The organism is Bifidobacterium choerinum, from assembly GCF_002761235.1.
GTDB lineage: Bacteria > Actinomycetota > Actinomycetes > Actinomycetales > Bifidobacteriaceae > Bifidobacterium > Bifidobacterium choerinum.
In genome coordinates this window covers 749,727-807,089 of record NZ_CP018044.1, presented here as the reverse complement: position 1 = coordinate 807,089, position 57,363 = coordinate 749,727, and the positions used below count along the sequence as shown (strand labels likewise).

General features: G+C 63.9%; 52 protein-coding genes, 2 tRNA genes and 1 pseudogene (1 of these 55 cut by a window edge). 27 read left to right on the top strand and 28 right to left on the bottom strand.

Annotation, left to right across the window (positions count from 1 at the left end):
- Positions 1-262 precede the first annotated feature (262 nt).
- From BcFMB_RS03125 to gtfA, 5 genes are all read right to left on the bottom strand, one after another.
- On the bottom strand, positions 263-1,831 hold the full coding sequence (locus BcFMB_RS03125; RefSeq protein WP_099721028.1) for an MFS transporter: 1,569 nt from the start codon (positions 1,829-1,831) through the stop codon (positions 263-265).
- 203 nt (positions 1,832-2,034) lie between these two features.
- Positions 2,035-4,173 carry a GmrSD restriction endonuclease domain-containing protein gene (locus BcFMB_RS03120; RefSeq protein ID WP_099721027.1) on the bottom strand — a complete coding sequence of 713 codons (2,139 nt, stop codon included), beginning with the start codon at positions 4,171-4,173 and terminating at the stop codon, positions 2,035-2,037.
- On the bottom strand, positions 4,170-5,594 hold the full coding sequence (locus tag BcFMB_RS03115) for a DUF262 domain-containing protein (protein ID WP_099721026.1): 1,425 nt from the start codon (positions 5,592-5,594) through the stop codon (positions 4,170-4,172). The genes BcFMB_RS03120 and BcFMB_RS03115 overlap by 4 nt, the downstream gene beginning before the upstream one ends.
- A 202-nt stretch (positions 5,595-5,796) precedes the next feature.
- On the bottom strand, positions 5,797-7,398 hold the full coding sequence (locus BcFMB_RS03110) for an MFS transporter (protein ID WP_099721025.1): 1,602 nt from the start codon (positions 7,396-7,398) through the stop codon (positions 5,797-5,799).
- 44 nt (positions 7,399-7,442) lie between these two features.
- The gene (gene gtfA, locus BcFMB_RS03105; RefSeq protein ID WP_024541475.1) at positions 7,443-8,966 is read right to left on the bottom strand and encodes a sucrose phosphorylase; all 1,524 of its coding nucleotides are present in this window, start codon (positions 8,964-8,966) and stop codon (positions 7,443-7,445) included.
- A 354-nt stretch (positions 8,967-9,320) separates the two neighbouring features.
- Here gtfA and BcFMB_RS03100 point away from each other — a divergent pair, with 354 nt between their 5' ends.
- On the top strand, positions 9,321-10,352 hold the full coding sequence (locus tag BcFMB_RS03100) for a LacI family DNA-binding transcriptional regulator (protein ID WP_099721024.1): 1,032 nt from the start codon (positions 9,321-9,323) through the stop codon (positions 10,350-10,352).
- 113 nt (positions 10,353-10,465) lie between these two features.
- Here BcFMB_RS03100 and BcFMB_RS03095 read toward each other — a convergent pair whose 3' ends face one another.
- The 9 genes from BcFMB_RS03095 to fbaA all read right to left on the bottom strand — a co-directional run bounded on the left by BcFMB_RS03095 (position 10,466) and on the right by fbaA (position 20,297).
- On the bottom strand, positions 10,466-11,731 hold the full coding sequence (locus BcFMB_RS03095) for an ABC transporter substrate-binding protein (RefSeq protein WP_099721023.1): 1,266 nt from the start codon (positions 11,729-11,731) through the stop codon (positions 10,466-10,468).
- A gap of 238 nt (positions 11,732-11,969) precedes the next feature.
- Positions 11,970-12,746, bottom strand: a complete 777-nt coding sequence (locus tag BcFMB_RS03090; protein ID WP_099721708.1) for an ABC transporter ATP-binding protein — start codon at positions 12,744-12,746, stop codon at positions 11,970-11,972.
- Positions 12,747-12,850: 104 nt separating this feature from the next.
- Positions 12,851-13,882, bottom strand: coding sequence for an ABC transporter ATP-binding protein (locus BcFMB_RS03085; protein ID WP_099721022.1), 1,032 nt, complete (start codon positions 13,880-13,882; stop codon positions 12,851-12,853).
- Entirely contained in the window at positions 13,875-14,858 is a 984-nt protein-coding gene (locus BcFMB_RS03080) for a branched-chain amino acid ABC transporter permease (RefSeq protein WP_099721021.1), read from the bottom strand. Before BcFMB_RS03080 ends, BcFMB_RS03085 begins: the two co-directional genes overlap by 8 nt.
- 6 nt (positions 14,859-14,864) lie before the next feature.
- The gene (locus BcFMB_RS03075) at positions 14,865-16,289 is read right to left on the bottom strand and encodes an ABC transporter permease subunit (RefSeq protein WP_099721020.1); all 1,425 of its coding nucleotides are present in this window, start codon (positions 16,287-16,289) and stop codon (positions 14,865-14,867) included.
- Between the two features lie 195 nt (positions 16,290-16,484).
- Positions 16,485-16,859 (bottom strand): fluoride efflux transporter FluC, encoded by a 375-nt coding sequence (locus BcFMB_RS03070; protein ID WP_099721019.1) that lies wholly within the window; start codon positions 16,857-16,859, stop codon positions 16,485-16,487.
- Positions 16,859-17,551, bottom strand: coding sequence for a fluoride efflux transporter FluC (locus BcFMB_RS03065; protein ID WP_232513870.1), 693 nt, complete (start codon positions 17,549-17,551; stop codon positions 16,859-16,861). The genes BcFMB_RS03070 and BcFMB_RS03065 overlap by 1 nt, the downstream gene beginning before the upstream one ends.
- Before the next feature lie 267 nt (positions 17,552-17,818).
- Complete coding sequence (locus BcFMB_RS03060) at positions 17,819-19,105, bottom strand: adenylosuccinate synthase (protein WP_024541484.1); 1,287 nt, start codon at positions 19,103-19,105, stop codon at positions 17,819-17,821.
- Positions 19,106-19,232: 127 nt separating this feature from the next.
- Positions 19,233-20,297: a class II fructose-bisphosphate aldolase gene (gene fbaA, locus BcFMB_RS03055; protein ID WP_024541485.1), complete on the bottom strand. Its 1,065-nt coding sequence runs from the start codon at positions 20,295-20,297 to the stop codon at positions 19,233-19,235.
- A 132-nt stretch (positions 20,298-20,429) separates the two neighbouring features.
- Between fbaA and BcFMB_RS03050 the strand changes: the two genes are divergently transcribed.
- A complete protein-coding gene (locus BcFMB_RS03050) occupies positions 20,430-21,731 on the top strand; it encodes a polysaccharide deacetylase family protein (RefSeq protein ID WP_232513869.1) in 1,302 nt (433 codons plus the stop codon).
- 3 nt (positions 21,732-21,734) lie between these two features.
- On the opposite strand, the gene BcFMB_RS03045 is transcribed toward BcFMB_RS03050, so the two are convergent.
- On the bottom strand, positions 21,735-22,613 hold the full coding sequence (locus tag BcFMB_RS03045; RefSeq protein ID WP_024541487.1) for a LysR family transcriptional regulator: 879 nt from the start codon (positions 22,611-22,613) through the stop codon (positions 21,735-21,737).
- Positions 22,614-22,817: 204 nt separating this feature from the next.
- Here BcFMB_RS03045 and BcFMB_RS03040 point away from each other — a divergent pair, with 204 nt between their 5' ends.
- From BcFMB_RS03040 to BcFMB_RS09805, 11 genes and pseudogenes are all read left to right on the top strand, one after another.
- A complete protein-coding gene (locus tag BcFMB_RS03040) occupies positions 22,818-23,861 on the top strand; it encodes a zinc-dependent alcohol dehydrogenase family protein (RefSeq protein ID WP_099721707.1) in 1,044 nt (347 codons plus the stop codon).
- A gap of 60 nt (positions 23,862-23,921) precedes the next feature.
- Positions 23,922-24,746 carry an SDR family oxidoreductase gene (locus BcFMB_RS03035; protein ID WP_099721017.1) on the top strand — a complete coding sequence of 275 codons (825 nt, stop codon included), beginning with the start codon at positions 23,922-23,924 and terminating at the stop codon, positions 24,744-24,746.
- A gap of 54 nt (positions 24,747-24,800) precedes the next feature.
- Positions 24,801-25,091, top strand: a complete 291-nt coding sequence (locus BcFMB_RS03030; RefSeq protein ID WP_099721016.1) for a flavodoxin — start codon at positions 24,801-24,803, stop codon at positions 25,089-25,091.
- Positions 25,092-25,195: 104 nt separating this feature from the next.
- The gene (locus BcFMB_RS03025) at positions 25,196-26,374 is read left to right on the top strand and encodes an IS256-like element IS1249 family transposase (protein ID WP_005323424.1); all 1,179 of its coding nucleotides are present in this window, start codon (positions 25,196-25,198) and stop codon (positions 26,372-26,374) included.
- 50 nt (positions 26,375-26,424) lie between these two features.
- Complete coding sequence (locus BcFMB_RS10045) at positions 26,425-26,490, top strand: erythromycin resistance leader peptide (RefSeq protein ID WP_071569110.1); 66 nt, start codon at positions 26,425-26,427, stop codon at positions 26,488-26,490.
- 99 nt (positions 26,491-26,589) lie between these two features.
- Positions 26,590-27,444, top strand: coding sequence for a 23S ribosomal RNA methyltransferase Erm (gene erm / locus BcFMB_RS03015; protein ID WP_005390949.1), 855 nt, complete (start codon positions 26,590-26,592; stop codon positions 27,442-27,444).
- Positions 27,445-27,608: 164 nt separating this feature from the next.
- Positions 27,609-28,026 (top strand): annotated as a pseudogene (locus BcFMB_RS09695) (transposase family protein); the annotation flags it as partial.
- 309 nt (positions 28,027-28,335) lie between these two features.
- Positions 28,336-29,514 carry an IS256-like element IS1249 family transposase gene (locus BcFMB_RS03010; RefSeq protein ID WP_005323424.1) on the top strand — a complete coding sequence of 393 codons (1,179 nt, stop codon included), beginning with the start codon at positions 28,336-28,338 and terminating at the stop codon, positions 29,512-29,514.
- A 95-nt stretch (positions 29,515-29,609) separates the two neighbouring features.
- Positions 29,610-29,810 carry a flavodoxin gene (locus BcFMB_RS03005; protein ID WP_232513868.1) on the top strand — a complete coding sequence of 67 codons (201 nt, stop codon included), beginning with the start codon at positions 29,610-29,612 and terminating at the stop codon, positions 29,808-29,810.
- 156 nt (positions 29,811-29,966) lie between these two features.
- On the top strand, positions 29,967-30,353 hold the full coding sequence (locus tag BcFMB_RS03000) for a hypothetical protein (protein WP_099721015.1): 387 nt from the start codon (positions 29,967-29,969) through the stop codon (positions 30,351-30,353).
- Between the two features lie 104 nt (positions 30,354-30,457).
- On the top strand, positions 30,458-31,174 hold the full coding sequence (locus tag BcFMB_RS09805; protein ID WP_232513867.1) for a DUF4234 domain-containing protein: 717 nt from the start codon (positions 30,458-30,460) through the stop codon (positions 31,172-31,174).
- Here the strand turns inward: BcFMB_RS09805 and BcFMB_RS02990 are convergent.
- Positions 31,156-32,073 carry a LysR family transcriptional regulator gene (locus BcFMB_RS02990; RefSeq protein WP_099721014.1) on the bottom strand — a complete coding sequence of 306 codons (918 nt, stop codon included), beginning with the start codon at positions 32,071-32,073 and terminating at the stop codon, positions 31,156-31,158. The genes BcFMB_RS09805 and BcFMB_RS02990 overlap by 19 nt on opposite strands.
- A 167-nt stretch (positions 32,074-32,240) precedes the next feature.
- On the opposite strand from BcFMB_RS02990, the gene BcFMB_RS02985 reads away from it, so the two are divergent.
- The 4 genes from BcFMB_RS02985 (at position 32,241) to BcFMB_RS02970 (ending at position 35,329) form a co-directional block, all read left to right on the top strand.
- Entirely contained in the window at positions 32,241-33,227 is a 987-nt protein-coding gene (locus BcFMB_RS02985) for an alpha/beta hydrolase (RefSeq protein ID WP_099721013.1), read from the top strand.
- Between the two features lie 195 nt (positions 33,228-33,422).
- The gene (locus BcFMB_RS02980) at positions 33,423-33,866 is read left to right on the top strand and encodes a cupin domain-containing protein (RefSeq protein ID WP_099721012.1); all 444 of its coding nucleotides are present in this window, start codon (positions 33,423-33,425) and stop codon (positions 33,864-33,866) included.
- 129 nt (positions 33,867-33,995) lie between these two features.
- Positions 33,996-34,733, top strand: a complete 738-nt coding sequence (locus BcFMB_RS02975) for a carboxymuconolactone decarboxylase family protein (RefSeq protein WP_099721011.1) — start codon at positions 33,996-33,998, stop codon at positions 34,731-34,733.
- 113 nt (positions 34,734-34,846) lie between these two features.
- Positions 34,847-35,329, top strand: a complete 483-nt coding sequence (locus tag BcFMB_RS02970) for a methylated-DNA--[protein]-cysteine S-methyltransferase (protein WP_099721010.1) — start codon at positions 34,847-34,849, stop codon at positions 35,327-35,329.
- A gap of 3 nt (positions 35,330-35,332) precedes the next feature.
- On the opposite strand, the gene BcFMB_RS10040 is transcribed toward BcFMB_RS02970, so the two are convergent.
- Positions 35,333-35,464 carry a DUF4241 domain-containing protein gene (locus tag BcFMB_RS10040; RefSeq protein ID WP_418215009.1) on the bottom strand — a complete coding sequence of 44 codons (132 nt, stop codon included), beginning with the start codon at positions 35,462-35,464 and terminating at the stop codon, positions 35,333-35,335.
- A gap of 74 nt (positions 35,465-35,538) precedes the next feature.
- On the opposite strand from BcFMB_RS10040, the gene BcFMB_RS09800 reads away from it, so the two are divergent.
- On the top strand, positions 35,539-35,850 hold the full coding sequence (locus tag BcFMB_RS09800; protein ID WP_232513866.1) for a type II toxin-antitoxin system antitoxin, RelB/DinJ family: 312 nt from the start codon (positions 35,539-35,541) through the stop codon (positions 35,848-35,850).
- On the opposite strand, the gene BcFMB_RS09795 is transcribed toward BcFMB_RS09800, so the two are convergent.
- From BcFMB_RS09795 to htpX, 7 genes are all read right to left on the bottom strand, one after another.
- Positions 35,813-35,959 carry a hypothetical protein gene (locus tag BcFMB_RS09795; protein WP_232513865.1) on the bottom strand — a complete coding sequence of 49 codons (147 nt, stop codon included), beginning with the start codon at positions 35,957-35,959 and terminating at the stop codon, positions 35,813-35,815. The genes BcFMB_RS09800 and BcFMB_RS09795 overlap by 38 nt on opposite strands.
- Complete coding sequence (locus BcFMB_RS02955; protein ID WP_024541500.1) at positions 35,956-37,164, bottom strand: MFS transporter; 1,209 nt, start codon at positions 37,162-37,164, stop codon at positions 35,956-35,958. The genes BcFMB_RS09795 and BcFMB_RS02955 overlap by 4 nt, the downstream gene beginning before the upstream one ends.
- A gap of 136 nt (positions 37,165-37,300) precedes the next feature.
- Positions 37,301-38,035, bottom strand: coding sequence for an SOS response-associated peptidase family protein (locus tag BcFMB_RS02950; protein WP_232513864.1), 735 nt, complete (start codon positions 38,033-38,035; stop codon positions 37,301-37,303).
- Between the two features lie 328 nt (positions 38,036-38,363).
- Positions 38,364-38,434, bottom strand: a tRNA-Gly gene (locus tag BcFMB_RS02945).
- Between the two features lie 70 nt (positions 38,435-38,504).
- Positions 38,505-39,362 (bottom strand): SIR2 family NAD-dependent protein deacylase, encoded by an 858-nt coding sequence (locus BcFMB_RS02940; RefSeq protein WP_157775057.1) that lies wholly within the window; start codon positions 39,360-39,362, stop codon positions 38,505-38,507.
- Positions 39,359-40,174 (bottom strand): protein-ADP-ribose hydrolase, encoded by an 816-nt coding sequence (locus tag BcFMB_RS02935; protein WP_099721007.1) that lies wholly within the window; start codon positions 40,172-40,174, stop codon positions 39,359-39,361. Before BcFMB_RS02935 ends, BcFMB_RS02940 begins: the two co-directional genes overlap by 4 nt.
- Before the next feature lie 212 nt (positions 40,175-40,386).
- Positions 40,387-41,343: a zinc metalloprotease HtpX gene (gene htpX, locus BcFMB_RS02930; RefSeq protein WP_099721006.1), complete on the bottom strand. Its 957-nt coding sequence runs from the start codon at positions 41,341-41,343 to the stop codon at positions 40,387-40,389.
- 94 nt (positions 41,344-41,437) lie between these two features.
- Between htpX and BcFMB_RS02925 the strand changes: the two genes are divergently transcribed.
- On the top strand, positions 41,438-42,886 hold the full coding sequence (locus BcFMB_RS02925; protein WP_024541505.1) for an FAD-dependent oxidoreductase: 1,449 nt from the start codon (positions 41,438-41,440) through the stop codon (positions 42,884-42,886).
- A 171-nt stretch (positions 42,887-43,057) separates the two neighbouring features.
- A complete protein-coding gene (locus tag BcFMB_RS02920) occupies positions 43,058-44,233 on the top strand; it encodes a serine hydrolase (RefSeq protein WP_099721005.1) in 1,176 nt (391 codons plus the stop codon).
- A 158-nt stretch (positions 44,234-44,391) separates the two neighbouring features.
- Here BcFMB_RS02920 and BcFMB_RS02915 read toward each other — a convergent pair whose 3' ends face one another.
- Together BcFMB_RS02915 and BcFMB_RS02910 are read right to left on the bottom strand one after the other, a co-directional pair.
- Positions 44,392-46,608, bottom strand: coding sequence for a heavy metal translocating P-type ATPase (locus tag BcFMB_RS02915; RefSeq protein WP_099721004.1), 2,217 nt, complete (start codon positions 46,606-46,608; stop codon positions 44,392-44,394).
- Between the two features lie 343 nt (positions 46,609-46,951).
- Positions 46,952-48,667, bottom strand: a complete 1,716-nt coding sequence (locus tag BcFMB_RS02910; protein WP_099721003.1) for a S1C family serine protease — start codon at positions 48,665-48,667, stop codon at positions 46,952-46,954.
- Between the two features lie 351 nt (positions 48,668-49,018).
- Between BcFMB_RS02910 and BcFMB_RS02905 the strand changes: the two genes are divergently transcribed.
- The gene (locus BcFMB_RS02905) at positions 49,019-49,525 is read left to right on the top strand and encodes a helix-turn-helix domain-containing protein (RefSeq protein ID WP_232513863.1); all 507 of its coding nucleotides are present in this window, start codon (positions 49,019-49,021) and stop codon (positions 49,523-49,525) included.
- A gap of 383 nt (positions 49,526-49,908) precedes the next feature.
- A complete protein-coding gene (gene tgt, locus BcFMB_RS02900; protein WP_024541510.1) occupies positions 49,909-51,258 on the top strand; it encodes a tRNA guanosine(34) transglycosylase Tgt in 1,350 nt (449 codons plus the stop codon).
- A 198-nt stretch (positions 51,259-51,456) separates the two neighbouring features.
- Here tgt and BcFMB_RS02895 read toward each other — a convergent pair whose 3' ends face one another.
- A complete protein-coding gene (locus tag BcFMB_RS02895; protein WP_024540472.1) occupies positions 51,457-52,098 on the bottom strand; it encodes an NAD(P)-dependent oxidoreductase in 642 nt (213 codons plus the stop codon).
- 260 nt (positions 52,099-52,358) lie between these two features.
- Between BcFMB_RS02895 and BcFMB_RS02890 the strand changes: the two genes are divergently transcribed.
- Entirely contained in the window at positions 52,359-52,814 is a 456-nt protein-coding gene (locus tag BcFMB_RS02890) for an Rrf2 family transcriptional regulator (RefSeq protein ID WP_232513862.1), read from the top strand.
- Positions 52,815-52,895: 81 nt separating this feature from the next.
- Positions 52,896-52,978: transfer RNA gene (locus tag BcFMB_RS02885), tRNA-Leu, on the top strand.
- Between the two features lie 261 nt (positions 52,979-53,239).
- Here BcFMB_RS02885 and BcFMB_RS02880 read toward each other — a convergent pair.
- Complete coding sequence (locus tag BcFMB_RS02880; protein WP_099721000.1) at positions 53,240-53,992, bottom strand: DUF5067 domain-containing protein; 753 nt, start codon at positions 53,990-53,992, stop codon at positions 53,240-53,242.
- Positions 53,993-54,252: 260 nt separating this feature from the next.
- On the opposite strand from BcFMB_RS02880, the gene BcFMB_RS02875 reads away from it, so the two are divergent.
- The 3 genes in view from BcFMB_RS02875 to BcFMB_RS02865 are tightly spaced (at most 43 nt apart) and all read left to right on the top strand, a layout consistent with a single transcriptional unit that may run on beyond the window.
- The gene (locus tag BcFMB_RS02875) at positions 54,253-55,746 is read left to right on the top strand and encodes a sensor histidine kinase (protein ID WP_198405439.1); all 1,494 of its coding nucleotides are present in this window, start codon (positions 54,253-54,255) and stop codon (positions 55,744-55,746) included.
- A 30-nt stretch (positions 55,747-55,776) separates the two neighbouring features.
- Entirely contained in the window at positions 55,777-56,469 is a 693-nt protein-coding gene (locus BcFMB_RS02870; RefSeq protein ID WP_029675321.1) for a response regulator transcription factor, read from the top strand.
- A gap of 43 nt (positions 56,470-56,512) precedes the next feature.
- Positions 56,513-57,363, top strand: partial view of a putative RNA methyltransferase gene (locus tag BcFMB_RS02865; RefSeq protein WP_099720998.1) — the 5' portion only. Its footprint extends 31 nt past the window's final position; 851 of the gene's 882 nt are visible here — the first part of the coding sequence; it begins with the start codon at positions 56,513-56,515; the stop codon falls past the right edge of the window.

Sequence of the window (57,363 nt, the reverse complement as noted above, 5' to 3'; positions counted from 1 at the left end):
TCTTGTACGGCGCATCTGCGAAGCAGCGCCGCGTTGACATCGAAGGTACCCCGGGAACGCAGACACTTCGGACATATGTCCAAATTGTGAGACAATACGTTGCGCATATCGGCGCCGGACACCGCAGTCAATGTCATTGCACCACAATGCGATCAGCACAGACGTTTCGCCAGCGCGCAGGCACAGCGTCGTAGATACAACAAAGCGACGCATAGCCGTCTCATCATGACGGATGAGGACATGCGTCGCTCCGGAACGAGCATCAGCGTTTGGCGGCATATGCAATCGCCGCGGCGCCGCTCGCGCCGGCGAACGCGAACATGATCGCCGCCCACAGGAAGACGGACGAGAAGACGGCCGCGTAGGCGAAGACGAATCCGCCGACGACGACGCCGAGCAGACGGCCCACCGTCGCGCTCGTGTTGAACACGGCGAGATATTCGGCGGCGCGGTCGATCTGCGGCACCGAAGCCACGGCAAGCGACTGCAGCGCGTCGTCGATCATATGGATCGCGAATCCGCCGATGCCGGCGAACACATACAATCCGACCGGCGTATAGCTGACGAGCGGCACGACGGCTGCCACGATCGCCAACGCGACGCCGACCATCAGCACAAGCCGATCGTTGTCGAGCGACGCGCGCAGCAGATCGGTGACGCCTTCACTCAGCAGCGCCATCGCGCACGCCAGCAGTCCCATGAGGGCGACCATCGTCATCGTCGCGCGCACGTCGAGCCCCGCATCGGCGCCACGCCGATAGCGCACGACAAACCAGATGTAGGCGATCGCGAGCATGACACCGGCGGATGCGAACAGCCGCGTCAGGCAGATCGTGCGCCATGCGGCCGTCGGATGGGTGACGCGCAATGTGACCAGCAGGTCGGCGGTCTTCATCGGCTTCGCGCGCGAATAGACGGTCGACGACTCGCGCGGGATGACGAGCAAACCGACGATGCCGGCGGCGAGCAGGGCGATGGCGCACAGGTCCATGCCGACGGCGGGGTCGGAGGCCATCAGTACGCCGAACCAGATGCCGAATACCAGGCCGACGAGCAGACCGACGGTGCGCCATGTGCCGACGGCGTCGCGGAACTTGTCCGGTACACGTTCGCCGATCGACGCGTGCAACGCGCACAGCATCGCCGCCAGACCGATCTGCAGCAGCGCCCAGACGACGCCGACGGCGGCCGGCGTATGGCACGCGCTCAGCGAGAACGCGAAGACGACGGCGACGATTGTGCCTGCGGCGAACCACGGCGCGCGGCGTCCGAAGGGTGTGCGCGTGTGGTCGGACAGCGGCAGGAAGAAAACGGTCGCGACAAGCGAACACAGGATGCCGACGCCGAGCACTCGCGACAACGCGACGGCACCACCTATCGGACCGCTCAACGCATCGAGTTCCTGCGGCACGAGCGTGATGTTGAGCGCGGCGAGCGCGAACGCGAGGAAGAACGCCGCGCCCATGAAACCGACCTTCATGCGCAGCACCTCCCCCTTCGTCGGACGGTAGCCGTTCGCATCCACCATCGGGTCGCGCATGTCGAGGAATGCGGATTCCAGGTCGGGTACCGGTTCGTCGGCACCCCCGACGGGAGCGTTCGCGCCCATCGCGGCGGCCTGCACCTCCGGCTGGCCGGCCGCGGCCGGCGGCGTCTTCGGCTTCTGGCGCACGGCGAGGCGCGCGACGGCCGCCTTGTCCTCGTCGGATAGCGCCTTGTCGAGGTCCGGGCGGTCGTCGATGCCCGGGCGGATGTAATCGGAATTCGGGAACGGACGCGGCGCGGGGCGCTCGGCGTCGTTCGCATCATGTGACTGCGACTGATCGTTCATACGCACAACGATAACCGCAGCCGCACGGCGGTGGCCCCGTTACCGCCGTGCGCGCAGACGAATTCACACACCGGGAGCGCATATGCGACGGCGCATTCGTCACGACTCCCGAAGTTCGCGCTCGGACACGTCACCATGCTCCAACTGGCGAATCGACCGCTCCAGATGACGCATGTTCTCGGGGGCGTAGAACGGATCGTCGTTCACCGGACATGAGATGCGTCGCTCAGCGCGTCCAACAATCGGATCCACAGCTCGGTCTGGTCCTTTATCTGCTGCTCGCCCCATGTGGTCTCCTTCTGCGCCTGTCCGACCATGAACTGGAATTTCAGGCTTTGCTGGGCCACATTGAAATGCCTGATCTTCTCCATTGCGTCGAGGTTGTTGCGGCGGGAGTTCTCCCGAACCGTCAGCAGACATAGATTGCCGAAATCGTTTACATTGGGCGGCGCATCGCCACCGCTTAAAGGATGCTGCGGCGAGAAATGTTCCACGGAATTGCGGTAGCGGAAACGGAACCGCCTGCAATCAAGAGTCTGCGCGCCTTCGCCGGAATGTTCGGCCTGCTCGGCGTATTCATTCCACCGCGTACGCACTTCCGACGCTACCGCCGGCAGCTCATCGGTTCCGAAGATGCCGGCTGCAGACATGTCCTGTCCCTGCGGCGAATCATCGGCATGATTGAGCAGCTCCCACAGCGCATAATCCAGATAGTTGAAGATGAAATGCTCGGTGCCGACGCCTTGATTGACGGCTTCACGAATCTGCAACCGGCGCTTTTCCGTCGACGTACCCTTCAGCTTCTCCTCAAGGCTCCCGCGCGCATACTCCCGAATGTGTTGCAGGAACGCAGATCCATCGACGGCTTCCTTTGCCCACAACCATTGCAGCATTGCATACAATGCGTTCTTGTGGTTGTTGCCCGTTTCGGTCACCTGGAACATGGACTGGATCATGATCAGTTCCTGCTGGACCTCATCCGAGAACGCATTGGCAAGGTAGTATGACCGCTCCTTCTTGCTCTTGTTTTTTCTGCAGCATTTGAGCGTCCATTCGGTGGCATCGGATGAAACGGCCGAATCCATATGCGTTTTGACGATGTAGTTGTCGAACAGGAAACGGCATCGCAGCAGCGCCGCAGCGAATCGTTTCGCGTTGTCCTCCGCGGATGCACTGTCGTCTGAGTCCCCTGAGTCTTCCGAGTTCTCTGAAGTTTTCGGAAATATCTTGGCCACCTTGTCGTCAAATACTCTGAGCAATTCCGCATCATCAAGAGAGGTTTGCTTGACGTCGCCAGAAGCATCGTTCTCGTCGTCACTGTAGATGCGCAGCACATGCATGAGAAACGCCGGGAAGCTGATGACGGAACGGTATCGCTCGGTTTCGTCATCCGAATGGGCACCCGATTGTGCCTGCTGTTCCGCTTGCGGCGGTTCCTCGCTGAGCGCTTCCTGCAGCACATCCTCGAATGACTTGGATAATTTGGCACTGCCGTCGTCGCCGCCGTCATTGTCCGGAGCCGCCTCGCCGACGAGTCGGTTCCAATCGGCAGGCGGCGCCGACGTCCACCCCTCGCCGAACCATCGCATCCGCTCATCGGGAGTCGCGAGGCATTGCATGTAGTGATCCATATCCGAGCAGACATCCCAGATGCGGCCGATGGTTTCGCGATCGGTCGGGGAGGATACGGCGCTCATGAGGCGCGCCTTGACGACATCCTGCGGCCTGAGCTGCACGCCGCGCGTATTCATGACTTCGAAATAGCGGTTGAGGTCGGTTCCCGAAGGCAATTCGTCACGCACGATGCTCACATTGGTACGCAGTTTTTCGAGGTCTATCCGGCGCTCCGGATCTTCGAAGTCCTGACGGATGATCTGATATCCGTCGAGCAATGGGCGGCACATCGTCTCCTGATCGGAAGGTCCGTCCTGCGCGCCGACGTCCTCCGGCTGATCGGGCGCGCCGCTCTTACGCAGCTGTTGCAGCAACGCCCCATATGATTCGGCACGGCATTCATATTCCAATCGCATATGCCATGCGTCCAACGCAGCGGCGGCTTGATCGTCATCGTCATGGCAGAGCGCCGCCATCAGCAGATACAGCGTGGTCAGACGTTGCTGCCCGTCGATGACCTCGTACACGGTCCTGTTCCGCTCACTGCCGCATCTCGCAACGACCAACGAGCCCAGATAGTACTGGCCGTCGGCACGCCTGACGTCGTCGAGCAGCGTCTTGATTTCATCAGCGCCCCACGCATATGCGCGCTGATAGATCGGAACCCGATATACGCATCCCTCGTCGAAGAGTTCAGCGATGTTCAGTACCGCCGGCTTGCCCGTCATCGGGTCTCCTCCCCACGCTTCATGTTCCCCTCTTCTTCCATGCCTCCATCACCGGCCCGAGACTTGGAATCGCGTCGCATATAGCGGCTCCACAGTTCCTGATAGCGCCGCTTCACGTTGTCCGAATCTTCATCAAGAGGCTCCCGAGCAATGCGCGCCATATGGGACAACACATCACGCCCGCGGTCAGCATCGCGGATCATCTCGAATATGCGGGCGTTCCGCCACCATCGATCGGCGCCCAGCGCATAGTTGTTGACGGTGGCAAACCGCAACGAGCGCATGGCGAGTCTCATATACGCGGCATGCAGGAACGCCATTCTGGCGGCTTCGACGGCTTCGACGGCGTCGCCATCGCCGAATCGATCCCGGTAATATAGCAGGATGGTATGGAAGAGTTCGGTCATGTAACGGTACCGCCACTCGTCCACAAAGGGCACGACATCGGCGCAGGCTTCCTTCCACGGATCCTCATCATGCATGAGCTGCTGCCGGAGCAGCGTCCGATAATGCTCCGCGAAGCAGAAAAACGCCTCGCCGTTGATCACCGGCTGATCGATCTGGAACGCATATGACGTCTCCGACCCGTCATCGGCGCGCTCCTTGCTCGCATACCAGGCCGTGACATAATTGCGCTGCCACGGCGCGCATTGCCGCTCGTTGCCGCGGCCCGGCAGATCGACGCCTTTGAACATGGCGATGGAATCCGAATCCAGACCGCCGGGCTTCGTCTTCTCCCCTCGGCTCCAGCATGCGATGCGATAGAGATATGTGCCGAAGAGCGGCTGGATAGCATCCTGATGCAGCTCCCACCGCCGCACCAGCTGTTGTTTGCGGCTTTCATCCACGCCGTCGGCATCCATGCGGCGAAGATGGAACGCCTTGAGCAGATCGGTGGGGTCGAGTTCCTTGCCGCGCGCATTCTGCGAATCGAACATCTGGAACGCTTCGGACAGACAGCCTGACGTGACCTTCAACACCTCGCAGCCATCGAGCAGGCGACCCGCAAATTGCGAGCGCCGATCGCCCTCCCACGAATCCATTAATTGCCGTATCGCATGATCGTTCTCGTACAGATGCCGGCGAGTCTGCTCGTCATCGCGCATATCCAGCCGCATACCATCCTTACGCTCCCCCAGCACGGCCAGAATCAGATGCAACGTGATCACCCGCTGCTGCCCGTCGACGATGTCGAGCGACGTCCCGTCTTCGCTCTGATAGACGATGACGGTGCCGATGCGATACCGGGATTCATCCGACGCGGGATCGGCCTGCGCCGAGTGTTCGACATCCTCGATCAGCTGGAGCACGTTGGACGCCTGCCAGACGTAGGGGCGCTGATAGGGAGGCACCTGCAACGGGCAGCGCAGTAGTTCGCGAATGCTGCAGACCTCCACGTTGATCGCATCGCCGCCCATCATGTCTCCCTCACCATGCGTGAGACGGAACGCCAGACCACATATCGTTCCGCCGGATACCCACGTCCATCATAGGCGACGTCATGCGTACGCATCGCCGACGCGACACCATGCGACGGCGGCGGCATCTCGCGATCGGCATACGAGAAAAGGCCGGCGACATGAACGTCGCCGGCCTTGGCAATGTGACGATGAGGGGAAAGCGTCACTTGACGTTGCGGATGCGCATGACGAGCGCGGCCGCGATGAGCACGATGACGATCGCGACGACGAACACCCACGCATAGGCGGCCGCCGGCGTATCGGACGCGTGCATCGCCGACTTCGCGATCGAGACGACGATCGACGTCATCATCGTGCCGATGACCGTCGAAAGCGTGTTCGCGAGGTTGAGGATGCCCAGATCCTTGCCCGCCTCCTTCGGATTCGGCAGCACGGCCACGTTGAGCGCCTGGTCGATCGCGTTGTAGACGCCGTAGCCGAGGCCGGCGATCGCGGCGAACAGATACATGCCCATCGGCGAGCGGAACAGCAGCGGCATCGCGGCGCCGACGGCGAACAGGCAGCTCGCGAGCGCGACCGGCAGCTTGCGGCGGCCGATGCGGTCGGTGATCGGACCGGCCGTGACAGCGGCGATCAGCGACACGACGAGCGTGATGATGCCCATCGTCGCGATGATCGCGGCGGCCTTGTCGGTGGCGTGCGGGTCGCCGGCGTAGATGTAGTCCTGTGCGATGTACAGCTGGTAGGTCGTGATCATCCAGTAGCCGCCCATCATCAGCGTGCGGCCGACGAGCGCGTAGTAGAAGTCGGGCGCGTGGCGCGGCGGGCGGAAGTTGCGCAGAATCGCCTTCGCACTCAGCTTCTCGCCGTCGGCTTCGAATTTGCTCGACTTCTCGCGCGGCCATACGACGACGACGAAGATGCCGACGAGCGAGAAGACGGCGAGGCCCATCATCCACGCCTGGAACAGCCCTGCGTCGCCGCGCGTGAGGAACGCGGCGCCGACGACCGAGCCGAGCGTCTGTCCGACGGCGATGCCGGCGCCGTAGAATCCGGAGATCGTGCCGCGCACCTTGTCGGGGACGCGGTCGGACATGACGGCGACGTACGGCGCGAGCATCATGTTGTAGCCCATCTGCGCGACGCACCACAGCGTCACGATGAGCGCTTCGGAGCGCGTGAACGCGACCGCGCCGATGCTCAGGCCGGTGATGAGGCCTCCGATCACGATCCACGGCGTACGCTTGCCGAAACGCGAGCGCGTCTGGTCGGAGAGCGTGCCGAAGACGATGTTCGCGACGAGGGCGACGAACGCGCCGATCGAGTTGACGAGGCCGAGCATGAACACCTTGCTGCCGGCGTCGATCTGCTCGAACACGCGCGGCAGGATGACGGTGCTCAGCGCGACCCACGGGATTGCGCAGGCGATTGCGGACACCGTGAAACCGACGCCGAGCCGCACGATCTCCGTCTTCGTCGGGCGGTGGCCGTCGGCCGACACCATCGGGTCGCGCATGTCCATGAACGCCGAGTCCTCGTCCGGCACCGCCGTGTCGACGGCGGCGAGCGCGGCCATGCCGGAGCCGGGGACCTGCGAATCGGTGGCGAGCTTGACGCTCTGCGTCTGCTCGTCGTCGACGCTGCTTTCGGCGGCGCGTTTCTTCGGCATCGGCGCGGCCAGACGCGCGATGTTCTCCTTGTCTTCGGCGCTCAGTGCCTTGTCCAGGTCGGGTCGGTCGTCGATGCCCGGACGGATGTAGCCGTTGCCGGCCGGCTTGCCGCCGGCTCCCTGTTCGTCCACCATGATCTCCTCTTTTCCGTTTCGTCGTCCGTTGCGTCCGGCTGCGCTCAGTGCTTGCGCGCGACCGGCGGGTTCGCGATCAGGTCGTCGCTGACGTGGTCGCCGTCGGCGTCCTGCCATGCGAGCGTCGCCACCGACTGCGTGTTGTCGACGCCGATGCCCTTCGACGGCGTGAAGGTCAGCGTCGCCGACGTGTCGTCATCGTTCCACGTGAAACTGATCGTCTTGCCGTCGTCGCTCGTCGCGTAGCTGAAGTCGCCGTCGAAGGCCGACAGTTCGTTGCGGAAGCGCGCGAGCGCGTTGAGCGCCCGCACGACCGGGCGTTCGAGGTTCTCATCGATTTCGGCGGTCGTGTAGTAGTGGCGGTTGATGTCGCGTCCGACGTTCGTGCGCTTGAGCAGCGCCATGTCGTTGGCTCCGGCGAGCGCGCCGACGTAGTAGACCTGCGGCACGCCGGGCAGGAAGAACTGCACGGCGCGCGCGGCGATGTAGTGCTGGTCGTTGCAGCCGAGCGCCGAATAGTAGGTGGAGTTCACCTGGTAGAGGTCGAGGTTCGACGCGGCGGCGCCGGTCGCCTCCTTCGATTCGCCGTGCGTGTTCCTCGCGATCGTCTCGACCATCGCGTCGACGTCCTCGTCGGGGACGAGTCCCTTGAGCGAACGGTCGAGCTGGTCGGAGCCGATGTCGATGACGCCGATGCCGTCGTGCGTGTCGAGGACGGTGACGGCGTTGTTCGGGCGGATCTCGGTCCAGTGCGCGAGCGCGTCCACGTCGCCGGTGAACAGCGAGTGGAGCAGCAGCGGCGGCAGCGCGAAGTCGTAGACGCGGTCCACCTTCGACGCGATCTCCACCTGCTTCTTGTAGTACGAGTGGACTTCGATGAGGATCTCGAGGCCGCGCTTGGACGCCTCTTCGCGCAGGCGGGAGATCAGCCGGAAGGTCTTCGGCGTCATGAAGCAGCTCGTGCCGGACTCCTTCGCGCCGTAGCCGACGGCGTCGAGGCGGATGTACTTGACATGCGACTTGCTCATCTGGTCGAAGATCGACATCAGGTATTCCCAGCCCTTGGCGGAGTCGGTGTCGATGTCCACCTGCTGCGGCGTGAACGTGACCCAGACGAGGCGCGTCTTGCCGGCGAAGCTGTAGTGCGTGAACGGCAGGCCCGGACGCGGGCGGTAGATGCCGGCGAGCTCCTCCTCGGTCGCACCGTCCGGGAACACCGAGCTCATCGTCAGGAACATCGGATAGTACTCGGATCCCTCGCCGCGCTTGAGCACGTCCTGGAACTGGCGCGACTGCCAGCTCATGTGGTTGACGATCGCGTCGACCATGATGTCATGCGTCTTGGCGAGTTCGGCGACGTCGTCCCAGTCGCCGAGCCGCGGATCGACCTTCGTGTGGTCGATCGGGTCGAAGCCGGCGTCGGCGCCGTCGAAGGGCGTGAAGAACGGCAGGATGTGCACGCCTTCGTAGACACCGTCGAAACGGGTGCGCAGGATGTCGGTCAGCGAGGCGAGGTTGCCGTCGCCGAGACGATCCGCGTAGGTGATGAGCTGTACTTTGTTCTTCACGAGTTCCTCCTCGTCGAGTCAGTTGCCGTCGGTCAATCACACCGTTGGGATCAATCAGTTGAGCCGAAGCCCCGGAACCGAATCGCTGGTGTTGCATCGAACCGGTTCGATACCGACGATTATGACACTGACGGAACCTCTGCGCAACACGACTGCGCCTTCGGCGTGTCAAACCGTTTCGACAACTGATGACGCCCTCGCCGAGGACCCACCGAAGCCCATCGGTCGCGCCATGATCGACACACACGCGCACCGTATCTACAATGGAGTTGTCCAACCGGTTCGACACCGGCGGTCAATCGATACATGGACATGCATCAACGGCGCCATGGCATACAACGGCAGGAGGCACAGATGGTCGGCATGCGCGACGTCGCAAAACGCGCGGGAGTCTCAGTGAGCAGCGTCTCGCTCGTCATCAACGGCACCGGATACGTGTCGCAGGACATGCGCGCGAAGGTCGAGCAGGCGATGCGCGAACTCAACTACGTCCCCAACGAGCTCGCCCGCCACTTCTACCACGGCAGGACCGGCATCGTCGGCGTCATCGTCCCGACGATCCGCCATCCGTTCTTCGCGACGCTCACGTCGCAGCTGCAGCACGAGTTCTCGGCACGCGGCCTGCAGACGATGCTGTGCTCGACCGTCGACTCCGCCGACGGCGAGGCGCAGTACGTCGACATGCTGCGCCGCCGTTCGCTCGACGCGCTCGTCGTCGCCGCGCATACGACGCACGCCCCCGACTACTGGCGCACGATCGGCCGCCCCGTCGTCGCCTTCGACCGCAACCTCGGCGACGGCATCGCCCAGGTGAGCTCCGACCATGTGCACGGCGGCGTGCTCATCGCCGACCTGCTGACGCGCACCGATGCGCGAGACGTCGTCATCGTCGGCGGCCCGCGCGCGCAGTTCACCGACCTCGGCGCCGCGCAGTCGACGTTTCCGACGGTACGCTACATGCAGACGCTCGAGGAACGGCTTGACGACGCCGGCGTCCGGCATCGCTACATCGAATCGGGCGAGGTCTTCGACATCGACGGCATGCGGCGCGCTGCACGCGAGGCCTTCGACGCATATCCGCGGATGGACGCCCTCGTCGCCGCCGACGTCGCCGCCGCCTTCGCCGTGCAGGAGGCGCGGATGCGCGGCATCGCCGTCCCCGAGCGCCTGCAGGTCGTCGCGTACGACGGGACGACGATCGCCGACTGCGCAGGACTGCCGTTGACCGTGATCCGGCAGGATTTCGCCGCGATCGCGCGTACGATCGCCGACGACGTCGAAGAGCAGATCGACGACGCCACACACAGCACACGATCCGGGGGATCGCCGAAGGCGCGCACGACCATCGTCCCGGTCACGCTTGCACGACGTTCCACGACGCGCTGACCGCCATCGGACGCCACGGGAAAAAACAGCGGGCCACCCGCAATGGATGGCCCGCTGCCGAGAGTCGCTCTGACAAGCGGCGGATTCGACGTGCGCCGAATCCACGTATGGTGTCATTCGCTCGGTACGTCGCCGCTCTGCATCGCCTGGAATACATTGACGTTCTTGTCGTCGTATTCGTAGACGCCGATGTTCGCGGAGCTCGGATCGTTGTTCTTGTTGAACGCGCCGATGCCGGTCTTGCCCGAGTACTGGATCTTCTTCTTGTCCTTGATGAGCGCCTTGCACGCCTTGAAGCTGTCGCACTTCTCGCCGCCGTCCGCGCCGGAGACCGACGCGAGGTTCTTCTGGATCGTCTCCCCGCTTGCGCTGCCGCCCTGTTCCGCGGCGAGCGCCGAGAGGATCACCGCGTCGTACGTCTCCGCCGCGTACGTCGTGTCGGAGACCTCGGTGCCGGTGCCCTTGAGCGCCGCGAGGAACGCGTCGTCGACGTGGGCGCCGGGGATGGTACCCTTCGACCCCTTGAGCAGCCCGGCGTCGTAGGTCTTCGAGTAGTCGACGGTGTTGCCGTCGACGAGGTAGAGCCTGTGCGTGTCCACGCCGGCCGACGCCAACGACTTGATGAGCGGCGTCGCCTGGTCGTACGAGATGATGAGCGTCGCGTCGGCGTCGGAGTCCTTGATCGCCGACGCGATGGATGAGTAGTTCGTCTCCGCGGGATCGAAAGCGTCCTGTTCGCCGTAGACGACGTCGACGCCGGCACCGTTGAGCCTTTCAAGGATGATGTCGCGCATGCCGGTGCCGTATTCGTCGTTGAAGCATGCGATCGCGAGCTTCTTGACGCCATCGCCTGCGATGAGGTCGCCCATGACGGCGCCCTGCACCGCGTCCGGCGCGACGGTGCGGAAGAAGTACGGATCCATGCCGGAGAGCGTCATCGACGTGGACGCCATCGAGATGACCGGGATCTTCTCGGCGACGATGCTCTTGTAGACGTTCTTGACGACGCCCGACGCGGCCGGTCCGATGACGACCGACGGATGCTTCGCGAGCACCGATTGCGCGGCCGACGTGTTCTGGTCGGCGTGCTCCCCGTCCGAGGTGTCGGCCTCGACCTCGGTCACATCCTTGCCGAGGACGCCGCCGGCCGCGTTGATGTCGTTCACGGCGAGTTTGATCGCGGCCACCTCCGGGGGCGCCAGATAGGCGATCGTTCCGGTGAGCGGCAGCAGCGCGCCGACGACCATGCCGTTCCCGGCGGCCGCCGCGCTCGCATCGGAGGCGTCCGACGAGCCGCCGCATCCGGACAATGCGAGCGTCGCCGCCGCGACGAACGCCGTCATCACCATTGCCTGCTTGCGTATGTTGTGCAGTCGCATACGAATCACTTCTCTTCCTCGTTATCAGACGAACGACCGCCATCGCGCGTCGACCGTCATTGTTGTTGCATTTGTTGCATCGTTGTTCTTATCATCAAGTATTCAATTATTCTATATTATATTATCGTTAATTATTAGTATTTGTTGACGATCATGTTACTTAAATATTTCATCCCTTCTGTCACGAATCGATTGTCAACGAATCAATCATTATTTCACCCATTCCGCCAGGCCGCAGTCACTGGCCGGCCTTCTCGACCTCCTCCTCGAGATTGCCGAGATACAGACTGACGACCTTCGGGTCGTTCATCAGGTCGCGACCACGCCCGGAATAGGCATTGCGCCCCTGATCGAGCACATAACCGCGATTGCAGATCTGCAGGCAGCGGCGCGCATTCTGCTCGACGATGACGACGGAGACGCCGGCCCGGTTGACCTGACGCACACGAATGAAGGTCTCGTCCTGCATCATCGGCGACAGGCCGGCGCTTGGCTCGTCGAGCAGCAGCACCGACGGCTGCATCATCAACGCGCGACCCATCGCGACCATCTGCCGTTCACCACCGGAGAGCTGGCCCGCGAGCTGATTGCGCCGTCCGCCGAGCTTCGGGAAGATCGAACAGACGTACTCGAAGCGTTCGTCGAACTTCTGCGACGCCTGATATGCGCCCATATGCATGTTCTCAGCGATCGTCAGGCTCGGGAACACATTCTCGGTCTGCGGTACGAAACCGACCCCCAACGACACAAGCTTGTCGGCGCGCAGATTCGTGATATCACGTCCGCGCAGCGAAAGCGTGCCCGAATGGATGCGCACGAGTCCGAACAATGACTTGAGGAGCGTCGACTTGCCGGCGCCGTTCGGTCCGATGATGCCGACGATCTCTCCGTCATGCAGCGTGAGCGAGGCGCCGTTGAGGATGTTGACGCCCGGCAGGTAGCCGGCGACGAGGTTGGCCGCGTCGAGCAACGGCTCGCCTTCAGGCTCGCCGACATGGATCTCGGCGCGGCTCATCGTGCGGGAGACGTCCGCCGTACCGTCGACGCCGCCCGCCGTGTCATGCGCCGCGTTTCCACGGCGGCTCCCGACCGTCCTTGCGGCCGCCGATGTTGTGATGTTCATACGCGTCCCTCCAAACCTTCGAGCACCGAATCGTCGCCGAGATCGACGTCGGCATGCGCGCCGAGATAGGCGTCGACGACGGCCGGATCATCCATGACGGTCCTCGGCTGCCCCTCGGCGACGATCCTGCCTTCCGCCATGACGGTCACCCAATCGGCGATATGACGCACCATGTTGATGTCGTGCTCGACGAACAGCACCGTCGTGCCGTCCTCGCGCAGACTGACAATGTGGTCGAGCAGCGACTGCTTGAGCGCCGGATTGACGCCGGCCATCGGCTCATCAAGCATGACGAGCTTCGGGTCGCACATCAACGCGCGCGCCATCTCGAGGAGTTTGCGCTGACCGCCGGAAAGCGAGCCGGCGAAATCATCCTTCTTCTTGATGAGCAGGAAGCGTTCGAGCAACGCCTCCGCCTTCTGCCGGTTCTCGCGCTCTTTGCGTCGCCACATGCCCGGGAACAGCGAGCGCAGCATACCCTCCCCCGGCTGGTCGGGCGCACCGAGCAGCATGTTGTCGAGCACCGACAGACGGCTCATGACTTTCGTCAGCTGGAACGTGCGCACCATGCCGCCGCGGGCCACCTGCTCGGGGTTGACGTGCTGCATGTCCCGGCCGTCGAAGCGCCAGCTGCCGGAATTCGGCACATCGAAACCGGTCATCAGGTTGAAGAACGTCGTCTTGCCGGCGCCGTTGGGACCGATGAGCGCCGTGATGCCATGCCGTTCGATTTCGAAATGGCCGACGTCCACGGCGGTCATGCCGCCGAAACGACGCACGACGTTATCTGCGACGAGGATTGGATCGGGCTTGTGCACGCCCGGCTCGTTCTCGACGAACGCGAGGTCGCACGCAACCCGGTCACCGTACGCCGTCGATATGAGATCCTCGCCCGGCGGCGGCTTCGTACCCCACCGGGCGATGTTGTAGAACGGCTCCCTGACGGTCGCGGTCGGCACTGCCCCCTTCTGTTGATCCTGCTTCTGCTTCTGCGCCGCATCGACCGGCGGCTTGTTGTTGTCAGCCATTGAACGCCAACTCCTTCCTGTTGCCGAGGACGCCTTGCGGCCGGAAGATCACGAGCAGCATGAGCGCGACGCCCACGATGACCCAGCCAAGCGCCTCGATCTGGTTCGACGAGATGACAGTCGGGGGAATCGAAACGCGCATCGTCTCCTTGATGGCCGTCAGCAGCACCCACAGCACACACGAGCCGAGAATCGGCCCCATGATCGTCGCGGCGCCACCGAGCAACAGGATCGTCCACGTATAGAACGTGACGGTGCGGCCGAGCGAATCAGGGTTGAGCGAACGCGGCAGGATGAAGACGATGCCGGCGAGCGCACCGAAGAGACCGCCGACGATGAGCGCCTGCATCTTGTACTTCGTGACCGACTTGCCCAACGAGCGGATTGCGTTCTCGTCCTCGCGGATGCCCTTGAGCACACGGCCCCAGGGAGAACGGAACCAACGCCAGCATAGGAACGTGCACAAGGCGACGAGCACCCAGGCTACGATGCGCAGCCACCACGAGTTCGCGATGTTGTTGTTGTAGGTCCAGATGAGGAATGTCGACGTGCCGTCGGGCAGCGGGGAGAGATTCTCGAACTGCGTCGTGAAGTCCTGCGGAGCGATGCCGGCCGATCCGCCGGTGACACTCGTCATCGACGTCGATCTGCCGACGATACGCACGATCTCCGCCGCGGCGAGCGTGACCATCGCCAGATAATCGGGGCCGAGCTTGAGCGTCGGGATGCCAAGCAGCAGCGCATAGACCGTCGCGAGCAGCAACGCGAACAGCACCGACGAGAACAGATTCGCGCCATGCATCTGCGTGATCGCGAAACCGTAGGCGCCGAGCAGCATGAATCCCGCCTGTCCCATGTTCATCAGACCGGTCATGCCGAAATGGATGTTCAGGCCGATCGCGGCAAGCGCATAGGCCGCTGTAGTGGGGGCAAATAATTCGCCAAGAATGTTCGCAATGATAGTCATCGTATCCATGAATAATCACCCAATCCTATTGCGCTTGCCGAAGATGCCCTGCGGTCGCACGAGCAGGACGAGGATGAGGATCGCGAGCGCGCTCGCGTAGCGCATATCGCTCGGGATGACGAGCGTGCTCAGATCCGCTACGATGCCGATGACGAGCGCGCCGACGAGCGCGCCGTTCGCCGTGCCGAGGCCGCCGAGCGTCACCGCGGCGAACATCAGCATCAGCAATGTGACGCCGGTGTTCCACGCGATGCCGTTGAGGTAGATGCCAAGCAACACGCCGGAAAGCGCCGCGAGCGCGCAGGAAAGCGTCCAGACGATGCGCACGACGGAATCGACGTTGATGCCGGATGCCGCCGCGAGCGCCGCGTTGTCGGAGACGGCGCGCGTCGCGCGGCCCAGCCGCGTGCAGTAGAGGAAAACGGTCACGCCGACGATCGTCACCAATGCGATGCCCGCGCAGATGAGCGCCGGCGCGCTTGTCGAGACCGGACCGAGCTGGATGCCTTCCGGCACCGATTTGACGATGCTCTTGATGTCACCGCCGAAGAAGAACTGGAACAGGTACTGCAGCGCCATCGACAGGCCGATGGTGACGATCATCTGCTGCATCGTGCCGACTCGTTTATGCCTGAGCGGCCCCCAGATGAGCCGGTCCTGCACCAGTCCGGTGAGCGCGCCGATGAGGACGGCGAAGATGGCCGAGGGCACAATCGCCATATGCAGCATCTGCGTGCCGACGTACGCCATCAGGCCTCCGAGCGTCACCTGCTCACCGTGGGAGAAGGAGCTCAGGCCAGTCGTGCCGTAGACGAGGTTCATGCCGACCGACATGAGGCCGAGCAGCAGTCCGAAGATGATGCCCGAGTACAGCTGCTGGCAGAATCGCGTCCAGGTGACCGATGACCTCGAGGGTTCGTAGGCCGCGGCGTTGGCGCCTGCGGGCATCGTCCTCTTCGCATCCGACGCCGTGCCGCTCGGTGTGGACGCGTTGCCCGACGCCGGCGCCTTGTCGAAACGAACGACGCCGCGCTGCTGCGAGAATGATTTCTTGACGATCTCGACGCTTGCGTGGTCAGCCGCGAATCCGTACCGTTTCGCGACGTCCTGCGGAATCGTGACGACGTATTTGCCGTCATCGGCGACCTTGAACGCCCATGTACCGTCATCCGCCGTCGTCGTCTCCCCGGTCTCGGCGCCGCTGAGCATCACCTTGACGCCGGCGATCGGCTCTTTATCCGCGCTCTGCAGGATGCCGTTGACACAGCCGAATTCGGCGGTCGGCACACAGCTGCCGACCGCTCCGGCCGCCACGGCCCGCGGCGCGCACATGCAACACCAGAGACAGGCGACGGCGATGACTGCCACGACACACAGGACATGCCGCCATCTCGTCCATCGGCGCCTCCGCTCAGGAATGAATCGATATATGGATGCCATGCGCACCCCCTCTCTCGTGATGCCCATGAACGTAGCGCCGCTGACGACATACGGACATTACCGACGCATTTCTGGTCGGTAACCATAGGAGCGAGGTGGTTCACATGAAGAAAACAAGCCGTGGTATCACGCGCGCAAGGACCATATGCGGACGGAGGGTATCACGTCCGGAACAATCGGCGGAACAGGTAACGGTCAACGCCCCATCGCGCCGACCCACCAGCCGAGGACGACCATCAGGAACGGAACGACGACGGTGATGACGAAGTAGCCGAGCGCCATCGCGATGCGCCGCGTCTTCGCAAGCGAGACCATCTCGTTGATCGCGGTCGAGAATGTCGAGAAACCGCCGAGGAAACCGGCGACGAACAGCAGATACGTGAAGTAGTTGACGGTCTGGTAGTGGTAGGCAGCCGCGGCGATGCCGGCGAAGAAGGCCGCCGCGATATTGATGATGAACGTGGACAGCGGGAAGATGCGGTTCCACCAGCGCTGGATCGACGTATTGAGCACGAAACGGGCGACGGCGCCAAGGCCGCCGCAGACGCAGACGAGCAGGAACTCCCCCATCACTTCACCTCCCCGGTCAGCGGATCGGCATGGACGACCGGAATCTCGTCGGTCTTCGGATTGGGATCGTCATACGGCATCACATCGACCGGCACGTCCTCGGTGGGCACGCGCACGCCGATCGCCGGCTTCGGCTGTTCCTGACGGCGCAGCGCATCGGCCACGGCGAGGCTCGCCGCCCGCACCGAAGTGAGCCTGAGACCGAGCCACGAGCCGAACCAGGCGACGACGATGCCGGCGAGGAATGTGATCACCGTGTACAGGATGAAGCTCAGATAGCCGCTGTTGTGCAACGCCGTGATGTCCTCGACCATCATCGCCGACAACGTCGAGAAACCGCCGCACATGCCCATGCCGACGCCACGGCTTGCGAGCTGCCGCACACGTTTGCGCAACCAGATCGCCTGCGACATATAGGACGTGAGCAGCGCGAAAAGGAAGCAGGCGATCATGTTCGCGATGAAGGTGGCCGGATGGAAGGCCATCCATAGCGGGGAATCGGAACCCGGATACGGCAGCGCGAGCCACAGCCCGTACCGCAGCGCCGTGCCGACGCAGCCGCCGAGGAACACGACGAGATAGATCATGCCGTCGGCAAGCGGGTTGAATCGCGCCTGCATGCGCTTCATCGGCGCCAACGGGACGCTCGGTGGCTTGCGTGCGGCGGCGGCCCCGGTCGGATGCGGTTGCATCAGCTCCTTGCGAAGGTCGCCGGTGTCGTCGGACACGGCGCCCGGCTCTGCGCCATCCGACGCCGGCCGCCGTCCTGATTGGTCGTGTCGTGTGTCGTGTAGCGTGTTCATACGAAAATCACCGCCTCAATACAGCTTTGGGTTTCGGCGTGTGCTGACATGATAACCCGTGAAACATGGAAAGGCGCCGGGTCGGTCCTCGTGATGGACGACCCGGCGCCCGTCGGCCGATGGCATCGATGTTCGGAATCGATGCACCCGGCCGCTTCAGTCGATGAGCGAATGGATCTGGATGATGTGGTCGCGCTGCGGCCCGGTGCCGATCACCGAGATGCGGCAGTTGGACAGCTCTTCGAGCCGCTTCACATAGGCCTGGCAGTTCGCGGGCAGGTCCTCGAAGCGGTGCACCTGCGCAATGTCCTCGGTCCAGCCCGGCATCGTCTCGTAGATCGGCTTCGCGGCGGCGAACGCGACCTGATCGGCCGGCATGTCGTCATAGCGCACACCGTCCACGTCGTAGGCGACGCAGATCGGGATCTCCTTGAGACCGGTGAGCACATCGAGCTTCGTCAGCACGATGTCGGTCAGGCCGTTCACCTGCGTCGCATAGCGGTTGACGACGGCGTCGAACCAGCCGCAGCGGCGCGGACGTCCGGTCGTCACGCCGTACTCATGGCCCTGGGCGCGCAGCCAATCGCCCCATTCGTCGAACAGTTCGGTCGGGAACGGACCTTCGCCGACGCGCGTCACATACGCCTTCGAAACGCCGATGACGCGATCGATCTTCGTCGGGCCGACGCCGGTGCCGGTGCACGCGCCGCCCGCCGTCGGATTCGATGATGTGACGAAGGGATAGGTGCCGTGGTCGATGTCGAGCATCGTCGCCTGTCCGCCTTCGAACAATACGGTCTTGCCGTCATCGAGCGCCTGGTTGAGCACGAGCGACGTGTTCGCCACGTACGGCTTGAGTCGTTCGCCGAGCTTGAGCAGCTCCTCGACGGTCGCGTCGACATCCACCGGGCGGCGGTTGTACAGTTTGACGAGCATCTGGTTCTTCTGGCGCAGCGCGTTCTCGACCTTGTCGCGCAGATGCTCCTCGCTGAAGAGGTCGGCCACGCGGATGCCGATGCGATTGATCTTGTCCGCATACGCCGGGCCGATGCCGCGGCCGGTCGTGCCGATCTTCTTCTTGCCGGCGAAACGTTCGGTGACCTTGTCGATCATGCGGTGGTACGGGGCGATGACGTTCGCCGATTCGCTCACGAGCAGGCGCGAGCAGTCGATGCCGCGGCTCTTGAGGCCGTCGATCTCCTCGAACAGCACCTCCGGATCGACGACGACGCCATTGCCGATGACCGGCGTCGTCTTCGGGCTGATGATGCCGGACGGCAGCAGGTGCAGCGCATACGATTCATCCCCGACGACGACGGTGTGGCCCGCGTTGTTGCCGCCGTTGAAACGCGCTACGTAATCGACCTTCGTTCCGATCAGATCGGTCGCCTTGCCTTTTCCTTCGTCGCCCCACTGGGCTCCGATCAAGACGATTCCTGGCATGCTCCACCTCCGCTGGTTCTCCGGATCCGCCGAGGACAGATTACAGTAGCCCCTCTACGCGGGCCTCGCAGCCCACGTAGAGGAACTCCCTCAACACGGGTTCCCCGGCGGTCGCGCCGGCGCCGCGCTACTTGAGCGCGCGCCCGGCCGAGCCGAGCTGCCGGCACGCCTCGACGACGCGCGCCGCCATCGACGCCTCGGCCTCCTTGCCCCACGACCGCGGGTCGTACATCTTCTTGTTGCCGACCTCGCCGTCCACTTTGAGCACTTCGTCGTAATGCCGGAACATGTGGTCGGCGATTGCGCGCGTGAACGCGTATTGCGTATCGGTGTCGATGTTCATCTTGACGACGCCGTACGAAACGGCTTCGGCGATCTCCTGCGGCGTCGAGCCGGAGCCGCCGTGGAACACGAGCGCGAAGGGCTTGCCGTCGGCGACGTTCGCGTCGAGCGGCACGCCGAGCTCGCCGTTCGTCGCGCGCTCCCACACGCCGTGCTGGATCTGCTGCAGCAGTTCCGGGCGCAGCTTGACGACGCCCGGTTTGTATGCGCCGTGCACGTTGCCGAAGGTGAAGGCGGCCATGTAGCGGCCGCGGTCACCCAAGCCGAGCGCACGCGCGACGGCGACGCCGTCCTCGACGCTCGAATACAGCTTCTCGTTGATTTCGGCGCGGTGGCCGTCCTCCTCACCGCCGACGGCGCCGATCTCGATCTCGAGCACCGTGTGCGCACGCACCGACTTGTCAAGCAGCTCGCGCGCGATCTCGAGGTTCTCGGCGAGCGGCACCGTCGACCCGTCCCACATATGCGATTGGAACATCGGTTCACGGCCGTGCGCGACCTCGTCGATCTCGATGTCGAGCAGCGGACGCACCCATTCGTCGAGATACTGTTTGGCGCAGTGGTCGGTGTGCAGCGCGACGGTGATGTTCGGGTACTTCCTCGCGACCTCGTGCGCGAAGGCGGCGAAGGCGAGCGAACCGGTGACGCGGTCGAGCACGCGCTGGCCGGAGAAATAGGCGGCGCCGCCCACCGACACCTGGATGATGCCGTCCGATTCCGCTTCGGCGAGCCCCTGCAGCGCGGCGTTGAGCGTCTGCGAGCTGGTGACATTGATCGCAGGGTACGCGTAGCCACCCTGCCGCGCGGCGTCGAGCATCTGCGCGTAACGTTCCGGAGTTGCGATAGTCATGTCCTCCATCTTATGGCGTGCGGGCGCGCGCGATGCCACAGCCGTCCGCGAAACGTCCGATGCTAAGCTGGGCTGCAGCACAGGGCGGCCCGAGCGGCCGCGATCGGCGGTGCACGGGGAAGGTGGTATACGGTGGCGCAAGACACGAACGGGAACATCGGCGGAGACGGATACGACGAGGATCTGCAGTCGTTGGACATCGACGACGACGTCGAGGAAATCGATTTCCATGGCAGCGCGAAGCCGCCGAGGCGGGCGCGCGGGACGATGGGCGCGGCGGCGGCCGCCGTCGTCACCGTGCTCGTCGCGCTCGTCGTCGTCGCGCTCGGTGTCGGCGGCTGGTGGATGTGGCGGCATCATTGGCGCACCGTCGACGTGAGCGTCGACGGCGAGACGGTGTCGGCGCGCGCCGATACGACGATCGCGCATCTGCTCGCCGACCATGACGACTTCGGACGCACGCGCGGCCGACTGCTGTCGCTCAAGGGCAAGGTGCTCGACAAGGACGGCGGCGAGCCGGTCGCCGTCAGCATCAACGGCGCTCCCGTGCCGGTCGCCGACTACGGCACGGCGACGATCGCCGACGCCGAGACGATGACGGTCACGCCCGGCAAGGACGTCACCGAGGCGCATACGAGCGAGACGCGCACAAAGCGATACGGCACCGACATCAATCTCAACAACGGCCCGATCCAGGTCGTCACGCAGCAGGGCGAGGACGGCCGGGAGGAGGTCTGGATCGGCAAGCGCTCGAAGGAGGAGGTCGTCCACAAGGAGATCAAGCCGGCGAAGAAGCTCACCGTGCAGTCCTTCGCGCCGCAGCCGGCCGGCAAAAAGGTCATCGCGCTCACCTTCGACGACGGTCCGAGCCAGTACACCGGGCCGATCCTCGACATCCTCAAGCAGAAGAAGGTGAAGGCCACGTTCTTCGACCTCGGCGAGGACGCGCTCACCTATCCGAAACTCGAACAGCGGATGGTCAACGAAGGCCATCAGGTGGCGTCGCACAGCGTCAGCCATCCGTACATGCCGGACATGTCGCGCGACGACCTGCGCAAGGAGATCCTCACGAGTTTCGCCGATCTCGAGCAGGCGAGCGGCACGAAGACGCGCGTGCTGCGCGCGCCCTACGGCGCCTTCGGCGTGCAGCAGTGGAAGGACACGGCGGACATCGTCGACATGAACGTGCTGTGGAGCATCGACACGCTCGACTGGAAGCGCCCCGGCAAGAAGGCGATCCACGACGAGGTGCTCAAGAACGCGTACAACGGCGCGATCGCGCTGATGCACGACGGCGGTGGCGACCGCACGCAGGACATCGAGGCGCTCCCCGGCATCATCGACGACCTCAAGAAGCAGGGCTACTCCTTCGTCACGATCGACGAGCTGTGCGAGATGGGCGGCGTGCCGAAGCCGGCGCAGGGCAAGGAGTAGATCTCACAGCACGATCGCGCGCAGCTGACGCAGGAAGGCCTGCGAGGCGCGCGACAGTTCGCGGTCCTTGCGCCAGACGATGCTCACATGGATGCGCAGCTCCGGCTCAAGCGGTTTCCAGACGAGCCGCGAGTCGTCGCCCTCCCCGATGAGATGGTCGAGCGTCAGGATGTAGCCGAAGCCCTCACGCACGAAGCAGGACGCGTTGAACGGCAGGTTCATCGTACCGACGATGTTGAGCGGCGTCGGCGACGCGTACCATCCGGACAGGTCGCGCCGTTCGAACGTGCCGGAGGAGACGATGAGCGGCATATCCTTGAGCAGTTCGTTCGTGACGCCGTCGCAATCGGCAAGCGGATCGTCGGCGCGCATGCCGACGCCGAGCCGATCCTGCCCGGGCAGCGCGAGATGGTCGAAGCGCGTCATGTCGGTCGGCTGGACGACGACGGCGAAGTCGGCGAGGCCGTTGTTGAGCCGTTCGACGTTGTTCGGTCCGTTGTCGTCGTGCAGATCGAAGCTCACATGCGGATACAGCAGCCGCGTCTGCGCGGCGGCGCGCCCGACGTAGTCCATCGCCGAGGTCTGCGCGGCCGTGATGTGCACGATGCCGTCGACCTCGTCGTGCATATGCACTTCGGCGCGGGCACGGTCGGCGAGTTCGATGATCTGCCGCGCGCGCCGGTAGAACACCCGTCCTTCCTTCGTCAGCGTGATCGTGCGGCCGCGGTTGCCGCGTTCGAACAGGCGCACGCCGAGATCGCCTTCGAGCTCCTTCATTTGCCGCGACAGCGCCGGCTGACTCATGCGCAGCGCGTCGGCGGCCGCGGAGATGCCCTCCTCCTGTACGACGGCGACGAAATGCCGCAACAGACGAATATCCATGGTCGTGCCTCCAATCGTCTTATATTCTTTTCCTGCATATAATTATATCTGAGTTCTGTATTTGTAATAGATTTCATGTTCCTCTACCGTGGATGGCAACAAACCGGTTCGATGCCGATTGCGGGCGCCGGGCCGACCGAGGCGACGACGATGGAGGCGCAGATGACCACTACGACCGATACGAACAACGATACGACGGCGACGATGAAAGCGGCCGTGTTCGTGGAGCCCGAGCATATGGAGGTGCGCGATGTGCCGCGGCCGAAGATCGAAAAGCCGGCCGACGCGATTGTGCGCGTCCTCAAGGCCTGTGTGTGCGGATCCGACCTGTGGTGGTTCCGCGGCATCAACGAACGCGAGCACGGCTCGCTCGTCGGCCATGAGGCGATCGGCATCGTCGACGAGGTCGGCTCCGGCGTGCACGACATGAAGCCCGGCGACTTCGTCATCGTCCCCTTCACGCACGCCTGCGGCCACTGCGTCGCCTGCGAGAAGGGCTACGACGGCAACTGCTCCAACATGGAGCCCGGCGGCAACGCCGGCTATCAGGCCGAGTATCTGCGCGCGACGTGGGCGGACACGGCGCTCGTCAAAATCCCAGGATCGCCCGCCGATTACAGCGACGAGCGGATCGCGTCGCTGCTGGCGCTTTCCGACGTGATGGCGACCGGCTACCACGCCGCATGGAGCGCGCGCATCGAGCCCGGCGACACCGTCGTCGTCTACGGCGACGGCGCGGTCGGCCTGTGCGCCGTCATCGGCGCGAAGCTGCTCGGCGCAGGACGCATCATCGCGATGAGCCGCCACGAGGACCGCGCGAAGCTCGCCCGCGAGTTCGGCGCGACCGACATCGTGCCCGAGCGCGGCGACGAGGCGGTCGCACGTATCATGGAGATGACGAACGGCGCCGGCGCCGACCGCGTCCTCGAATGCGTCGGCTCCGAGCAGAGCATCGAATCGGCGCTGCGCAGCGGACGCCCGGGCGCCTATGTGAGCCGCGTCGGCGTGCCGCATACGAGCAACATCGACGTCAATGCGCCGTTCTGGCGCAACGTCACGCTCACCGGCGGCATCGCGTCGGTCGCGACGCATGACAAGTCGACGCTGCTCAAGGCCGTGCTCGACGGCCGCATCGACCCGGGCAAGGTCTTCACGGCGCGCTTCGACCTCGACCATGTGCAGGATGCCTACAAGGCGATGGACGAACGCCGCGCGATCAAGTCGATGATCGACATCGCCGAGGCGTGAGCGCGGACGACCGTGTTCACGGCGGCGGCAGGACGACAAGGGACGAAAGGATTGGCGATCATGAGACCGACCCATGTGCTGTTCGTCGGCGCGAGCGGCAGCGTCGGGCGCTACGCGGTGCGCGAAGGCGTCACGCAGGGATATCGGGTGCGCGCACTCGTGCGCGACAAGTCGCACGAGTGCTTCGGACCGAACGTCGAGATCTGCGAAGGCGATCTCAAAAACGCCGGCGATATGCGTCGCGCGCTCGACGGCATCGACGGCATCGTGTTCACGATGGGCGCGAACGGCGGCCCGACACTGAACGAGGACGTCGACTACGGCGCCGTGAAGAACGCGCTCGACGCGCTCGACGGATGCAGGGCGCGCATCGCGCTGATGACGGCGATCGGACTCGCGGCGGACATGGACACCGGATACAACCGCACGACGCAGGCCCACGACTGGAAGCGCCGCAGCGAGCGCCTCGTGCGCGCCTCCGGCAACGAATACACGATCGTGCGCCCCGGCTGGTTCGACATGGAGGGCGACGACGAGCACCATATCCGCTTCCAGCAGGACCAGCGGCATGTCTGCACGGGGCCGGACGACGGCGCGATCGCGCGCCGTCAGATCGCGCAGACGCTCGTCGCCGCGCTCGGATGCGAGGAAGCGAACCGGAAGACCTTCAACCTCGTCGACGAACTCGGCCAGCCGCAAAGCGACGCCGAACTCGTCCCGATGTTCGCGGCGCTCGAAGCCGATCCGCAGGACGGTTCGCTCGACGGCTACGACGATCCGGACAACTTTCCGCTGCACGCGCAGCCGAAACGCGTCCGCGAGGAGCTCGAACACGTCGAGGCGATGGCGCATGCAGCCGAAACGACAGCGCACGCACGGCACTGAACGCGGACGAACATCATCATCGCATCATCAAGACATCTTCAGAAAGGAACCGACATGACGAACAAACTGGTTGTCTACATCACCGGAACCGGCAACACGCGCCGCGTCGCCGAGCATCTCGCCGACGCGATCGGCGCGGACCTGCGCGAGATCGTCCCCGATCCGCCGTTCACCGACGCCGACCTGGACTGGACGAACCCGAACAGCCGCAGCTCGAAGCAGCATGCGGACCGTTCGATGCGCCCCGCCCTCGCCGAAGATCCGTCGATCGACGGCTACGACGAGATCGGGTTAAGGGTCAAAAAGTGTGTCCGGAATCGCGGATTTTCACGGATTGACCTGTAGGTTTCCGGAAAGTATATGCTCCGGAAGCATATATCTAGCCCCCGACGGGAAATCCTCGGTGTGGCAGCCGTGATGTGCTATGCGCGGCGTGGTGTGGTGTCGCAATGTCGAAGAACCAACCACGCTGCCACTGCGGCGGTGAAATGAAACGCAACGGCACCACCAGCAAAGGCACCACCAGATGGCGCTGCAAACAATGCGGCGCCTCCAGCGTCAAACGTCGAAACGACATCACCAACGCGGCAGTGTTCACCCAGTTCATCGAGCATTGCACCACCGCAATATCACTCGACGACCTAGCCAAACGAAACGGTGTTAGCCGCGCCACCATGAAGCGGCGCTTCAAGTGGTGCTGGCTCGTTGATGTGCCTGACCCCACCGCCGGCCACCACAAGCGGATCTACGACCAGGTATTTCTCGATGGCACCTACACCGCCGGTGGCTGCCTGATCGTCGCGGCGACCATCGACCACGTGATCGCCTGGCACTGGTGCAAACACGAAACCACCCGCGACTACCAACTGCTGCTTGAACGCATCGAAGCCCCACTCATCGCCGTCATCGACGGCGGCCAAGGCGCATACAGCGCAATCAAAAAGTGCTGGCCGACTACGAAAATTCAACGCTGCCTCGTCCACGCCCAACGCGTGGTCCGCCGCTACACCACCACCAACCCACGCACCGATGCCGGGCGCACCATCTACCGACTTGCGCTGAAACTGACCCGGATCACCACACTGGATGAAGCCGCCGCGTGGGGTGTGCAACTGCACGAGTTTTCAACGATCTACCGGGAATGGATGAACGAGAAAACCATGATCAAAGACCCCAAAACAGGTGCATGGACCCGCGTGTGGACCCACCACAACGTGCGCAAGGCCTACAACAGCCTCAACCATCTTTGGCGGTCCGAGATGCTGTTTGTCTACCTCAACCCGCCAGCAGGAGTCCTTGCGCCCGAGCGGATCAAATCCACCACCAACAGCTTAGAAGGCGGCATCAACGCCCAGCTCAAACTGCTCGCCAGAACCCACCGCGGCAGATCAGGCGAACGACAACGCCGCATGCTGGATTGGTGGCTCTACTTAAAAACGGAACTGCCTGACGATCCAGTACGAATCGCCAGGCAGTCCGACTGGGGCCAGGGCCAACTCGCCAAAGTATCCACCCTGACCCAAACCGAGAACCAAGCCGACCACGAAACAGGACGCCCAGCCCTCTACGACAACGCTATCGACACCGACTACACCCACTCAATCGGCATTCAAAAAGGCCAAATCTAACCCCCGCGACACGCCGAGCCAGACACACATTTTGACCCTTAACCCTTTAAATGGATATAATTAGACCCATGTTGATTTCAGGTACCGCTTTCTTGCGGTTGCGCACCAACCGCTAAGGCGGTTTCCTACCCCGTAGGTTAAAAACCGCTCCGGTCCTTTAGCCGGGCGGCTATTTGTCATGCCCGGCTCCCTTTCAAATCCAAGGAGCACACCTTATGTCTGCATACGGACACGGCCGTCACGAGCATGGCCAAAATTTTCTCACCAACCACAAGATCATCAACTCCATCATCGACCTTGTGAAACAAACCTCCGGCCCCATCATTGAGATCGGACCAGGAAGCGGTGCCCTCACTCACCCGATGGCCCACTTGGGGAGGGCGATAACGGCAGTTGAAGTGGACGCAAAACTAGCTGCCAAAATCACACAAGAAACCTCCTCGGCGGCGGTCGAAGTGGTCCATGATGATTTCCTTAACTTCCGGTTACCCGCCACTCCCTGCGTCATTGTGGGAAACATTCCCTTTCACCTCACCACTGCCATTCTTCGAAAGTTGCTGCATGCGCCAGCATGGACTGACGCTGTACTCCTCATGCAGTGGGAAGTCGCTCGCCGCCGGGCCGGGGTAGGCGCAAGCACGATGATGACGGCTCAGTGGTCCCCATGGTTCACATTTCACCTGGGTTCTCGGGTACCAAGGACTGCTTTCCGGCCACAGCCAAACGTTGACGGGGGGATCTTAGTGATCCGCCGGGTGGGTGACCCGAAGATTCCGATAGAGCAGCGCAAAGCCTTTCAGGCGATGGTGCACACCGTTTTCACTGCCCGGGGACGCGGGATAGGGGAAATTCTCCGAAGGGCAGGGTTGTTTTCATCACGTTCAGAAACACAATCATGGTTGCGCTCGCGAGGAATCGACCCCGCGACCCTACCTCCCAGATTGCACACCAACGACTGGATCGATCTCTTCCAGGTGACTGGTTCCTCTCTACCTCACCATCGACCCATTTCACCATCGGGAAGTAGTCAACGACCTCCTCAACGGAAAAACCGAAGCCGGCGGCGTTAATCCCCACCAAAACCGAAATCCACCAGTAGTACTAAAAGGGCTCTTCCGGTTTTAGAGTGCATTGATTAGTTCGCCGGGGGTTCGGGCGTGGCACAAGATATTGGGGTCCTTGGCTTTGTAGGAAAAAGGTATCTAATCCATCCGTACAAAACTAAGGACCTACTGTGCAGCCTAACGGAAATGTCATCGTCGATACCATCTGCCGCACCGCAAAACTAGGAACTACTATCACCGGTGCCACAGAAAACGGTGACGTCACTGTTATTGAAGCCGAACCCGTCGAGCCGATCAATGAATGCCCTACCTGCGGGCAGCCTGGAGTATTCCGCGACCACGTCATCCGCAGCCTGGTCGATCTGCCCATCGTCGGCCACCCAACAACTTCATGTGCGCCTTCCACGCTACCGGTGCACCAACAAGCGTTGCTTGCAGAAGATCTTCCGTGCTGGCCTTGCCTGCGCGCCCGACAATTCAAAGACCACGGACCAGGTGACCCACTGGATCCTGCAACGACTCTGCCTAAATCGGATGAGCGTTGCCGCTGCACCCAAGTCATTAGGCCTGGGGTGGGATATGAAGTGTCCCAGGTTTTGTTCCGTTTGATGAAACCCGTTTTTGAAACAACGTACGGAGCACAACGCACGCCGATGCCAAAGCTTCCGCAACATCGACTACCTCATCAAACCCACGACAGTGGGATTCACACCCTCAATCCCCACGCGTGCAATCTGGGTTAAGGGTCAAAAAGTGTGTCCGGAATCGCGGATTTTCACGGATTGACCTGTAGGTTTCCGGAAAGTATATGCTCCGGAAGCATATATCTAGCCCCCGACGGGAAATCCTCGGTGTGGCAGCCGTGATGTGCTATGCGCGGCGTGGTGTGGTGTCGCAATGTCGAAGAACCAACCACGCTGCCACTGCGGCGGTGAAATGAAACGCAACGGCACCACCAGCAAAGGCACCACCAGATGGCGCTGCAAACAATGCGGCGCCTCCAGCGTCAAACGTCGAAACGACATCACCAACGCGGCAGTGTTCACCCAGTTCATCGAGCATTGCACCACCGCAATATCACTCGACGACCTAGCCAAACGAAACGGTGTTAGCCGCGCCACCATGAAGCGGCGCTTCAAGTGGTGCTGGCTCGTTGATGTGCCTGACCCCACCGCCGGCCACCACAAGCGGATCTACGACCAGGTATTTCTCGATGGCACCTACACCGCCGGTGGCTGCCTGATCGTCGCGGCGACCATCGACCACGTGATCGCCTGGCACTGGTGCAAACACGAAACCACCCGCGACTACCAACTGCTGCTTGAACGCATCGAAGCCCCACTCATCGCCGTCATCGACGGCGGCCAAGGCGCATACAGCGCAATCAAAAAGTGCTGGCCGACTACGAAAATTCAACGCTGCCTCGTCCACGCCCAACGCGTGGTCCGCCGCTACACCACCACCAACCCACGCACCGATGCCGGGCGCACCATCTACCGACTTGCGCTGAAACTGACCCGGATCACCACACTGGATGAAGCCGCCGCGTGGGGTGTGCAACTGCACGAGTTTTCAACGATCTACCGGGAATGGATGAACGAGAAAACCATGATCAAAGACCCCAAAACAGGTGCATGGACCCGCGTGTGGACCCACCACAACGTGCGCAAGGCCTACAACAGCCTCAACCATCTTTGGCGGTCCGAGATGCTGTTTGTCTACCTCAACCCGCCAGCAGGAGTCCTTGCGCCCGAGCGGATCAAATCCACCACCAACAGCTTAGAAGGCGGCATCAACGCCCAGCTCAAACTGCTCGCCAGAACCCACCGCGGCAGATCAGGCGAACGACAACGCCGCATGCTGGATTGGTGGCTCTACTTAAAAACGGAACTGCCTGACGATCCAGTACGAATCGCCAGGCAGTCCGACTGGGGCCAGGGCCAACTCGCCAAAGTATCCACCCTGACCCAAACCGAGAACCAAGCCGACCACGAAACAGGACGCCCAGCCCTCTACGACAACGCTATCGACACCGACTACACCCACTCAATCGGCATTCAAAAAGGCCAAATCTAACCCCCGCGACACGCCGAGCCAGACACACATTTTGACCCTTAACCCACGAGATCTTCCTCGGCTACCCGCTGTGGTGGGACACGGCGCCGCGCGAGGTGCGCACATGGCTCGAGGCGCATGACTTCGCCGGCAAGAAGCTCACGACCTTCGCGACGTCGTCGTCGAGCACACGCGGCGCGCTCGGCGAACAGCTGCACGATTCGGCGCCCGACGCGCAGTGGATCGACGGCCGCCGATTCGACGTGGACGCAAGCGAGGACGAACTGCGCGTCTGGGCGCAGTCGCTCGGCATGTGAGCGTCGCGGACATCGTCTGCATCTCGCAGCACTGCGCAATCCCGACATCGTCGCGTTCCAGCGGCAGCACATCAGACTCCGCATGCGATCGCGGCGCGTAGTATGGGACGGACACGACGATGACCAGACGACCATGACGCAGAACGGAGACGACGGATGACGGGGACGGATCGGCACGACGACGAAGGACGGATCAGGAACGTGCGCTCGAAGGCGGCATTGGCCGCCATCGCCGCGCTCGTCGTCATCGGCTACATCCTTGTCATGCCGGTGCTGCTGTCGTCCTTCGACGGCGCGCCGAACGACATGATCGGCGCATGGCTCGACCGATCGACGATGAACGTGTGGCTGCTCGTCGCGGTCACGATCATTGGTCTCGGCTGCTGGATCGGCGCCGCCGCCCTCGAAAAGCGATACCGTCCACAAGGTCGGATGGCCGGATGGAGATCGCTCATCCGACCGGTCGTGACGGTCGTGACCGGGTTATGTGGTTTCTGCGTCTGTTTCTCGCTGCCGATGCTGTGCCTGCTGCATCTGGGATGACATCCGCCGTCTGCGCCCCGTTTGCGTACAGGCGGCATCGGCGCCTACACTCAAAGCGGACCCATGTACTGCCGCATGGGCAGTATTGAGGAAGAGGACCCGTCATGACCGACAGCAACATGCATCCGCAGATCCCGACCCCGGCGCTGCCGCCGCGTCCGGGCACGTCCGGCGCGACGCCTGCGCCGACCTACCCGGGCATGTCCAGCGGGGCGCCGCAGCAGCAGCAGACCTATCCGACCTATCCATCGCAGCCGTCGCCGTCATCACAGCCTTATGCGGAACCGGCGAACAATGCGACGCCGGCGACGCCCTATGCCGATGCAAACATCCCGCCATCGACGCCGGCCGGCGGCGCGCCGATGCCGAACGGATACGGACCGCAGCAGCCGATTCCGGTGACCGTCGTCCAACAGGTGCCGGCATACAAGCTCAAGACGAACCGCAGCCTGCTCAAGTACATCCTGCTCGGCCTCATCACGTTCGGCATCTACGACATCGTCGTCATGTACGACGTGACCGAAGCGACGAACATGGTCGCCACACCACATGACGGCCGCAAATCGACGAACTACCTGTTGATGTTCTTCCTGTTCGGATGGTTGTCGCTCGGCATCGCGTGGCTCGTCTGGTACAGCAACCTGTCGGATCGCATCGGCAACGAGCTGCAGCGCCGCGGCATGCCTCGTGAAGTGAGCATGGCCGATTTCTGGCTGTGGTGCATCCTTGGCTCGCTGATCATCGTCGGCCCGTTCATCTATCTGTACAAGCTGCTCAAGGCCACGAACATGATGTGCGAGGACTACAACGCGCGCGGCTGAGCCGTATATGCCTCGGACGGCGGCGCGGGCGAGGTCTCGCGCAACTGCCGCAGGAAACGCTCGGCGATCGGGCTGAGCGGCCGGTTGCGCCGCCAGGTCAGATACAGTTTCGTGTCGAGCTCCGGCCGCAACGGGCGGAACACGAGCCCCGACCCCTCGCTGGTATCGACGATCCGGTCGAAGGTGAGCAGCACGCCAAGGCCTTCGCGCGCGAAGACGGCCGCGTTGTAGGCAAGGCCGAAGGTCGCCTCGAGCCGCAGATCGGGCATGCGCGACCCGGCCCAGCGCGCGATATCGTGCTTCCATCCCTGCTGCGAGCAGAACAGCGGCTCACCGACGAGATCGTCGATGCCGATGCTCTCGCGTGCCGCCAATCGATGGCCGTCCGGGACGATGACGCCCCAGCGATCGACGTCCGGGAACGCCAATGCGTCGCACTTCGTGCGGTCGGGGTCCTGCGCGAGCACCGCGAAATCGAGCGTACCCTGGTCGAGGTGCTCGAGCACTTGCGCGGAGACGCCGCTTTCGACGTGGTAGCGCAGATTGGTGCACCGTTCGCGCAGCCGTTTGATCTGCTGTGCGAGATACCGGATCTGATACGACTCCGCGAGTCCGAAATACAGTGTGCCGCCGGTGACGTTGCCGAGCGACGCGAACTCGTCCTCGATGCGGTCCGCCATGCCGACGAGGTCGCGCGCGCGTTCGCGCAGCACCTGCCCTTCCTTCGTCAACGTCAGCCCGAAGCTGCGGCGCACGAACAGCTTCGTGCCGAGCTCATGCTCGAGCGACCGGATGAGCTTCGACAGCGACGGCTGCGACATGTGCAGGTTGGCCGCGGCGCGCGTCATGTTCTCTTCGCGCGAAACCTCGAGGAATGCGCGCAATGCTCGAATCTCCATCGGCTTCCCTTCGCAACGTTATTCTTTAATTGAATAATGATTATAGCAAATAACCATTTGTGTTATAACGCGATGCTGCCGATACTGACAATCACAAGACATCACCATGACGCGCAAGCCACACGCCATCGCACATGACGCGCGGCCCTTCACGAAGGAGGTCACCGATGACGACACTGGAGCTGACGCCGGTCTGGGACAAGGTATTCCCGCAGAGCGACAAGGTCGAGCACAGCAAGATCACGTTCCACAACCGCTACGGCATCGAACTGGCCGCCGATGTCTACGAGCCGGAGCGCACACCGGCGAACGGCAAGTTCAAGGCGATCGCCGTCTGCGGCCCCTTCGGCGCCGTCAAGGAGCAAGCCAGCGGCCTGTACGCGCAGACGCTCGCCGAACGCGGCTTCCTCACGATCGCGTTCGACCCGTCGTTCACCGGCGAATCGGGCGGCTCGCCGCGCGCCGTCGCCTCGCCGGACATCAACACCGAGGACTTCTCGGCCGCCGTTGACTATCTCGCGAACCGTCGCGACGTCGACCCAGAGGGCATCGGCATCCTCGGCATCTGCGGCTTCGGCGGCATGGCGCTCAACGCGGCCGCGAACGATCCGCGCATCAAGGCGACCGTGGCAAGCACGATGTACGACATGAGCCGCGTCACCGCGAACGGTTACTTCGACGCCGACGATTCGCCGACCAAGCGCAACGCGACGCGCGCGCAGCTGGCCAAGCAGCGCACCGAGGACTACGCGAACGGCGACTATGCGCGCGCCGGCGGCGTCGTCGACCCGCTGCCCGACGACGCACCGCAGTTCGTCAGGGACTACCACGCCTACTACAAGACGCCGCGCGGCTACCACGCTCGTTCGGTGAACTCGAACGCCGGCTGGAACATGACCTCCGCGCTGTCGTTCATGAACATGCCGCTGCTGAGCTACATCGACGAGATCGAGAACCCGGTGCTGCTCGCCCACGGCGAGAAGGCCCATTCGCTGTACTTCTCAAAAACCGCCTATGACAAGCTCGAGCATGGCGTGAACCCGGCGAACAAGAAGCTGCTGATCATTCCGGGCGCGAACCGCACCGATCTGTATGACAATCTCAACGCAATTCCGTTCAACGCGATCGGGCAGTTCTTCGACCGCAACCTGTGATCGGACGCCCTCGGACGTGATGGCATGCATCTGCATCCGCACAGCCGAACATATGCACAACAATCATGCATCGTATGCAGTTTTACGATTTGCTGCATATGAAAATCAGTCCCATACTATGCCCTAGCAACGCACGGACGCGACGACGCAAAACAGCGCCGGCCGCCGCGCAATGGCAACCATGGAGGCACAATCATGAACAACTATCCGGTTCCGGTCGGCGTGCCGACCGCATACGCACAGTCGCTGATGCTCCCGGTGGGCGCACCGAACGACGCCTATGCGCAGTACTTCACCGACAGGAGCCGGCTCGCACCGATCTCCGGTGAACAGGTGCGCATGGCCAACGTCACCTTCGACCCCGGCTGCATCAACCATTGGCACATCCACCACGCCACGAAGGGCGGCGGCCAGATGCTCATCTGCGTCGGCGGACGCGGCTACGCGCAGATCGAAGGCCAGGAGCCGATCGCGATGACGCCGGGCACCGTCGTGCACATCCCGGCGAACACGAAGCACTGGCACGGCGCCGCACCGGGCAGCTGGTTCTCGCACATCGCCATCGACGTGCCCGGTGAGGGCAAGAGCAACGAATGGCTCGAGCCGGTCGACGAGGACGAGTACAACAAGCTCGCCTAAGCCGGCGCAATAAGACCTACCCCTGAATAATTCCCCCATCCGGCGGCTCGCGACCTCCAACGCGAGCCGCCTTTCCCCCACGTTTACCTATTTTCGTTGCCATCCGATTCTTCAAGAAACCAGGTCATCATGACGCAGCACACCACCGATCCCGACCACAATCCGAACGACGAACTCATCCGCACCGACCCGCACTTCGTCGACCGCCTGCTGCATTTCGCCGACGAGGAGGTCGCGCAAGATCCGGACACGAGGCTCGATCCCGAGACGCGGTATCTCGCGATCCTCGCGACACTGCTCGGCTGCCAGGGCACCGACGAGTTCCGCATCCAGCTGACGCGCGCGCTCGACGCCGGCCTCTCGCCGGTCGAGGCGAAGGAGGTCGTCTATCAAGCCGTCGACTACCTTGGCCTGGGACGCGTGCGCCCGCTCCTCGGCATCACGAACGATGTGCTCGAGGCGCGCGGCGTGAGCCTGCCGCTGCCCGACCAGACCACGACGACGATGGACGACCGCCTCGAGGCTGGCAACGCGAAGCAGGTGGAGCTCTTCGGCACCGGCATGGACAAGAGCTACGAACGCAGCAAGGTCAACTATTGGCTCGCCGACAACTGCTTCGGCGACTACTATACGCGCACCGGCCTGACGAACGCCCAGCGCGAGATGGTCACGTTCTGCTATCTGTCCGCCCAAGGCGGCGTCGAGCCGCAGCTATTCGCCCACGCGAAGGCGAACATCGGCCTGGGAAACGACGCCGACTTCCTGCGCAAGGTCACGCTACAGTGCCTGCCGTACATCGGCTATCCGCGTACCCTCAACACGCTGCGTATCGTCGACGAGGCCGACAAGACGCTGCGTTCCGCCTGAATCGGCGTCCCCGATTACGCAGAATCAGTGAGCGTTCGCGTCGCGACGGCGAGCATCAGCAGACCGCCTTCTATAATCAGGGCAACATACGCACCGTCAACGAGGAGGACGTCATGCAGGGATTTGCGACGTATATGGGCACCTACGGCCCCATGAGGATCGATTGGCAGGATGATGCGGTCACCGGACTGCACATCGTCACCCATGAAGACCACGAACACGACGGCGACGGCGAGCCCACGACGCTCACCGACAGGACCTTCGACGAACTCGAACGATACTTCGCCGGCGAGCTGCGTGAGTTCACCGTGCCGATCGCGTTCACCTTCGGCACGCCGTTCCAGCGCGCCGTATGGCATGCGCTGCGGCAGATCCCGTACGGCCAGACGCGCACCTACGCGCAGATCGCGCAGGCCGTGGGACGTCCGAAGGCTGTGCGCGCGGTGGGCTCCGCGAACAACCGCAATCCGCTGCCGTTCATCGTGCCGTGCCACCGCGTCGTCGGCGCCAACGGCAACCTCGTCGGCTACGCCTACGGCGTGGAGATGAAGCGCGCGCTGCTGCTGATGGAGATGCGCGCGGTAGAAGCCGACTGACGATCATGCCTGCACCGGATAGACACCGGGCGGCACCGTCTGCATATAGGGCTGCGCATCCTCCAACTCCGTCATCGGATCACAGGCGATGATTCGGCCGGTGGGAAGATGCAAGTCCCCCCAACGACAACACATCCACCGGCACCGCACCGATGGTGGGTTCGGTGAAATACCGCGCGAAATCAGTGACGGCATCCAGTTGACGCCGAATGGCCTCGTATCGGTTCAACCAAGACCGATCCGGCATTGCACATCACTTCCTTGTGTTCGTCATGTCGATTGCATGGACCACCAAGGCTCATACGTCCCAAGCCCATGCCGGCATCGTAACAGATAAGGCACAAGGTCAGCGCACATCGCCCACATGCGACCTGTTCCTTCGCCAATCCATCCGCGACAACGGCATGCCGTTCAAGATCACCCGCGAGCCCGTGGAAAGCATCGAGGCACGCCGTCAGGTGGATGCATATGAAGGACGGTCTTTCACCAGTTCCGAAGATCTGATGAAAAACCTGCTCTGACGACGATGAAGATCAGATCGAGGCCACGGCTTCGGCGATGGGGGGCGCCGTTGGACATCATGATGATCTTGCCGTAGATGTTCGGCTTGTCGAGGACGGCGGCGCTCATTCACCCACCTCGATCTTCGCGCGCTCCATGCGGCTGTACAGCGCGAGCAGCACGACGGCGAGCGCGGCGAAGGGCACGCCGCTCAGCGCCGGATAGTGGTAGTTCATATGCGATGCGTCGAGCACGGAGCCGCCCACCATCGAGCCGACGGCGTTGCCGAAGTTGAACGCGATCTGCACGGCGGCGCCGCCGATAAGCCCCCCGCATTCGGCCATGATGAGCTGCTGCGGCGCGGAGACGAAGAACAGGCCGAAGGAGATCACGAAGGTGAGGATCGCCGTGCTCACGCGCGAGCCGGGGATCAGGAAGACGGCGAGCAGCCCCACGCAGGCGACGAGCTGGCCGAGCGCCGACGTGGCGCCCGGATTCCAGCGGTCGCAGACGCGGCCGCCGATCAGGCCGCCGACGACCATGCCGAAGCCGGCGAGCATCATCAGTGCGGAGACCGTCGTATCCGGCCATCCGCCCACATGCTGCAGCCACGGGCTGACGTAGCTCCACCAGCAGAAGATGCCCACGTTGCCGACGAAGACGGCGACGAGCACCATCCACGGCCCGGGTTTGCGCAGGAACGCGAACTGGCCGCCGAGACCGGCGTCGTCGGCGGGCGCGATGAACGGCACCCACACGCGCACGAGCACGCCGGTGACGACGGCGCAGACGGCGAGCGAGGCGAACGCGAGATGCCAGGACAGATGTTCGGCGAGCAACGTTCCGGCCGGCACGCCGAGCATGTTCGCCACCGTCTGCCCGGTGACCATCGACGCCACAGCCTGCGCCTCCCTGCCCCGCCGCGCGAGCAGCTTCGCGATGAGCGTCGCCGTGCCGAAGAACGCGCCGTGCGGGAAGCCGGCGATGAAACGCGCGACGATCATCATCGGCGCGTTGACGGCGACCGCGCTCAGCGCGTTGCCGATGAAGGCGATCGCCATGAACAGGATGATGAGCGAGCGCGGCGGGATCCTGCGCCCGAAGATCAGCAGCAATGTACCCACGCACACGCCGATCGCGTACGCCGAGATGAAGTTGCCGGCGAAGGGGATGCTCACCTGCAGCGCCTGTGCGACCTGCGGCAGGATGCCCATCATGACGAACTCAGCCGCGCCGAACACGAAGGCGCCGGCGGCGAGCGCGAACAGGCCGAGACCGTGGCCGCCGCCGTCCGCCTTCGATCCGTTCGATGAATTGACTATCGCGTTCGCCATCTTCCCACCTCGCCTGTGCACCGCGCTTATATCGTTGCTTATATCGTTATCGATTGCGAATGTTTCACATGAAACGCCTAACAGCATAACGGAGTCCCTGACCGCGCGCCGCAGACGCCGCGGCACCCGTCGGCTGCTACCCCGCCTTGCATGCGACGAGCGGCACGGCGGAACGGTCGGCGAGACGCATGTACGCCGGCCCGAGCCACGTCGTCAGCTCGGTCGGATGCAGGATGAGCGGCATCCGTGGATGCACCGGAGCCATCGCGGCGTTCGCGCGCGTCGTGACCATCGAATACTCATCGCCGCGCCGGATGCCGCCGATGAACATGATCGGCATGTCCGGAATCGCGAACAGATACTGCTGTTTGATGACACGGCCGGTGCGTTCGCTGACACGCGTCTCGGTACCGCTCGACTCGTAGAAACGACGGCAGGCGATGACGCAGCGGTCATGTTCCATCGACGCGCGCCAGATCGGCTTGTCCGCGCTTTCGATGCGCGTGTTGAAGATCGGCTGCGGATTCCACTGCGTACCGTATCCCCACGCCAGATCCGCGCGTTCCAACGCGCCGGGCGCCAGCGCCGTGACGCCGACCGCCGTGTCGAAGGTCGGCACGATGACCGGCGACACCGCCTTCGGATACACGTCGATCAGTTGGCGCTCCCCGCGCGGTCGTTCCGACGACTGCGACGACTGCGGATAGTCGAGCTCACGCTGCTCATACTGCGGCACGGCGGTCTCCGCGGGGCGCGACTCGGGCTCCTCCGGCGGCCGTTCGGGTCGTTCTCCGCTCAGCCGTTCGACGAGCCGATCGACTTCCTCATCCGACAATCCCAGATAATGCGCGCACATGCCTTCACCGTACATCACAACGAGCGTGCGCGACGCCGCTGTCCCCCGACAGCGTCGCCGCCCGCGCATATGCCGATGCGAACGTGTCCGACACGTAGCACACACCTGATGATCGCAATGGATGCCCTCCGCGAGCACGATGGGTGCGGTTCGCCCCCGTTGTGTTTGCAACGGACACCGTCTGCGAACATGGCCGGCGCGCGACTCCCCTCCGATGTTCGCAAACGAGGTCGCCCGCCGCCGGCTCGTCATTGGCGCACATCGATGCGCGAAGAGCGTGCAAATAGTACAGATCGATAGGGTCCCGAAGTCCAGAAACGGCCATTTTCCAACGATTTCAGAGAGCGGATGACGGGAGTCGAACCCGCCTTTAAAGCTTGGGAAGCTTTCGTTCTACCGATGAACTACATCCGCATGCGGTCGTGGCGTTCGACCGCATCAGCCACCTTACCACAGCCGTCGCCCACAGGGGCGGGCGTGCACGCTATGCGAGCACTGTAGGCAGCAGCTGCGCGATGTCGCCCCCCAGCGCGATGCCGTTCGGCACCGACGGGTCGATGGCGGTATCGTCACGGTTCATGCGGACCAGCGGCATGCCGGTCGTCTGGGCGAGCCGTTCGAACGGCAGGCGGATCCACGTCGGCGTGTTCCAGCCGACGCCGAGCTCCAGCAGCACCGTCGGCTGTTCGGCGCCGCACTGCACGAAGTCGACGTACCGCCGTTGCTGCGCATACCACTGCGCGTCCTGCACGAACGATTCGTCCATGCGCAGATGCATCACCATCGGGCCGCCGCAGGTCGGGCAGTGCGGAATCAGCGACGGATCGCTGATGCGCGTGCGTTCGCCGTGATTCGTGTCACGTTCGATCGCAGCGAAGATCTCACGCGCGTCGTACACGGTGCCGTCGCAGCCGCGCGCGCACTGGATGTGCGCATAATCGCCCTGCGGCGTGAAGATGCGCGCGGGGTCGAAGCCGGCCTTGGCGAACTGGCTGTCGGCGTTCGTCGTCATCACGAAATAGTCGCGTTCCTTCGCCCAGTCATACAGTTCTTCGTACAGCGGCAGCGCCGGCTGCTCCAGATTGTTCACCGACGCATGATGCGCCCAGTACGCCCACTTGTCGGCCTCGTCCTTGAACGGGTAGAATGCCGCCGAATACATGTCGGTGATGCCGTAGCGCTCGATGAACGACGCCATGTGCCGCCGGAAGCGTTCGCCGCCGTAACGCAGGCCGGCGGCCGTCGACAGGCCGCTGCCCGCGCCGATGAGCACACGCCGCGCGCCGGCGAGCACGTCACGTGCGCGTTCGATCTCCTCATGCTGCCGCCGTTCCATCGTCATCGTTCCCCCTTGTCGTCATATCCGTCGAGCAGATTCCGGTAGAGTCGCTCGTCCTGTTCGGAAAACACATCGAAGATCACATGGTCGATCGGCCGTCCGCTTCCCTCGTGCGCGTCGAGCCACGCGCGCACGGTCCACACGGCGATGGCCGCCGCAGGTTCGTGCGGGAAGCCGAATTCGCCGGTCGAGATGCAGCAGAACGCGATGGACGCGCATCCCGCCGCCGCGGCGGCGTCGAGGCACGAGCGGTAGCATGAGGCGAGCAGCTCGCAGTCGCGCGCGGTGAGCGCGCCGGAGACGATCGGACCGACCGTGTGCACCACATAATCGGCGGGAAGGTCGAAGGCGGGCGTGATCCGCGCCTCGCCGGTCGGCTCCTCGCGGCCCTGCATGAGCTCCACGCACGCCAGACGCAGCTGCACGCCCGCCGCGGAATGAATCGCGTTGTCGATGCAGCGGTGCAGCGGCACGAAACAGCCGAGCATCGCCGCATTGGCCGCGTTGACGATCGCGCCGACCCTGAGCCGCGTGATATCGCCGCGCCACACCGCCAACCGCGGATCGAGCGCGCTCGGCTTGATCGAGGACACGTCGACGACGCCGCGCCGTTCCACCTCGTCGCACAGCAGCCCGTCCTGCAACGCGAGGAAACGCTCCGACGCCGGCATCGGCGGCCGCACGTTCATCAGCGCACGCAGCAGCGCGCGCCGTTCGTCCTCGGACCGCGGCACCGCGGCCGCCCCCTGCGCATACTCGGGCATCTCCTCGACGAGCATGTCGATCAGCCGATCGATCGTCTCCAGACGTGTCATCGCCGCCGCCTTTCCCAATCCGCTTCCACTGTTGTAACAATCGTTATTACAACAACACTACTACAACAGCGAGGACATGCGACTATTCCCGCGGCGGAACCTCATCCGTGCGCCGACCGGCGCAGACGAACATCGGCGCGCCCCTCGCGGAGCGCGCCGATATGGATCTTCAGATGATACGCACTGCCGAACGAACAGGTTCGGCGTTGGTTTCAGTACCGATGCGAGCCGACCGCGCCGGGCGCTGCTCCCATGTCGATGCCCGGCGCACCCATGTCGGCCGCCATCTGCTGCAGACGGGCGATGCGGTCCTCGGTCGGCGGATGCGTCGAGAACAGCCGCGAGAAGCCCTTCGCCGAAAACGGCGACTCGATCATCATCGCCGCCGTCGACTGGTCGGTCGCCGTCGCCGGCATCGGGTTTTGCGCGATACCGTACTGGATCTTGTACAGCGCGCTTGCGAGCGCATCCGGGTCGCCGGTCAGGACGCTGCCGTCCTCGTCGGCGTCGTATTCGCGTGTGCGCGAGATCGCCATCTGAATCAGCGATGCGGCGATCGGCGCGAGGATCATGCTGAGCAGTGCGCCGAGCGCGCCGAGCGCGCCGGCGCCGTTGTCGGAGTCGCGGTCGTTGCGCGTGGAGTTGCCGAAGTACATCAGCGAATAGCCGAGGTAGGTGATGACGGTGGCCATTGCACCGGCGATCGCCGACGTGCGGATGTCGCGGTTGTACACGTGCATCAGCTCGTGGCCGAGCACGCCGCGCATCTCGCGGTAGTCGAGGATGCGCATGATGCCCTGCGTGCAGCACACGGCCGCGTGGCGTTCGTTGCGTCCGGTCGCGAAGGCGTTCGGCGTCTCGGTCGGCGCGATGTAGATGCGCGGCATCGGCTTGCCGGCCGTCTGCGACAGTTCGCGCACGATCGCATACAGCTGCGGCGCCTCCTGCTCGCTGACCGGCTGCGCATGCATCGACGCGAGCGCGAGCCTGTCGGAGAACCAGTACGAGACGAAGGACATGCCCAGGCCGACCGCGACGTAGTAGACGAGCGTGTCCACATACGCGCCCGTCGCCCACCAGATGACCATGATGATCGCCCACATGATCGCGAACAGTATCGCCGTTTTCAACCCGTTGTAGTGGTTGTGCATCCGTAGTCTGCCGTTCATAGGCACCAGTGTACCGATGGCCGCGCTCGCCTCCCCGTTCCGTCCCATCTGACCCCCTTCCCCCGTTCGCGCTTATCGGCTACGCTAGTATGCCGTGACTAATGATTCTGAACTTCGTATTGCCGTCATCGGCGCCGGCCCGGCCGGCGTGTATTCCTCCGACATCTTCCTGCGTCAGCTCGCCAAGCTCGGCGACGAGCTGGGTCTGGGCACGGATGCGCGCATCGACCTGTTCGAGAAGCTGCCGGTGCCCTTCGGCCTCGTGCGCTACGGCGTCGCGCCCGACCATCCGTCGATCAAGTTCATCGCGTCCGCGCTCGAGAAGACGCTCGACAATCCGAACATCCATCTGTACTGCGACGTGGAGTTCGGCAAGGACGTGACGCTCGACGACCTGCTCGAGCGCTACGACGCCGTGCTCTTCGCGACCGGCGCGATCAAGGACAAGCCGCTCAATCTGCCGGGCGCCGACTACGACGGCGTCTACGGCGCGGCGAAGTTCGTCGAATGGTACGACGGCTATCCGACCGGCGTGCGCGAGTGGCCGCTGCAGGCCGAGGAGGTCGCCGTCATCGGCGGCGGCAACGTGGCGATGGACGTCGCCCGCGAGCTGATGCGCAACGCCGACGACCTGCGCGCGCGCACCGACATTCCGGACAACGTGTACGAGGGCATCCTGCGCAACAAGGCGAAGACGCTGCATCTGTTCATCCGCCGCGGCGTCGCGCAGGCGAAGTTCTCCGTTCAGGAGCTGCGCGAGATGGAGAAGCTGCCCGGCGTCCAGCTGATCATCGACGAGGACGACTTCGAGCTCGACGACGACACGATCGAGGAGGCCGGTAAGGACAAGCTGACCCGCCAGATGGTCGAGGAGCTGTTCGCGATCCGCGAGATGGCCGAGGACATGGAGGACGACGGCGACGTCGACTTCGAAGGCAATCCGGCGGACCGCAAGTACTACATCCACTTCAACTCCGCGCCGACCGAGATCCTCGGCGAGGACGGCAAGGTCTGCGGCATCCGCGTCGAGCGCACCGAGACCTCGGCGGACGGCAGGATGACGCGCACCGGCGAGTTCACCGACTATCCGGTGCAGGCCGTCTACCATGCGATCGGCTACAAGCCGGAGTCCGTGCCGGGCATCGCCTATGACGAGCAGGGCGCGCATCTGGCGAACGCGAACGGCGACGGCCGCATCACCGTCGACGCCGTCAACGGCGAGGTGCGCGACCGTCTGTATGCGACCGGCTGGGCGAAACGCGGGCCGGTCGGCCTGATCGGTTCGACGAAGTCGGACGCGCTGATGATCGTCACGGCGATGCTCGAGGATCTCGCGAAGAACAAGGAGAACGCGCGTCTGGCGCCGGACCGCGACCCCGAATCGATCGACCGTCTGCTCGCCGAGCGCGGCGTCAACCCGATCGACTTCGCCGGCTGGAAGCGCGTCGACGCCTTCGAACGCGCCGAAGGCGCGAAGGAAGGCCGCGAACACAAGAAGGTCATCGACCCCGACGAGTTCCGTCGTCTCGCCCACGGCGAGTGACGCGGACGCAATCTGACGAAATCCGCGACGACGAGGGCGGGCGGCGACGAGCCGTCCGCCCTCGTCGTCGCCGCGTCCGCCGTGGCCGCCACGCCCTGTCGATGCCGAAGGGTGCCCCTATAGTTTTGCTGTGGAAGAGCGTGGGCATACGTGAGAAACGGGTGCGCAGGGATGCAGAAGAAGACGAAACGCGGCACGATTCCCAAATGGCGTGACGTGCCGCTGACCGACGCCCAGCTCGACGTCTCCATCGCCCGCCATCGCAAATCGATCGCCAAATGGAAGGGCATCGCCGTCGCGTCGACGATCGTCGCAGCCGCCGGCATGCTCAGCGTCGGCACCGTCGGCGTCTTCGGCGACGGACTCGCGAACGCCGTCCACCCCACCGCCGCCGCCACGCAGACGATGCCGATGCCGCCGCAGTCGCCGACGGCCGCCTCGACGCCGCAGTCGGGCGACATCGAGAAGACGGTCGTCACGCCGAACCTCAGCGAAGTCGCGGCGGACGCGTTCGCGAACCTGCGCGCGACCGACGGCGCCGCCGCCGTGTCGGCCGCCGGCATCACATTGACCGACGCCGAATCCGCGCAGCTGCAGCACGCGGTCAGCGCCTACCACGAGCAGGGATTCGAGGTCTCCTTCGCCGTCGTCGACATGCGCACCGGCGCCGTCATCACGTCCTTCGCGAACGTGCCTCGGTATTCGGCGTCGTCGATCAAGGCCCCGTACATCCTATCGCTCGCGCAGACGGGCGCGCTCGACCTCGATTCGGTCTCGACGAGCGTCGACGCCGACGCGGCCTACCTCAACCGCCTGATCACGGCGACGCTCACCGTCTCCGACAACGACGCCTACGAATCGCTGTACCGGCGCTACGGCACGCCGCCGTTCGCGGCGTGGACGGCCGGCCACACCTTCGACGCGCCGCTCACCGGCTATTACGAGTTCCTGACGGCGAGCGACCTGGCACGGCTGTGGGTGCTCGGATACCAGTATCTGTTCTCGGACGCGGCGCCGGCGAAGGCGGACGGCACGCCGGCCGCGTCGAAGGAGGCGCGCGCGTGGCTCGCGCAGCAGATGCGCGGCTCGCTCAACTCGTCGATCCAGATGGCACATGCCGAATCCGAGGAAGTGTATACGAAGGCCGGATGGATCTACGGCGAAGGCGACTTCTACGCGCTCAACGACGCCGGCATCGTATTGCCGGCCGGCGCGCACGACCTGCAGGCGCATCCGCAGGGCTATGTGCTCGCGATCCTGTCCGACGCGTGCGGACGCAACGATCTGCTGAGCGAACTGGCGACCGTCGTCGACGACGTCATCGCCGACCTGCACCGCGCATCGTGAGATCCGTGCGGATGCGACGCGCAGACGATTGCAGCGCATAGCGACATATACGACATACACGAACGGGGCCGTTTTCGGCGGACGATGACGTCCGCCGAAAACGGCCCCGGAACGATTCGCGTCGGGCCGCGCAGCACACGCGCGACCCGACCCGCGCGCTACTTGCGGTCGAGCAGCGCCGTCAGCGCCCACAGGATCGAGACGACGTCGATCGCCTCCTGCAGGAACGCGCCGGCGACGACCGGGATGAGGTTGAACGCCGCGCACACCATGCCGACGATCGCGAGCGCGATGCCGACGAGCACGGCCTGCAGCATGCGCTGCTTCGTCTGCCGTGCGATCCTGACGCCCTTCGGCACGGCGCCGATGTCGTCGTTCATGATGACGACCTCGGCCGATTCGGAGGCCGCCGTCGACGTGCCGTCGGTCATCGCCATGCCGATGTCGGCGACGGCGAGCACCGGCGAATCGTTGACGCCGTCGCCGACCATCATCGTCACGTCGCGGTGGATCGGCTCGCCGAGCAGCTTCGCGGCGGCGCGCTCCCACCATGTCTCGGTAGCGCTCTTCTCCTGCTGCGAGGCCTGGCGCACGGCCTCCACCTTGTCCTGCGGCAGCAGTTCGTAGCGCACGTCGGTGATGCCGACCTCGTTCGCGATGATCATCGCCGACGACTTCTTGTCGCCGGTGAGCATCGTCTCCTCCTTGACACCGAGTTCACGCAGCTCCTGGATCGACTGCTTCGCGTTGTGGCGCGGGATGTCACGCAGCACGATGCGCGCCGCGAGATGGCCGTCGATGGCGATGTAGGTGGCCATCTCGTCGGGCTCCAACGTATCCGGCCACAGTTTGACGGCCGCGCGGTCGGCGGCCTCCATCGCCTTCTCGTTGCGCTCCTCCTCGGCGGCATTGTGCACCTCCTGGCTGGCGATGTCCTGCTCGGTCACAAAGGCGTAGCGGCCGACCTCCACCTTGTGGCCGTCGACGGTGCCGCGCACGCCTTTGCCGGGGGTCTCACAGACGTTGCCGACGACCGGGTAGTTCTCGTTCGGGTCCGGCAATGCGCGGTGGGAGGCGTCCACATGGCCCTCGGCGGCCGTCTTGCCGCTCGAGCTCGGCAGGCGGCCGAGCCGCTCCATCGCCTTACGCCCGGCTTCGACGATGCCCTTGGCGAGCACATGCACGGAGAAGCTTTCGACGACGCCGGCCATCATCAGGATCTCGTCCTCGGAGACGTCCGCGGGCATGCCGTTGGCCTTCTCGACGCGCACGACCTGCGGCTGCTTGACGGTGAGCGTGCCGGTCTTGTCGAAGAAGACGTGCGTGACGCGGCCGAGGTTCTCGAGCACGTCCTGCGATTTGACGAGGATCTTCTGCTTGGCGAGGCGCGCGGTGCCGGCGACGTAGGCGACCGGCGCGGCGATCAGCAGCGGGCACGGCGTCGCGAGCACGAGCACCTGCGCGAAGCGCAGACCGGTGCCGGAGACGACCCATGCGACAATCGCGATCGCGAAGGAGACGATCGTGAACGGCACGGCGAGCATGTCCGCCGTGCGCACGACGGCCGCGCGCGACTCCTCGGCGGAGGCGACGAGCTTGAGGATCTGCTGGTACTGGGAGTCGGCGGCGAGCGAGGTCGTGCGGATCATCATCGTCGTCGAGCCGTTGATCGAGCCGGAAAGCACCTTCGCACCGGCGAAGATCGTGCGCGGCACCGGCTCGCCGTTGATGTTGCTCAGGTCGACGCTCGCGGTGCCGCTCAGCAGCATGCCGTCGACCGGCACGATCTCGCCGGGAAGCACGAGCAGCACCGAACCGAGCTTGACGTCGTTGACCGGCACCGTCTCGAAGTGGCCGTTGCCGGCGTTGAGCTGCCTGCCTTCGCGCTGGGCGTCCTCGACGGCCTGCTGCACCTTGCGGAAGCCCTCGTCGGTCATGTCCGGCTCGGCGCCGGCCTCGGTGCCCGGCAGCGTGACGACATGCGCCTGCTGCGGCGCGGCCTTGATCAGCGCGGTGAGGTTGCCCTTCGCCTTGTTCTGCGCATACGATTCGATCGCCTCGCCGGAGGCGACCATCAGCACGACGGCCCATGACGCCCAGTACTGCTGCACGCAGACCGTGGAGACGAGCGCGACGATTGCGAGCAGGTCGACGCCCACATGGCCGTGCTTGATGCTTTCGATCATCTCGCGGACGCTCGTGTAGATCGTCCAGACGACGAACAGGATGATGATCCATTCGCCGACGCCGGGATCGAATGCGGGGTGGATGTGGCCCCATGGGCGCCACTGCGGTATCAGCGCCAGCGGGATCGCCGCGAGCAATGTGAGCGGAAGCAGCGGGACTTCCTTGCAAAGATCGATGATTTTCCTCATCGCATCTCCTTACGGTCGGTATCGTCTTCCCATCCCGCGCACGGCCGCGCAACGGGTGCGCGATCCGGCGGGTCCGGAAATGTCAGCTTCACGCCTTGTTAGCCCATCGAACACGGCGCCCGGCTTGGCGCGCTTACGACACACGGCGTAAAAAGATTGCTAGATTCATCTTCAGTTATCGGCCCACGGACATGGATGTCCGTGATGCGAACGTGTTTCACTGTAACAAAAAACGCCGAATAGCGCGAATTACGCTATTCGGCGTCCTCACCGCGACATCGCCGGGGCGCCGTGAGGCCTCCGGCTGAATCGCTTCAGCCGGAGGCCTCACGGCGGGGCGCGTTTACCACAGGCCGAAGGGGTCGAAGAGCCCTCCGTCGTTACGGTCGCGGTTGTCCTGCTGCTCCTGCTGCTGGCGGCGCTGCTCCTGCTGGTCGTTCTCGCTGCGCGACGAGCCGTTGACGTCCGCCTCGGCCTTGTCGAGCGTGACATTGACGTCCATGACCTTGCCGTCGCGCACGATGGTCAGCTTCGCCGTCGACCCCATCGCCGCCGCGCGCACGAAGCCGAGCAGCGAATAGTTGTTCGTCACGGCGAGGCCGTCGTAGGCGACGATGACGTCGCCCTTGACGATGCCGGCCTTCTCGGCAGGCCCGCCGGTGACGAGCGACTGCACTTCGGTGCCGGCGCGCGTCACGCCGTCCGCCGTCACCGTCGTGTTCTTGATCGTGACGCCGAGCGCGACATGCTCGACCTTGCCGTTCTTGATGATCTCGTTCGCGACGCGCTTGACGAGGTTCGACGGGATCGCGAAGCCGATGCCGATCGACCCGACGTTCTCCTCGCTGCTCGCCGTCGACGCGATCGACGAGTTGATGCCGATGACCTGGCCGGCCGCGTTGAAGGTCGGACCGCCCGAGTTGCCCGGGTTGACGGCCGCGTCGATCTGGATCGCGTTCGTCACGATCGTCTGGTTGTCCTCGTCCATCACCGAGACCGGGCGGTTGAGCGCAGAGACGATGCCGGTCGTCGCCGTGTCGTCGTAGCCGAGCGGGTTGCCGATCGCCATGATCGGCTCGCCGACGGCCACCTTCGCGGAATCGGCGAATTCGACGGCCGTCAGGTTGGACGGCGGGTTCTTGAGCTGGATGACGGCCAGATCGGTCGTCGAATCGGTGCCGACGACGTCGGCCTCGTACAGGTCGCCGTTGCTCAGCGTCACGACGATGCTCTTCGCGCCGGAGACGACGTGGTTGTTCGTGACGATGTGGCCCTCCTTGTCGATGATCGCGCCGGAGCCCTTCGCTTCGCCCTCGGCGACGGTCGTCGAGATCGAGACGACGGCGTTCGAGACCTTCGACGAGACGGCCGTCCAATCCGGCGCCGCGCCGCCTTCGACGACGGCGCTGCCTTCGGAGCCGCTCTGGTTCGACGAGGAGACCGACGACATCGACGTCGTCGTCGGCACCTTCACCCAGCCGTAGGTGAGCGCCGTCCAGCCGATGCCGAGGCACAGGATCGCCGTCACGACGGCGGAGACGACGCCGATGAACACGCCGTGTGACTTCGTCTCCTCACGGCCGATGTCGGCGTAGGGGTTGTGCGGGTCGTTGCCGCCGAGCGGTGCGCCCGGCATCGTCGGCGCACCGGGATTGCCGTTGCCGCCGTTGTTGCCGTCGTTGTTCACGGCGCCGAAGGGGACATACGGGGAGCGGCCGGCGTGCGGCTGCTGCGGGCCGTCATGGTTCGCGCCGGGCATGTTCTGGTTCTGGAACGGCAGCGCGAACGGCGACGTCGGCTGCGCCTGCGAATGGGCCGGCTGCTGCGGCTGGTTCGGCGTCGTCGGCGCATACGCGCCGTACATCGGCGCCGGACGGTATCCCTGCGCCACCGGCTGCTGCGGCTGCGTCGGCGTCTGGTCGGCGGCCGGCTGCTGCGCATTCGCGTCCGATTCGTCGGACGGCGTCTGCTGTGCGGACATGGTCTGCGGTTCCTGCGGCTGGGGTTGCGCCGGATGGGAGTCGTCGGTCTCCCACGGGTAACGGTTCTCGTCACTCATCTGTTCTCTCCATTCGTCACTCGATGCACTGTCTGTCTGTGTTCGTCACCGGTCATCGTAGTGCGTCGGCGCGGCGCGCGCGGCACTGTTCGTCACCGGTAGAGGAATCTCTATCCCCATAGTTAAGGCGCGGCTACTTGACGTTTCCTGAATGTTTGTTGAGAGTCGAAACCATGTTTGATGGCAAGTTCCTTGGGAGGCGGATGCCGACGGGACGCCCGCGCACGGCGCCCCGCCGCCGCGCTCACGCGCTCATCGACGCGATCGCATCGAGCATCCGCTGCGAGCGGTGAGTTCGCATTCATCCTGAATATCCTACGCAAAGCCACCGGGGAGGACATCACTCCAACGATGGTGGAGACCACCGTCCCGCTCAGCGCGACATTCGCGGAGTTCGCACGCGGACCGGTGACCGAGTCCGGCGCGAACGCGCTCGGTCTGCGGACCGCGGATCTGCAGTTGCCGTTCAAGAACGCGAACGATGCGATGTGGCGGTATTTCGAACCTGAGCTCAAACGCCGCATGGAACAGCTGGAAATCGACGAATCCGCATCCGCGAAAGTACGCGCGGCGTTGGTGACGCTGCTACCGTCGGGACGCAGCGGCGTGGATGACGTCGCCGCCGAACTGCACATAAGCCCGCGCACACTGCAGCGGCAGCTCGCCGATGAGGGCACGACGTTCCGCAAACAGCTCAACCATGTGCGACTGCTGCTGTCTGAGCAGTATCTCTCGTCGAGCTCGATGACGCTGGACTCCATCGCGTTCATGCTCGGATATGCGGAAGTGAACAGTTTCATCCGCGCATTCACGATGTGGACCGGGAAATCACCAACGGAGTTCAGGAAGGGCGAGTGATGAGCGATGACGATCGGTAATCATCGGTAATCAATGAATGCGCTCGTCCCGCCCTTGCTCAACTCAGACTCACGAAAATCCGGGAAGCGTCCATGCCGCAGCCCAACACCGTCAGGGTTCCGTACGGCACATCACCATCGAACGGCAGCAGCGATGATGCAGACGAAATCGACGATGTGGGGCGATACGCGACGTCATCGGCGACATTGGGGCGAGGCCAGACCAAGCAGATGGCCGCCGGCCATGAGCCTCCGCCAATGACAGCAATGCGGTTCATCACACAATCCCCAAGGCGGAGCGACGGCATGGCGGATGACGAACCGAGACAGCGGCAAGCGCACGACCCATGCCGATGGACAACCGCAGGCCCTAGAATTGCACACATGACCAGCACGAGCATTCCATCAGACACGACCATCACAAGCGCGCCGGCACCGCAGCTCGTCGAGCATCCGCGCGGCGCCGAGGCGGGCAAGCCGGGCGACCGCAGCGCCTTCCACTTCGAGCAGATCACACGGCTGCCGGACAGCTCGGACGGCAAAGGCAAGGGCGGCGCACGCTACGGACGCACTGGCATCCTGCACACACCGCACGGCGACATCAGGACGCCGGCCTTCGTGCCGGTCGCCACGCAGGGCGCGATGAAGGCCGTGCTTCCCGAATCGATGGTGCAGCTCGGCGCGCAGTGCCTGCTGTCGAACGCGTTCCATCTGTATGAGCGCCCCGGCGAGGACGTGCTCGACGAGGCGGGGGGACTTGCGAAGTTCATGAACTGGAACGGCCCCACCTTCACCGATTCCGGCGGCTTCCAGGTGCTCTCGCTCGGCGCCGGATTCAAGAAGACGCTCGCGATGGACGTGAAAGGCATGAAATCGGACGACGTCATCGCCGAAGGCAAGGAACGCATGGCCTTCGTCGACGAGGACGGCGTGACCTTCAAATCGCCGCTCAACGGTTCACTGCACCGCTTCTCGGCGGAGATATCGATGAACATCCAGCACAAGATCGGCGCCGACATCATGTTCGCGTTCGACGAGCTGACGACGCTGATGAACACACGCCGCTATCAGGAGAATTCGGTCGAACGTACCTACCGTTGGGCGCAGCGCTGCGTCGCCGAGCACGAACGGCTCACGGCGGAGCGCGTCGGCAAGCCGTATCAGGCGCTCTACGGCGTCGTGCAGGGCGCAAACTACGAGGATCTGCGGCGTCACGCGGCGCAGCAGATCGCGTCGCTCGACTTCGACGGCGTCGGCATCGGCGGCGCGATGGAGAAGCGCATCATCGGCAACATCTGCGCGTGGATCTGCGATGAGATGCCGGAAAGCCGTCCGCGCCACGTGCTCGGCATCGCCGCGGTGGACGACATCTTCGCATGCGTCGAGAACGGCGGCGACACCTTCGACTGCGTCGCGCCGGCGCGCTGCGGCCGCAACGGCGCGATCTTCACGCGCGACGGCCGCTACAACATCAAGCGCGCACAGTACAAGCACGACTTCGGCCCGCTCGAGGAGGGCTGCGGCTGCTACACATGCACCCACTACTCGCGCGCCTACGTCGACCACCTGCTGCGCGCGCACGAGATGAACGGCTTCACGCTCGCGACGATCCACAACGAATACTTCTTCGTGCATCTGCTCGACGACATCCGCGCGTCGATCGACGGCGGATACTTCGACGAGTTCCGCGACGAGACGCTCGCCCGCTTCTACGCGAACGGATCGCGCGGATAACGGGAGCGGCACGCCCATAAGCAGCCGAGCGACAGACGGGAACGCACGCCCCGCCCCTTTGCGGGACAAGTCATCGACCCGACCGACGAAACGGGACGCAAAAGCGCTGCCGCGCGTCCCGACTCATCGACATCGTCGATGGAACGGGACGCGCGGCAGCGCATTGCTGGCGGCAATAATCCCGCCGCCCATTGTTCGTTACTTGCTCACGAGGGAGATGCGCTCGCGGATGTGCGGATGGTCGGTGACGATTTCGTCGACGATGCCGATCGCATAGTCGGCGTAGCTGATCTCGCTCTCACCGTTGGAGTTCAGCGTGAGGTCGTCGCCGGCGAGCTGGTATTCACCGGTGCGCGGACCGTCGGCGACGAAGTTGGCGGCCGGGCTCACATAGGTCCACTCGACGTCGTCGCGTGTACGCAAATCGGCGAGCGCCTTGCCATGCGCGGCGGAGACGCCCTTGAACGCATCTGGGAAGTCCGGCGTGTCCTCGAGCGCGATCTTCTTGCCGTCGGATTCGACGAGCAGGCTGCCTGCGCCGCCGACGACGATGAAGCGCGTATCGGTGCCGGCGAGCAGATCGGCGACATGCGCGACCTCACGCGGCAGTTCGTCGAAGGTCTCCGGCGTCCATGTGCCGAAGGCGTTGACGACGACGTCGAATCCCTTGGGATCGTCCTTCGTCAGATCAAAGGCGTCCTTGATGATGGCGTGCGGCGCAACCGTCTTGTTCTCGCCGCGCACGATGGCCGTCACGTCGAGACCGCGGTTGACGGCCTCCTCGACGATCAGACGTCCTTCCCTGCCGTTCGCCGCGATGACCGCAATCTTCTGTGCCATGATGATGTCCTTCCTGCATTGCTGCGTCTGCGTTTCTGGTTGTAATTTTGTTTGTTACAACCTGTTGATTGACAGTAAAGCACCGTTGTGATGTAATGTCAACTGTTACAACAACCGTCGGCGCGTCGCCAAGCGCCGCAACGGTTGCCGGAGAGCGGTTGACGTCGCGTACGGTGGACGCAACCGTGGCGCATGCGCCCGCCCTCGCCCACCGGCAGCCGTGGTTCAGGACACGAAGGACACAAAGAAAGGAAGCCGCCATGAAGGGAAAGGGAAACGGTATGCGCATATCGTCACGATTCCCGATCGCCGTGCACGTCATGCTGTGCATCGCGCATTTCGGCGCCACGAACAAGGTGACGTCGTCGTTCATCGCCGACAGCGTCAACGTCAACCCGGTGATCATCCGTCAGATCATCGGCAAGCTCAAGGACGCCGGCCTTGCCACCGTCGACGCCGGCGTCGGCGGCGCACACATCGCACGGCCGCTGACGTCGATCACATTGCTGGACGTCTACCGCGCAATTGAGGGACCGGATCGGAAGCTGTTCGGCTTCCATGACAATCCCAACCCGCAATGCCCGGTGGGACGCAACATCCACACATTGCTCGACGGCGAACTCGACGCCGCACAGCACGCGCTCGAAGCACAGCTGGGACAGACGACGCTCGCCCAGCTCAATGACCGTCTCGATACGCTGACCCGCAAGGATTAGAACGGCGCGCGACGCTACACCGCACTCGCAACACGCCGAGTTGCACACATGCGACGCATGGTGTAAATTCGATGTTTGTCTGCGAGCGTGGCGGAATGGTAGACGCGCTGTCTTCAGGTGGCAGTGAGCGTATGCTCGTGCGGGTTCAAGTCCCGCCGCTCGCACTAGCAAGAAACGGCTGATTCCCAACGGAATCAGCCGTTTTGCTTTGTCGAAAAAGGGCCTTGTGATAACGATTTGAGAACAATCCAGCAGCGGAGTCAGCACATGACAAACGAGGCCACCGCCGCGCGGAACGTCGGTTTGACAACATTTTGGCAACAAAAAGACGCCGCGGCGGATCCGCCCGGAGGTGGATACGCCACGGTCGGCGCCCGTCACAACAGCCGCGCATCGACACGGTGGCGGCTGTTGCCCGTTTTCCGTCACAGATCGAACTTATGCTCGACCATCTTGTCGTCGTTGAGCGAGAAAAGATCGGTGACGTCGACGGTGACCGGCGAATCGTCCTTGAGCACGTAGCCGATCGTCGTCTTGCCGCTCGCACCCGGCTGGACGTCCGCGACCAGCGAAGTCGCGTCATATCCGGCCGGTTCCGCGCCGATGCCGTAGGTGGCCGTATCCAGCTCCTGTCCGTTCTGGAAGGCCTGGGCGTTGGCGAGCGCCATGAACGAGCTGTTCTTGTCGGTGTTGTTCTTCCACTCATAGGTCACGAGCACGGTCGGCTTACCTTCGAAATCGTTGTCCGATTTCACGGCGGAGACGATGCTGACATGCATGTCGTCGAGGTCGCCTTCCTTGTCCTGCTTCGACTGCTTCGCATCCGCTGTATTCGAGCCGCTCGAGGCCGAGGTGGAGGCGGACGACGAGCCGGTCGCGTCGTCGATCGCCTTGCTGAACGACGCCTGCAGGCTCAGCGTGATGATGACGGCGAGCACCGACAGCACGGTGCCGACGATCGCGATCGCCTTGCCGGACTTCTTGCCACGGAAGGTGCCGACGATCGCGATGATGCCCAGCACCGCGCCGACGACGCCGAGCACGGCCGCCGCGTTGTTGACGATCGGGATGAAGCTGAGCACGATCGACAGCACGCCGAGCACCAGACCGATGATGCCGCATACCGACATCTTCGTCGGCTGTTGCGGCGGACGAGCGTTCTTGGGTTCCGTAGTCATGATGGTTTCCCTTCCTGTCTTCCCGCGTATTTCGCGTTCGCCACACCTTGCATCGCATGTGTGCTGCTATCGACTGTAGGAAGGAACGGCCCGTCGCGACAGTGGACGAACGGGCATGTCGCTTCGCCCCATCGGGCATCACAAGCCAGCTGGATATGACCCTCCGACCAATGGCGCGCAATGACGGCAAAGGCCATAATGGTGGCATGTTTGATCAGGCAGCACATACGGACGTCCGGCACACAGACGCCATCGACTCGATGGACGTCCCAGTCCGCACGCGCGTATGGTGCACGATCCTGATGGTGGCGTTCGCCAGCTTCGCGAACCTCATGCAGGCTGCCCTCGCCGGCGTCGACAGCACTCCGAACACCTTCTACTACGTGTGGTGCATCATCTGCACGCTGCTGGCGCTGCCCTCCGGCTTGCTGCTGCTCCTGCGCTCGAACCATCCGGCGATGACGTTCTGGCTGGCGTGCGCCTGCACGTGTCTGTTTCCTTTCGACGCATTGATGACGTTGATGGCGCTGACATCACTGCTCGCGCGGCGCAATTCCAAACGGCTGGGCTGGTGTGCGACGCCCGCCGCAGCCGCCGTGACCGTCTGGTGTCAGCTGCGCGACGTGCTGCGCAGACCGGACGCGTCGCTGTGGCAGGCGATATTCACGAGGAACGGGACCGGAAGCCAGTACGGCACGACGCCGGAGCTATTCGTCGGCCGTCCGGTCATCATGCTGACGGCGAGCGTCTTCGCTGGCATCGGCGTCGCATTGAGCGTCCTCATCGGCCTGCATATACGCCAACGCGCCATCACGACCTCGGCGGAGGCCAAGGCGGACGCCGCGCAGAACACCGTCGTGATGCTCCGGCAGAACCTTGATTCCCAGCAGTTCGCCGACGCACTCGCCGCCGAGGCGCATGACACGCTTGCCCATTCGCTGTCGCTGCTCGCATTGAACGCGAGCGCATTGCAGGCGACCGTGACTCATCTGCAGCAGGGCGTCGAACAGCTCAATCCTCCGCCGTCAGTGCTGCAGGATGCGCATGCGATCGCCGTGACCGCGGGAGACATCCGCAAGCAGGCGGCTGGAGCGCTCGACGAAGCGCATACGATCATCGACACGCTCCGTCATCCCGAACAGGCCGCCGCGCTGTTCGCCCCTTCCTACGAGACGTCGCTCACGAGGACCTCGCTCAATCAACTGATCGACGATTCACGGGCAGCGGGCATGCGCATCGATTCGTGGATCGACATCCGCGACCTGAGTTCACTGGACGACGAGGTCTCGAAACTCGCCTATCGCGTCGTGCAGGAGGCACTGACGAACGCAAGGCGGCACGCTGCCGGCACGGCCGTCGCCCTGCAGGTGGACGCGTCGCCGAAGCAGGGAGTCCACATTCACATGAGCAACGAGGTGCCGCCGCGGGCTCTCGCGACGCCACCGTCATCCATAACGTCGACGTCATCCGCAACATCGATGATGTCCGCTCCGATGCCTTCGACACCGATATCTCCGACGGAGACAATGCATCCGGCGGCCGCTCCGGCCGCGCATGACGCAACAACGCCGGAGCACCATGCCGGAGAGCACCGTGCCGACGGCCGTCGCGGCGCCAATGCCGCCCGTGACGGCGAAGGACTGACCGGCCTTGCGGCACGGGTGCGTCAGCTGCATGGCAACTGCGGCTACGGCTTCGACGACCATCATGTCTTCCATGTGGACGTCGCATTGCCGTGGACCGCCCGACCCTGAACGGGACGCCGCCGATTACGATGGCTGAACATGGCGCACACTACAACGGAGGATCATGCCGCGAAACCGATCGAGGTCATCGTCGTCGACGACGACCCGATGATCGGGCAGACGATGCGCATCATCCTCAACGATTATTCGCAGCAGCAGGTGAAGGTCTGCGCGACCGCGACCTCCGGCCCTGAATGCCTCGAACAGATCACGGCGCATATGCCCGACGTCGTGCTTGTGGACATCGCGATGCCGAGCATGGACGGCATCGCATTGACGCGCGCGATCCGCGCCGATGGCGGCAATGCGCCGCATGTGCTCATCCTGACATCGCTCGGTCCCACCGAAACGGTGCAGCGCGCCGTCGAGGCCGGCGCCGAGGGATTCATCTCGAAGACCGATGCACCGGAGGACATCATCCGGCGCATCATCGGCGTGTGCGACGGGGCGCCGCAGTTCAATCCGGCAAGCGAACGCCAGCTGATCGCCGACCTGCATCTGCAGCAACCGAACGCCAGACGACAGCAGGCGCGCGACCTGCTCGACGCACTGCCCGAACGCGAACGCGAAGCGGTCATGCTCGCCGCCGAAGGATTGACGAACGCGCAGATCGCGCAGCGGATGTTCATTTCGGAACGTACGGCGAAAGCGCATCTGTCGGCGGCAAGCGACCGGCTGTGCATGAGCCGCATCCAGATGGCACGCCTCGTGGAGCGCGCCGACCTGCAATGACGCCCGGCACTCCCCTGACGCCCTCCGCAGCTACGATGGCGGCATGAATCCTGCGAGAATCGCGCGCTTCGGCGACAGCGAACGGTACTTTATCTGCCCGATCTGCCACGACACGCTGCATCTGGACGGCACAAGCCTGCGCTGCGCCAACCGCCATACCTTTGACATCGCGAAACAGGGTTATGTCAACCTCATGCCCGCCGCGAAGCAGTCGCCGTTCTACAACAGCGAATCGTTCGCGAACCGCGCACGCATCCTCGAAGCCGGTTACTATGACCACATCTGCGACGCCGTGCTCGATGCCATCCAGCGGCATATCGGCGTCCCCGCCGATATGGGCCTCGCCGGCCTGCACGGCGACGCGCGCCCCGCGATCCTGGACGTCGGCTGCGGCGAAGGCTTCTACTCGCGCGCGGTGCAGCGCGCGAACCCGCAAGCCGATCTGCTCGCCTTCGACATCTCGAAGGATTCGATCCAGCAAGCAGCACGCGAGGATTCGAGCATGGCCGTCAGATGGTTCGTCGGCAACCTCGCCGACCTGCCGGTGCGCAGCCACGCAATCGACTGCATGCTCGACATCTTTTCGCCGGTGAATTCCGAGGAATTCCACCGCGTCATGAAGGACGACGCCATCGTCATCAAAGCAGTGCCCGGCGTACATCACGACGAACAATTGCGCGAACTCGCGCGCAAGCAGCTGCGCAACACCGATTATTCAAACGAACAAATAATCAAACAGTTCGGAGAACATTTCGACGTTCTGGAGACGAGCACCGTCTCGCGGACCTTCACGATGCCGCCTGACGACTTGCGCACCTTCGCGCATATGACACCACTGTTGTTCCATGTGGACATTGACGCCCTCGATCTCACACAAATCAGTGCATTAACAAT

What these genes read in the sequence shown, in the direction of transcription:
- BcFMB_RS03060 (WP_024541484.1), bottom strand. Translation starts at nt 19,105, where the DNA reads ATGCCAGGAATCGTCTTGATCGGAGCCCAGTGGGGCGACGAAGGAAAA.
- BcFMB_RS03065 (WP_232513870.1), bottom strand. Translation starts at nt 17,551, where the DNA reads ATGCAACCGCATCCGACCGGGGCCGCCGCCGCACGCAAGCCACCGAGC.
- BcFMB_RS03110 (WP_099721025.1), bottom strand. Translation starts at nt 7,398, where the DNA reads ATGGTGGACGAACAGGGAGCCGGCGGCAAGCCGGCCGGCAACGGCTAC.
- BcFMB_RS03120 (WP_099721027.1), bottom strand. Translation starts at nt 4,173, where the DNA reads ATGACGGGCAAGCCGGCGGTACTGAACATCGCTGAACTCTTCGACGAG.
- BcFMB_RS02875 (WP_198405439.1), top strand. Translation starts at nt 54,253, where the DNA reads ATGGACGTCCCAGTCCGCACGCGCGTATGGTGCACGATCCTGATGGTG.
- BcFMB_RS02920 (WP_099721005.1), top strand. Translation starts at nt 43,058, where the DNA reads ATGCAGAAGAAGACGAAACGCGGCACGATTCCCAAATGGCGTGACGTG.
- BcFMB_RS02915 (WP_099721004.1), bottom strand. Translation starts at nt 46,608, where the DNA reads ATGAGGAAAATCATCGATCTTTGCAAGGAAGTCCCGCTGCTTCCGCTC.
- BcFMB_RS03000 (WP_099721015.1), top strand. Translation starts at nt 29,967, where the DNA reads ATGACGGGGACGGATCGGCACGACGACGAAGGACGGATCAGGAACGTG.
- BcFMB_RS03010 (WP_005323424.1), top strand. Translation starts at nt 28,336, where the DNA reads ATGTCGAAGAACCAACCACGCTGCCACTGCGGCGGTGAAATGAAACGC.
- BcFMB_RS03070 (WP_099721019.1), bottom strand. Translation starts at nt 16,859, where the DNA reads ATGGGGGAGTTCCTGCTCGTCTGCGTCTGCGGCGGCCTTGGCGCCGTC.
- BcFMB_RS02910 (WP_099721003.1), bottom strand. Translation starts at nt 48,667, where the DNA reads ATGAGTGACGAGAACCGTTACCCGTGGGAGACCGACGACTCCCATCCG.
- BcFMB_RS02880 (WP_099721000.1), bottom strand. Translation starts at nt 53,992, where the DNA reads ATGACTACGGAACCCAAGAACGCTCGTCCGCCGCAACAGCCGACGAAG.
- BcFMB_RS03075 (WP_099721020.1), bottom strand. Translation starts at nt 16,289, where the DNA reads ATGGCATCCATATATCGATTCATTCCTGAGCGGAGGCGCCGATGGACG.
- BcFMB_RS09805 (WP_232513867.1), top strand. Translation starts at nt 30,458, where the DNA reads ATGACCGACAGCAACATGCATCCGCAGATCCCGACCCCGGCGCTGCCG.
- BcFMB_RS03040 (WP_099721707.1), top strand. Translation starts at nt 22,818, where the DNA reads ATGAAAGCGGCCGTGTTCGTGGAGCCCGAGCATATGGAGGTGCGCGAT.
- BcFMB_RS02955 (WP_024541500.1), bottom strand. Translation starts at nt 37,164, where the DNA reads ATGGCGAACGCGATAGTCAATTCATCGAACGGATCGAAGGCGGACGGC.
- BcFMB_RS03025 (WP_005323424.1), top strand. Translation starts at nt 25,196, where the DNA reads ATGTCGAAGAACCAACCACGCTGCCACTGCGGCGGTGAAATGAAACGC.
- BcFMB_RS03115 (WP_099721026.1), bottom strand. Translation starts at nt 5,594, where the DNA reads ATGATGGGCGGCGATGCGATCAACGTGGAGGTCTGCAGCATTCGCGAA.
- BcFMB_RS02975 (WP_099721011.1), top strand. Translation starts at nt 33,996, where the DNA reads ATGACGCAGCACACCACCGATCCCGACCACAATCCGAACGACGAACTC.
- BcFMB_RS02870 (WP_029675321.1), top strand. Translation starts at nt 55,777, where the DNA reads ATGGCGCACACTACAACGGAGGATCATGCCGCGAAACCGATCGAGGTC.
- BcFMB_RS03085 (WP_099721022.1), bottom strand. Translation starts at nt 13,882, where the DNA reads ATGGCTGACAACAACAAGCCGCCGGTCGATGCGGCGCAGAAGCAGAAG.
- BcFMB_RS02980 (WP_099721012.1), top strand. Translation starts at nt 33,423, where the DNA reads ATGAACAACTATCCGGTTCCGGTCGGCGTGCCGACCGCATACGCACAG.
- htpX (WP_099721006.1), bottom strand. Translation starts at nt 41,343, where the DNA reads ATGAACGGCAGACTACGGATGCACAACCACTACAACGGGTTGAAAACG.
- fbaA (WP_024541485.1), bottom strand. Translation starts at nt 20,297, where the DNA reads ATGACTATCGCAACTCCGGAACGTTACGCGCAGATGCTCGACGCCGCG.
- BcFMB_RS03100 (WP_099721024.1), top strand. Translation starts at nt 9,321, where the DNA reads ATGGTCGGCATGCGCGACGTCGCAAAACGCGCGGGAGTCTCAGTGAGC.
- BcFMB_RS02970 (WP_099721010.1), top strand. Translation starts at nt 34,847, where the DNA reads ATGCAGGGATTTGCGACGTATATGGGCACCTACGGCCCCATGAGGATC.
- BcFMB_RS09800 (WP_232513866.1), top strand. Translation starts at nt 35,539, where the DNA reads ATGGCCTCGTATCGGTTCAACCAAGACCGATCCGGCATTGCACATCAC.
- BcFMB_RS02985 (WP_099721013.1), top strand. Translation starts at nt 32,241, where the DNA reads ATGACGACACTGGAGCTGACGCCGGTCTGGGACAAGGTATTCCCGCAG.
- BcFMB_RS03035 (WP_099721017.1), top strand. Translation starts at nt 23,922, where the DNA reads ATGAGACCGACCCATGTGCTGTTCGTCGGCGCGAGCGGCAGCGTCGGG.
- BcFMB_RS02950 (WP_232513864.1), bottom strand. Translation starts at nt 38,035, where the DNA reads ATGTACGGTGAAGGCATGTGCGCGCATTATCTGGGATTGTCGGATGAG.
- BcFMB_RS02990 (WP_099721014.1), bottom strand. Translation starts at nt 32,073, where the DNA reads ATGGAGATTCGAGCATTGCGCGCATTCCTCGAGGTTTCGCGCGAAGAG.
- BcFMB_RS10040 (WP_418215009.1), bottom strand. Translation starts at nt 35,464, where the DNA reads ATGTGTTGTCGTTGGGGGGACTTGCATCTTCCCACCGGCCGAATCATC.
- BcFMB_RS09795 (WP_232513865.1), bottom strand. Translation starts at nt 35,959, where the DNA reads ATGAGCGCCGCCGTCCTCGACAAGCCGAACATCTACGGCAAGATCATC.
- BcFMB_RS03030 (WP_099721016.1), top strand. Translation starts at nt 24,801, where the DNA reads ATGACGAACAAACTGGTTGTCTACATCACCGGAACCGGCAACACGCGC.
- erm (WP_005390949.1), top strand. Translation starts at nt 26,590, where the DNA reads ATGTCTGCATACGGACACGGCCGTCACGAGCATGGCCAAAATTTTCTC.
- BcFMB_RS03095 (WP_099721023.1), bottom strand. Translation starts at nt 11,731, where the DNA reads ATGCGACTGCACAACATACGCAAGCAGGCAATGGTGATGACGGCGTTC.
- BcFMB_RS03125 (WP_099721028.1), bottom strand. Translation starts at nt 1,831, where the DNA reads ATGAACGATCAGTCGCAGTCACATGATGCGAACGACGCCGAGCGCCCC.
- tgt (WP_024541510.1), top strand. Translation starts at nt 49,909, where the DNA reads ATGACCAGCACGAGCATTCCATCAGACACGACCATCACAAGCGCGCCG.
- BcFMB_RS02940 (WP_157775057.1), bottom strand. Translation starts at nt 39,362, where the DNA reads ATGACGATGGAACGGCGGCAGCATGAGGAGATCGAACGCGCACGTGAC.
- BcFMB_RS02935 (WP_099721007.1), bottom strand. Translation starts at nt 40,174, where the DNA reads ATGACACGTCTGGAGACGATCGATCGGCTGATCGACATGCTCGTCGAG.
- BcFMB_RS02895 (WP_024540472.1), bottom strand. Translation starts at nt 52,098, where the DNA reads ATGGCACAGAAGATTGCGGTCATCGCGGCGAACGGCAGGGAAGGACGT.
- BcFMB_RS03080 (WP_099721021.1), bottom strand. Translation starts at nt 14,858, where the DNA reads ATGGATACGATGACTATCATTGCGAACATTCTTGGCGAATTATTTGCC.
- BcFMB_RS02905 (WP_232513863.1), top strand. Translation starts at nt 49,019, where the DNA reads ATGGTGGAGACCACCGTCCCGCTCAGCGCGACATTCGCGGAGTTCGCA.
- BcFMB_RS02890 (WP_232513862.1), top strand. Translation starts at nt 52,359, where the DNA reads ATGAAGGGAAAGGGAAACGGTATGCGCATATCGTCACGATTCCCGATC.
- BcFMB_RS03090 (WP_099721708.1), bottom strand. Translation starts at nt 12,746, where the DNA reads ATGAGCCGCGCCGAGATCCATGTCGGCGAGCCTGAAGGCGAGCCGTTG.
- BcFMB_RS03045 (WP_024541487.1), bottom strand. Translation starts at nt 22,613, where the DNA reads ATGGATATTCGTCTGTTGCGGCATTTCGTCGCCGTCGTACAGGAGGAG.